The sequence below is a fragment of the Sinomonas atrocyanea genome (assembly GCF_030811715.1).
Taxonomy (GTDB): Bacteria; Actinomycetota; Actinomycetes; order Actinomycetales; family Micrococcaceae; genus Sinomonas; species Sinomonas atrocyanea_A.
In genome coordinates, this window is record NZ_JAUSRH010000005.1 from 112523 (window position 1) to 168920 (window position 56398).

Annotated in this window: 48 protein-coding genes and 1 riboswitch (2 of these 49 cut by a window edge); of the genes, 16 read left to right on the plus strand and 32 right to left on the minus strand. The window is 71.8% G+C overall.

Features of this window, described 5'->3' with window-relative positions:
• On the minus strand, window positions 1-999 hold the 5' portion of the coding sequence (locus tag J2W21_RS09980; RefSeq protein WP_307114361.1) for a Na+/H+ antiporter. It extends 588 nt beyond the left edge of the window; only the first 999 of its 1587 coding nucleotides appear in the window; its start codon is at window positions 997-999; the stop codon falls past the left edge of the window.
• A 153-nt stretch (window positions 1000-1152) separates the two neighbouring features.
• Between J2W21_RS09980 and J2W21_RS09985 the strand changes: the two genes are divergently transcribed.
• A complete protein-coding gene (locus J2W21_RS09985; protein WP_307114362.1) occupies window positions 1153-1992 on the plus strand; it encodes an oxidoreductase in 840 nt (279 codons plus the stop codon).
• A gap of 138 nt (window positions 1993-2130) precedes the next feature.
• Here the strand turns inward: J2W21_RS09985 and J2W21_RS09990 are convergent, their stop codons facing one another.
• The 9 genes from J2W21_RS09990 to J2W21_RS10030 form a co-directional block, all read right to left on the minus strand.
• A complete protein-coding gene (locus tag J2W21_RS09990; protein WP_307114363.1) occupies window positions 2131-3918 on the minus strand; it encodes an FAD-dependent oxidoreductase in 1788 nt (595 codons plus the stop codon).
• Window positions 3915-4829, minus strand: a complete 915-nt coding sequence (locus tag J2W21_RS09995; protein WP_307114364.1) for a sugar phosphate isomerase/epimerase family protein — start codon at window positions 4827-4829, stop codon at window positions 3915-3917. Before J2W21_RS09995 ends, J2W21_RS09990 begins: the two co-directional genes overlap by 4 nt.
• On the minus strand, window positions 4826-6991 hold the full coding sequence (locus tag J2W21_RS10000; protein WP_307114365.1) for an oxidoreductase: 2166 nt from the start codon (window positions 6989-6991) through the stop codon (window positions 4826-4828). Before J2W21_RS10000 ends, J2W21_RS09995 begins: the two co-directional genes overlap by 4 nt.
• Before the next feature lie 12 nt (window positions 6992-7003).
• Window positions 7004-8098, minus strand: a complete 1095-nt coding sequence (locus J2W21_RS10005; protein WP_307114366.1) for a Gfo/Idh/MocA family protein — start codon at window positions 8096-8098, stop codon at window positions 7004-7006.
• The gene (locus J2W21_RS10010; RefSeq protein WP_307114367.1) at window positions 8095-9048 is read right to left on the minus strand and encodes a shikimate dehydrogenase; all 954 of its coding nucleotides are present in this window, start codon (window positions 9046-9048) and stop codon (window positions 8095-8097) included. The genes J2W21_RS10005 and J2W21_RS10010 overlap by 4 nt, the downstream gene beginning before the upstream one ends.
• The gene (locus J2W21_RS10015) at window positions 9045-9839 is read right to left on the minus strand and encodes an SDR family NAD(P)-dependent oxidoreductase (RefSeq protein ID WP_307114368.1); all 795 of its coding nucleotides are present in this window, start codon (window positions 9837-9839) and stop codon (window positions 9045-9047) included. Before J2W21_RS10015 ends, J2W21_RS10010 begins: the two co-directional genes overlap by 4 nt.
• On the minus strand, window positions 9839-11215 hold the full coding sequence (locus J2W21_RS10020; RefSeq protein WP_307114369.1) for an MFS transporter: 1377 nt from the start codon (window positions 11213-11215) through the stop codon (window positions 9839-9841). Before J2W21_RS10020 ends, J2W21_RS10015 begins: the two co-directional genes overlap by 1 nt.
• A gap of 129 nt (window positions 11216-11344) precedes the next feature.
• Window positions 11345-12226, minus strand: coding sequence for a prolipoprotein diacylglyceryl transferase (gene lgt / locus J2W21_RS10025; RefSeq protein WP_307114370.1), 882 nt, complete (start codon window positions 12224-12226; stop codon window positions 11345-11347).
• Window positions 12227-12273: 47 nt separating this feature from the next.
• Window positions 12274-13167: a LysR family transcriptional regulator gene (locus J2W21_RS10030; RefSeq protein WP_307114371.1), complete on the minus strand. Its 894-nt coding sequence runs from the start codon at window positions 13165-13167 to the stop codon at window positions 12274-12276.
• A 57-nt stretch (window positions 13168-13224) separates the two neighbouring features.
• Between J2W21_RS10030 and J2W21_RS10035 the strand changes: the two genes are divergently transcribed.
• The gene (locus J2W21_RS10035) at window positions 13225-14403 is read left to right on the plus strand and encodes an MFS transporter (RefSeq protein WP_307114372.1); all 1179 of its coding nucleotides are present in this window, start codon (window positions 13225-13227) and stop codon (window positions 14401-14403) included.
• Between the two features lie 6 nt (window positions 14404-14409).
• Here the strand turns inward: J2W21_RS10035 and J2W21_RS10040 are convergent, their stop codons facing one another.
• Complete coding sequence (locus tag J2W21_RS10040) at window positions 14410-14715, minus strand: hypothetical protein (RefSeq protein WP_307114373.1); 306 nt, start codon at window positions 14713-14715, stop codon at window positions 14410-14412.
• 187 nt (window positions 14716-14902) lie between these two features.
• Between J2W21_RS10040 and J2W21_RS10045 the strand changes: the two genes are divergently transcribed.
• The 5 genes from J2W21_RS10045 to J2W21_RS10065 all read left to right on the plus strand — a co-directional run bounded on the left by J2W21_RS10045 (window position 14903) and on the right by J2W21_RS10065 (window position 19163).
• Window positions 14903-15289, plus strand: coding sequence for a cupin domain-containing protein (locus tag J2W21_RS10045; RefSeq protein WP_307114374.1), 387 nt, complete (start codon window positions 14903-14905; stop codon window positions 15287-15289).
• A gap of 58 nt (window positions 15290-15347) precedes the next feature.
• A complete protein-coding gene (locus J2W21_RS10050) occupies window positions 15348-16436 on the plus strand; it encodes an NADH:flavin oxidoreductase/NADH oxidase (protein WP_307114375.1) in 1089 nt (362 codons plus the stop codon).
• 25 nt (window positions 16437-16461) lie between these two features.
• Complete coding sequence (locus J2W21_RS10055; RefSeq protein WP_307114376.1) at window positions 16462-17838, plus strand: FAD-binding oxidoreductase; 1377 nt, start codon at window positions 16462-16464, stop codon at window positions 17836-17838.
• Between the two features lie 45 nt (window positions 17839-17883).
• Window positions 17884-18852, plus strand: a complete 969-nt coding sequence (locus J2W21_RS10060; RefSeq protein ID WP_307114377.1) for a patatin-like phospholipase family protein — start codon at window positions 17884-17886, stop codon at window positions 18850-18852.
• Window positions 18853-18938: 86 nt separating this feature from the next.
• Window positions 18939-19163, plus strand: a complete 225-nt coding sequence (locus tag J2W21_RS10065) for a hypothetical protein (protein WP_307114378.1) — start codon at window positions 18939-18941, stop codon at window positions 19161-19163.
• A 118-nt stretch (window positions 19164-19281) separates the two neighbouring features.
• On the opposite strand, the gene J2W21_RS10070 is transcribed toward J2W21_RS10065, so the two are convergent.
• The 8 genes from J2W21_RS10070 to J2W21_RS10105 all read right to left on the minus strand — a co-directional run bounded on the left by J2W21_RS10070 (window position 19282) and on the right by J2W21_RS10105 (window position 26677).
• Window positions 19282-19479 carry a hypothetical protein gene (locus tag J2W21_RS10070; RefSeq protein WP_307114379.1) on the minus strand — a complete coding sequence of 66 codons (198 nt, stop codon included), beginning with the start codon at window positions 19477-19479 and terminating at the stop codon, window positions 19282-19284.
• A gap of 84 nt (window positions 19480-19563) precedes the next feature.
• Window positions 19564-20595 carry an aldo/keto reductase gene (locus J2W21_RS10075; RefSeq protein WP_307114380.1) on the minus strand — a complete coding sequence of 344 codons (1032 nt, stop codon included), beginning with the start codon at window positions 20593-20595 and terminating at the stop codon, window positions 19564-19566.
• Window positions 20596-20726: 131 nt separating this feature from the next.
• Window positions 20727-21929: an MFS transporter gene (locus J2W21_RS10080; protein WP_307114381.1), complete on the minus strand. Its 1203-nt coding sequence runs from the start codon at window positions 21927-21929 to the stop codon at window positions 20727-20729.
• Window positions 21929-22912: an aldo/keto reductase gene (locus J2W21_RS10085; RefSeq protein ID WP_307114382.1), complete on the minus strand. Its 984-nt coding sequence runs from the start codon at window positions 22910-22912 to the stop codon at window positions 21929-21931. The genes J2W21_RS10080 and J2W21_RS10085 overlap by 1 nt, the downstream gene beginning before the upstream one ends.
• Before the next feature lie 40 nt (window positions 22913-22952).
• A complete protein-coding gene (locus J2W21_RS10090) occupies window positions 22953-23573 on the minus strand; it encodes a TetR/AcrR family transcriptional regulator (protein WP_307114383.1) in 621 nt (206 codons plus the stop codon).
• Window positions 23570-25693 carry an MDR family MFS transporter gene (locus J2W21_RS10095; RefSeq protein ID WP_307114384.1) on the minus strand — a complete coding sequence of 708 codons (2124 nt, stop codon included), beginning with the start codon at window positions 25691-25693 and terminating at the stop codon, window positions 23570-23572. Before J2W21_RS10095 ends, J2W21_RS10090 begins: the two co-directional genes overlap by 4 nt.
• Window positions 25694-25804: 111 nt before the next feature.
• On the minus strand, window positions 25805-26146 hold the full coding sequence (locus J2W21_RS10100) for a hypothetical protein (protein ID WP_307114385.1): 342 nt from the start codon (window positions 26144-26146) through the stop codon (window positions 25805-25807).
• Between the two features lie 78 nt (window positions 26147-26224).
• The gene (locus tag J2W21_RS10105) at window positions 26225-26677 is read right to left on the minus strand and encodes a MarR family winged helix-turn-helix transcriptional regulator (protein WP_307114386.1); all 453 of its coding nucleotides are present in this window, start codon (window positions 26675-26677) and stop codon (window positions 26225-26227) included.
• Between the two features lie 130 nt (window positions 26678-26807).
• Here J2W21_RS10105 and J2W21_RS10110 point away from each other — a divergent pair, with 130 nt between their 5' ends.
• From J2W21_RS10110 to J2W21_RS10120, 3 genes are all read left to right on the plus strand, one after another.
• Complete coding sequence (locus tag J2W21_RS10110) at window positions 26808-28001, plus strand: MFS transporter (RefSeq protein WP_307114387.1); 1194 nt, start codon at window positions 26808-26810, stop codon at window positions 27999-28001.
• A 269-nt stretch (window positions 28002-28270) separates the two neighbouring features.
• Window positions 28271-34372: an Ig-like domain-containing protein gene (locus tag J2W21_RS10115; RefSeq protein ID WP_307114388.1), complete on the plus strand. Its 6102-nt coding sequence runs from the start codon at window positions 28271-28273 to the stop codon at window positions 34370-34372.
• A 43-nt stretch (window positions 34373-34415) separates the two neighbouring features.
• A complete protein-coding gene (locus J2W21_RS10120; RefSeq protein WP_307114389.1) occupies window positions 34416-35360 on the plus strand; it encodes an aldo/keto reductase in 945 nt (314 codons plus the stop codon).
• Window positions 35361-35364: 4 nt separating this feature from the next.
• Here J2W21_RS10120 and J2W21_RS10125 read toward each other — a convergent pair whose 3' ends face one another.
• The 9 genes from J2W21_RS10125 to J2W21_RS10165 form a co-directional block, all read right to left on the minus strand.
• Window positions 35365-35589: a hypothetical protein gene (locus tag J2W21_RS10125; RefSeq protein WP_307114390.1), complete on the minus strand. Its 225-nt coding sequence runs from the start codon at window positions 35587-35589 to the stop codon at window positions 35365-35367.
• 132 nt (window positions 35590-35721) lie between these two features.
• Complete coding sequence (locus J2W21_RS10130) at window positions 35722-37053, minus strand: LLM class flavin-dependent oxidoreductase (protein WP_307114391.1); 1332 nt, start codon at window positions 37051-37053, stop codon at window positions 35722-35724.
• Between the two features lie 2 nt (window positions 37054-37055).
• Window positions 37056-37991, minus strand: a complete 936-nt coding sequence (locus J2W21_RS10135; protein ID WP_307114392.1) for a TauD/TfdA dioxygenase family protein — start codon at window positions 37989-37991, stop codon at window positions 37056-37058.
• 31 nt (window positions 37992-38022) lie between these two features.
• Window positions 38023-38892 carry an ABC transporter permease gene (locus J2W21_RS10140; protein WP_307114393.1) on the minus strand — a complete coding sequence of 290 codons (870 nt, stop codon included), beginning with the start codon at window positions 38890-38892 and terminating at the stop codon, window positions 38023-38025.
• Window positions 38892-39689: an ABC transporter ATP-binding protein gene (locus tag J2W21_RS10145; protein WP_307114394.1), complete on the minus strand. Its 798-nt coding sequence runs from the start codon at window positions 39687-39689 to the stop codon at window positions 38892-38894. The genes J2W21_RS10140 and J2W21_RS10145 overlap by 1 nt, the downstream gene beginning before the upstream one ends.
• Before the next feature lie 3 nt (window positions 39690-39692).
• Window positions 39693-40721, minus strand: a complete 1029-nt coding sequence (locus J2W21_RS10150) for an ABC transporter substrate-binding protein (protein ID WP_307114395.1) — start codon at window positions 40719-40721, stop codon at window positions 39693-39695.
• 99 nt (window positions 40722-40820) lie between these two features.
• Window positions 40821-41306 carry a flavin reductase family protein gene (locus J2W21_RS10155; RefSeq protein ID WP_307114396.1) on the minus strand — a complete coding sequence of 162 codons (486 nt, stop codon included), beginning with the start codon at window positions 41304-41306 and terminating at the stop codon, window positions 40821-40823.
• Window positions 41307-41338: 32 nt separating this feature from the next.
• Window positions 41339-41451: riboswitch (SAM riboswitch) on the minus strand.
• A gap of 338 nt (window positions 41452-41789) precedes the next feature.
• The gene (locus J2W21_RS10160; RefSeq protein ID WP_307114397.1) at window positions 41790-43388 is read right to left on the minus strand and encodes a GMC oxidoreductase; all 1599 of its coding nucleotides are present in this window, start codon (window positions 43386-43388) and stop codon (window positions 41790-41792) included.
• A 21-nt stretch (window positions 43389-43409) separates the two neighbouring features.
• A complete protein-coding gene (locus tag J2W21_RS10165; RefSeq protein ID WP_307114398.1) occupies window positions 43410-45005 on the minus strand; it encodes an MDR family MFS transporter in 1596 nt (531 codons plus the stop codon).
• Between the two features lie 70 nt (window positions 45006-45075).
• On the opposite strand from J2W21_RS10165, the gene J2W21_RS10170 reads away from it, so the two are divergent.
• Window positions 45076-46341, plus strand: coding sequence for an ROK family protein (locus J2W21_RS10170; protein ID WP_307114399.1), 1266 nt, complete (start codon window positions 45076-45078; stop codon window positions 46339-46341).
• A 38-nt stretch (window positions 46342-46379) separates the two neighbouring features.
• Here the strand turns inward: J2W21_RS10170 and J2W21_RS10175 are convergent, their stop codons facing one another.
• The 3 genes from J2W21_RS10175 to J2W21_RS10185 form a co-directional block, all read right to left on the minus strand.
• Complete coding sequence (locus J2W21_RS10175; RefSeq protein ID WP_307114400.1) at window positions 46380-46778, minus strand: C-glycoside deglycosidase beta subunit domain-containing protein; 399 nt, start codon at window positions 46776-46778, stop codon at window positions 46380-46382.
• A gap of 9 nt (window positions 46779-46787) precedes the next feature.
• Window positions 46788-47240, minus strand: coding sequence for a hypothetical protein (locus J2W21_RS10180; protein WP_307114401.1), 453 nt, complete (start codon window positions 47238-47240; stop codon window positions 46788-46790).
• A gap of 149 nt (window positions 47241-47389) precedes the next feature.
• Window positions 47390-48433 carry a sugar phosphate isomerase/epimerase family protein gene (locus J2W21_RS10185; protein ID WP_307114402.1) on the minus strand — a complete coding sequence of 348 codons (1044 nt, stop codon included), beginning with the start codon at window positions 48431-48433 and terminating at the stop codon, window positions 47390-47392.
• An 88-nt stretch (window positions 48434-48521) separates the two neighbouring features.
• On the opposite strand from J2W21_RS10185, the gene J2W21_RS10190 reads away from it, so the two are divergent.
• Entirely contained in the window at window positions 48522-49676 is a 1155-nt protein-coding gene (locus J2W21_RS10190; RefSeq protein ID WP_307114403.1) for an ROK family protein, read from the plus strand.
• Here J2W21_RS10190 and J2W21_RS10195 read toward each other — a convergent pair.
• Window positions 49614-51086, minus strand: a complete 1473-nt coding sequence (locus J2W21_RS10195; protein WP_307114404.1) for a family 43 glycosylhydrolase — start codon at window positions 51084-51086, stop codon at window positions 49614-49616. The genes J2W21_RS10190 and J2W21_RS10195 overlap by 63 nt on opposite strands.
• Before the next feature lie 101 nt (window positions 51087-51187).
• On the opposite strand from J2W21_RS10195, the gene J2W21_RS10200 reads away from it, so the two are divergent.
• The 4 genes from J2W21_RS10200 to J2W21_RS10215 form a co-directional block, all read left to right on the plus strand.
• Window positions 51188-53356: a glycoside hydrolase family 3 N-terminal domain-containing protein gene (locus tag J2W21_RS10200; RefSeq protein ID WP_307114405.1), complete on the plus strand. Its 2169-nt coding sequence runs from the start codon at window positions 51188-51190 to the stop codon at window positions 53354-53356.
• Between the two features lie 141 nt (window positions 53357-53497).
• Window positions 53498-54796: an ABC transporter substrate-binding protein gene (locus J2W21_RS10205; protein ID WP_307114406.1), complete on the plus strand. Its 1299-nt coding sequence runs from the start codon at window positions 53498-53500 to the stop codon at window positions 54794-54796.
• A 69-nt stretch (window positions 54797-54865) separates the two neighbouring features.
• Entirely contained in the window at window positions 54866-55804 is a 939-nt protein-coding gene (locus J2W21_RS10210; RefSeq protein ID WP_307114407.1) for a carbohydrate ABC transporter permease, read from the plus strand.
• A gap of 2 nt (window positions 55805-55806) precedes the next feature.
• Window positions 55807-56398, plus strand: the 5' portion of a protein-coding gene (locus J2W21_RS10215; RefSeq protein WP_307114408.1) for a carbohydrate ABC transporter permease. 251 nt of this gene lie beyond the right edge of the window; the window shows 592 of its 843 coding nt (coding positions 1-592); it begins with the start codon at window positions 55807-55809; its stop codon lies off the right edge, out of view.

The window sequence follows — 56398 nt, forward strand, 5'->3', positions numbered from 1 at the left end:
CACGGCCCTGATCACGTACGCCGAGACGACGAGCACCGCTAGGCGCGTGACGAGGATCGTGCCGTACACCGCGGCCCCGACGAGCAGCACGCTGCCGAGCGGCTGCCCGTGCCCGGACTGCCCGGCCAGGATCCCGCCCATGGCGGAGGGCAGGGCGAGGCCCACGAGCACGAACAGGGCGCCGTTGAGGAGGTAGCTGCCGATCCGCCACACCGCGGCCGTCTGCTGGCGGGTGTAGGCGGAGATCGTGAGCGGGGCGGCCTGGGAGATGTACAGCCCGCAGGAGACGACGGCGAGCACGGCCGAGGCGTGGATGAGCTCACCGCCGAGGTACGCCACGAAGGGCGTCAGGAGGGTCGCGGCGTTCCCGGCGAGCGGGTTCTCGATGCGCCGGCGGACCGAGAGCGAGGCCCATGCGACGGCGACGCCGACCGCCACGCCGCCCACGAACGAGTACAGGAACTCGCCCGTGACCATGAGCGGGGTGATCTCGACGGACCCGGTGGCGAACCCGACCGCCACGCCGTAGACCACGAGCGCCGTGCCGTCGTTGATGAGGCTCTCGGCGTGCAGCACGGTCATCTGCCGGCGCGGGAGGAGGCCGTGGGCGATCGCCCCCACGGCCGTCGCGTCCGTCGGCGCCACGGCGGCCCCGATGATCCACGCCGGGCCCCAGTCCATCCCGAGCGCGTGCGCCACCGCCGCGACCGCGCCCGCGGTGACGACCACGAGCAGCGTCCCGCTGAGGATGATGCCGCGGATGAACCTGCGGATCTCCCGCAGCGACGTGGTCAGGCTCTCCCAGTACAGCAGGGCCGGAAGGAACAGCAGCAGGACCGTCTCCGGCGGCAGGCCCACGCCGCGGAACTCCGGGACCAGCGTGAGCGCCAGGCCGAGGAGCACGAGCAGCAGGGGCTGGGTGATCCTGATCCTGGGCGCGAGCAGGCTCCCCACGACCACCGCCGCGCCCAAGGCGACGACGAGTTCCAGACCGAGCATGTCCAACCTTTCGAGCAGGGCCCCGCACTGAATGTAACGCCGCGCCGCGGGCCGCGGGAGCGCTACAGGTCCACCGATCGGCCCTGCCTCCCGCGGACGGCCGCGAACGCGTTGACTGGTGTGGTTACCCGCTGGACCCACGGAAGGAAACCCATGGACGTCTCACCCGTCTGGCTCATCACCGGCTGCTCCACCGGGCTCGGCCGCGCCCTCGCCGAGGCCGTCCTCGCGCGGGGCGACCGCGCCGTCCTGACCGCGCGCGACGCCGCCACCGTGGCTGACCTCGCCGAAGCCCACCCCGAGACCGCCCTCGCGCTGCCGCTCGACGTGACCGACGCGGCGCAGGTGGCCTCCGCTGTCGGGGCCGCGCAGGATCGCTTCGGGCGCATCGATGTCCTCGTGAACAACGCCGGCTACGGCTACCGCGCGGCCGTGGAGGAGGGCGAGGACGCCGACGTGGCCCGGCTCTTCGCGACGAACGTCTTCGGCCCGGTGGCCCTGATGAAGGCGGTGCTGCCGGGCATGCGGTCCCGCCGCTCGGGGGCGATCGTGAACATCTCCTCCATCGGGGCCCGGCTGTGCCCGGCCGGCTCGGGCTACTACGCGGCCACCAAGGCCGCGCTTGAGGGCATCTCGGGCTCGGCCCAGAAGGAGCTCGCGCCCCTGGGGATCTCGGTGACCGCCGTGGAGCCGGGCGCGTTCCGGACGGACTTCGCGGGGCGCTCGCTGACCCAGTCGGCCGAGCCCATCGCGGACTACGCCCAGACCGCCGGGCAGCGGCGCAAGGAGCACGACACGGTCCACGGCACACAGGCCGGCGATCCGGCCAAGGCCGCGCAGGCGATCATCGCGGCGGTGGACGCCGAGCAGACGCCCGCGTTCCTGCTGCTCGGCCAAGACGCCGTGGCCGGCTACCGTGCGGTGGCCGAGGCGCAGGCGGCGGAGGTCGCCGCGTGGGAGTCGGTCAGCGCGTCCACCGGGTTCGAGGGCTGAGCGGCGCGGCTGGCGAGGCGTGTCCGTTCCTGCCCACTTTGACCGCGAGGGGCGCCCGGACACCCGGCGTGTCGGACCCAACACGCCGGGCCTTCCCCGCCAAGCTGAGCAGGAACGGACAGCTCAGGAACGGACAGCTCAGGCCCGGGCGTGCGCCGCGGGCAGCGAGCCGTCGTCCTCGTAGCGCCCCGCACCGGCCATGTCGCGGCCCGCGACGTACCCGAACGTGAGCGCGGGACCGAGGTTGATCCCGCCGGCCGGGTAGAAGCCGCCCATGACGCTGGCCTGGTCGTTGCCGGCGACGTACAGCCCGTCGATCGCGGTCCCGTCAGCCCGGAGCACCCGCGCCCGCCCGTCGGCCGCGAGCCCGGCGAAGGTCCCGAAGGACCCGGGCACCACCTTGACCGCGTAGAACGGGCCCTTCTCGATCGGCGCGAGCGAGGGGTTCGGCCCGACCTTGGGATCGCCGCCGTACCGGTTGAACTCGGTCTCGCCCCGCTCGAACTCGGGGTCTGCCCCGACGCGGGCGCCCTCGTTGAACCGCTCGACCGTCTCGCGCAGCCCCGCGGGGTCGATGCCGCACGCGGCGGCCAGCTCCTCGAGGGTCCGGCCGCGCTTGAGGTAGCCGGAGCGCAGGTACGGGAACAGCGGCACGGGCAGCGGCTTGGACATGCCGAGCGGGTACTTCCGCACGAACCGCGAGTCGGCGATCTGCCACGACTCGGCTGCTTCCCCCTCGGGCGTGGCGGCCACGAGCGCCGAGACGTAGTCGTAGTAGCCGTTGGCCTCGTTGACGAACCGCCTCCCGTCGCGGCGCACGCCGATGGAACCGGGCTTGGCGCGGTCCATGATGTGCGGGAACGTGCCGACCCGGCCGCTGCGGTACGGGATGAGGGAGACCGGGCACCACGCCGCCGGCGACTCGACGTCGGCGACGAAGTGGGCCCCGACGGACTCGCCGAGCGTGATCCCGTCCCCGCTCGTCTCCTTCGGCGCGAGCGTCCAGTGCTCGCGCCCGGTCGGGGTCTTGGGGAACAGCGCGCGCCGCCGCTCGACGTCGTTCGGGAACCCGCCCGCCGCGAGGACGACGCCGCGCGCGGCCTTGATCTCGTACCCTCCTTCCGGTCCGCCCACCACGGCGCCGGCGACACGGCCCGAGGGATCCGTGGTCAGCCTGACGGCGGGGGTCGAGACGCGGACGTCCACGCCGAGGTCCTCGGCGCTCTGCAGGAGCCGCCCCACGAGCGCGGTCCCGTTGACGAGCTGCATGCCCCTGCGGTGCACGGCCAGGTCGAGCACGTGCCGGCCCACCCGCCAGGCCGCGTACGCGAGGCCCTTCACGCTGCCCTGCGACGCGGAGAGGAACGTGGTGAGGTCCGGGCCAGCCATGATGCCCATGCCGAGGAAGGACGTCTCGTAGAGCTGCCCGCGCAGGAGCTTCCGGACGCGCCGGGAGAGGCGGCGGGCGTTGATCGGCGCCGGGCCGACGGAGCGGTGGCCCGTGCCCGCGCCCGGGGTCTTGCCGTAGATGTCCCGGATCTTGGCACCGGGGGTGAACTGGAGTGCCGTCTTGTCCTCGAAGAAGCCGACCATGTGGGGCACGGCCTCGAGGAACGCGTCGATGCGGGCGGCGTCGTACCGGTCCCCGAGCCGGTGGCGGAGGTAGGTGCGGAACTGCTCGGGGTCCTCGTCGACGCCGTCGGCCTTCGCGAGCGGGTTGCCTGGGGTCCAGGCCCACCCGCCGGACCACGCGGTCGCGCCGCCGCAGACCTCGGCCTTCTCGACCACGACGACGCGCAGCCCGTGGTAGGCGGCCGTCACGGCTGCGGACAGGCCGCCGGCCCCGGAGCCGATGACGAGGACGTCGGTCTCGACTGCTGGGCGGGAGGCGAGGGGCGAGGCGGGCGTCGGGACGGGGGCGGTCATGCGGGGGCTCCGTTCGGTGCGGCAGGGGCGGGATGGGAAGGGCGGGCTTCGGCGAGCGCCGACGCCTCGGCGAGGACGGCTTCCGCGGCGCGCCGGAGGCGGCGCGCCCAGCCGAGGGCGCCGAGGCGTTCGACGTCGTGCGGGGACGGGGCCTCGACGCTCACGGGCAGCGTGGCGGGCAGCGCCGCGACGATCTCGGCGAGTCCAAGGCCGCCCTCGCCGGGAGCGAGCCGGGCGGCGCGGGACTCGTGGACGAGGCCCTCGCGGTCGCCGGGCCGCTCCGCGGGGGCGTCGCAGAGCTGGAGCATCGGCACGAGGCCGGCGACCGCCGCGAGCTCTTGGAGGGTGCCGCCGAAGCGGCGGAAGTGCAGGGTGTCGACCACCACCTCTGCCCCGGCGGCCCGCGCGGCCTGGGCCGCGGCGGGCAGCGAGTTGATGCGCTGGTACGAGATGGGCTCGAGCGTGGGCGTGATGCCGAATGCGCGGCCGTCCTCTGCCATCCGGGCGAGGTTCTCCGCGAACCGGCCCGGCTCTGGGTCGGCCCCGGCCACGGTCATGGTCCTGGCCCCGAGGGCGTGCCCGGCCTCGAACATGCGCAGCCAGGCGTCCCGCTGGCCGTGGAGGCCGCCTGATCCGCGGTCATCCTGGCCGTCCATCAGGAGGAACTCGATATCCAGGACGCGGACGCCGGTGGAGCGGACGTTGGCGAGGGTCTCGGCGAGCATCGGCGACCCAGGCTGCAGGTCGTAGGGCCGCTCGGCGGGCGTGACGGGCCGGACGCGCGCACCGATGAAGTCGAAGCCCGCCTCGGCCGCGACGAGCACGAGGTCCGGCGGTGCGGTCTCGAGGAGGGAGAGCTGGGCGAGCCCCACCTGGCGCGTGGCGTGCCCGGGGCCGGTCGCGGGGGTCATGCGGTGGCTCCTTCGAGGATGCGGGGGGAGGAGGCAGGCGAGACGGGGGCGTGTCCCGGCTCGGGTGAGAGGGCGGCGGCGAGGCGCTGGGCGGCGTCGTACCCGCTCTTGATCGCGTTCGAGGCCGTGGGCGGCAGCTGGTCGACGACCGTCCCGGCGAGCACCACCGGCGCGCCCGCGCCGAGCCCGAGCGCGGCCTCTCGGCCCTCCCGGTCCACCGCCGAGCTCAGCGGCACGACGCCGCGGGAGACCAGGAGCGGCCCGGGCGCGTCCAGCCAGCGCTCGCCGTCGGGCCCGACGACGCGGATGCGGGCCGCGGGGGTGCCGGGTGCCTGGGCCTCGACGAGGCGCGCGTCGAGCACGATCCGCACCTGCGGGCTGGCCTCGAGGCGCGGGACGGCGAGGATCTTGGCGCGGCGCCCGGATTCGGGGGCGATGGCCCGCTCGGGGCCGATCAGCAGCACCCGGGTGCCGCGGGCCGCGAGGGTGTCCGCGACGGACATGGCGACCGAGTCGGCGCCCCAGATCGTGACGGCCTCCGGCAGGTCGCTGCCGTCCGGCCCGGAGCTGCCGGCGAGGAGGCCCGGACGCGCGGCGAGCCAGTCGCGGACATCGAGCACGCCGTCGCCCGCCTCGACGCCGTCGCCCGCCTGGCCCCCGGCGCCCGTGACCCGGAAGTCCGGCTCGGGGCGGCCTCCTCCGGTCGCGAGCACAATGCCGTCGGCGCCGAACTCCCGCACCGGGCCGCGGAGGTCGCCCGCGTCCACGGGGCAGCCGAGGCGCACCTCCACGCCGAGGCGCGCGAGCTCGGCGCGATTCCAGTCGAGGTAGCGGTGGAAGTCCGGGGTGGGGCGCATCCCGGCGGCGAGCGCGAACTGGCCGCCGATCCGCTCCCCCGCCTCCACCAGCGTGACCCGCGCTCCGGCCCCGGCGAGCTCGCGCGCGGCGGTCAGGCCCGCGGGCCCGGCGCCCAGCACGAGGGCGTGGGGTGCCGGGGCGGCGCGCACGACGGCGCCGGGCCGGCTCGCGTCGTCGTCGCGGCGGAGGGCGGGGGTCGGCACGGGAACCCGCGAGCGCCCGACCGCCGGGTTGACGGTACACGTGACCTGCCCGAGACCGAGGTTGTCGATGCACACGTTGCAGGCGATGCAGGGCCGGTACGGCGAGCCGTCCAGGACGCCCCGGACGAAGGCCTGGTCGGCGTGCACGGCGCGGCCGAGGGAGACGAAGTCGCACACGCCGTCGGCGAGGGCCGTCTCGATGGCCTCGGGCGAGTTGAGACGGCCCGCCAGGCCGAGGGGCAGCCCGAACCGGCGGTAGGCCCGCGCGTACTCGGCGAGGACGCCGGGCCTCCACTCCCCCGACTGCACGATCCACTCTCCCGCCTCGTAGGAGCCGGCGGAGAGGTCCAGGAAGTCCAGCGCCTCCAGGTCGAGCCGGGCGACGACCTCGAGGGTCTGCTCGGCGTCGAGCCCGTCCGCAACGCCTTCGAGCACGGAGAGGCGGATCCCGACGAGCGCCTCCGGGGCGGCGGCCCGGACGGCCCGGATCACGAGGTTCGCGAAGTGCTCGGGGGCGCCGAACTCGTCGGAGCGGCCGTTGGTGCGCGCGGACATGAACTGGTGGACGAGGTAGCCGTGGCCGCCGTGGATGCTGATGGCGTCGAACCCGGCCGCGACGGCCCGGCGCGCCGCCAGCGCGTAGGCATCGACGAGCTCGTGGCACTCCTGCGTGGTGAGCGCACGGGGCATCTCGCCGCCGGCGACCTCGCAGGGCACGGCGGCGGGGGCGACGGGCGGGAGGCCGCTCACGGCGGACTGCGCGGTGCGGCCGCCGTGGTTGATCTCGACGGCGGCCAGGGCGCCGGCGGCGTGGACCGCGTCGGTGAGCTCGCGGAACCCGGGCACGACGGCGTCGGTGTGCAGGCCGAGCTGGTGCGTGCGGCCCTTGCCGTCGGCGCGGACGTAGGTGGCCTCGGTGGTGACGATCGCGAGGCCGGCCCGCGCCCGGGTCACGAGGTAGTCCGCGTACTGGGCGGTCATGCGCCCGTCCGTGGTGCCGTAGTTGCGCTCCATCGGGGAGCTCACGAGCCGGTTGCGGAGCGTGCGCGGGGGGCGGCCGTTGCGGCCGAGGGTGAGCGGCTGGGAGGCGTGGTGGGTCATGGCGGCACCTTCCTAGGCGGTCTGTTCTGGGGCGGTGGGGGTCAGGCGGACCGGGCGGCCAGTGCGGGAGGACTCGTAGACGGCGAGGAGGATCCTCAGCGCGGCGGTGGCGTCATGGCCCGTGACCGCCGGGGCGCGGCCTTCGCCGAGGGCCCCGACGAAGTCGCGGATCTGGGCGGTGTGGTGCGGGATGAGCTGGCCGTTGATCGCGGCCAGGTCCACGTCCGGGTCGACGCCGGCGGGATGCGCGGGCTCGGACTCGACCGCGCCGCCCTGGGCGAGGACGGTCACCCGGCCGTCGGTGCCCTCGGGGAACTCGGTGAGCTCGGCCGTCGCGCCGGTCTCGCCCGTGATGCGGATGCTGACGCCGAGGCTCGGGGCGGCGGCCGTCGTCGCCGAGAGCGTGGCCATCGCCCCGGAGGCGAAGCGGAGCACGGCCGCCGCGGTGTCCTCGACCTCGATCGCGTGCGTGAACGTGGCGGCGTGGCCGTGCACCTCGACGACCTCGCCCATGAGCCACTGCAGGAGGTCGATGTAGTGGATGGCCTGGGTCATGAGCACGCCGCCGCCGTCGGTGGCCCACGTCCCGCGCCACGCTGTGCCCGTCCCGGCGGCGCCGGAGTAGTACTCCGGCTCCCGGTGCAGCAGCACCGAAGCGTGGCCGAGGATCGGGCGGCCGAGCGCGCCGTCGTCGACCGCGGCGCGGAGGCGCTGGGCGGCCGGCCAGAAGCGGCGCTGGAACAGGACGCCGAGGCGCACGCCGGCGGCGTCGCACGCGGCGACCATCCGCTCGGCGGAGGCGAGGTCGATCGCGATCGGCTTCTCGCACAGCACGTGTGCGCCCGCGGCCGCGGCGGCGAGGACCACGGCCTCGTGGGTGGGATGCGGGGTGCACACCGAGACGACGTCGACGCCGGCGGCCAGGATCTCCTCGACAGAGCCGAAGGCGCCGTCGATCCCCCAGCGCGCCGCCGTCTCGCGGGCCCGGCCGGCGTCGACGTCGCACACCGCCACGACGGTGGCCTGCGGGATCGCGGCGAAGGCCTCGAGGTGGTTGCGGCTGATCGCCCCGCACCCCACGATCCCCACGCGGTAGGGCGCGCTCATGACAGCTCCGTTCCGGCCCGCGCGGCGAGCTCGAGGAAGTGGGCACGCATCCGGGCGCGGTCGGCACGGCGGCCCGTGAACAGCTCGAACGAGTCCGCGGCCTGGGCCACGGCCATCCAGCCGCCGTCGAGGACGCGGCAGCCCGCCGCGAGCGCGGCCTTCACGAGCTGGGTCTCGAGCGGGCGGTATACGACGTCGGCCACCCAATGCCGCGGCGCGAGGGCCGAGGCGTCGAACGGCGTCCCGGGGTGGCCCACCATGCCGATCGGGGTCGCGTTCACCACGCCGTCGGCCTCGGCGAGGCGGGCGGGAACCTCCTCGAGGACGACGGCGGCGACCCGCCCCGCGCCGTCGGCCGCGGCTGGGTTCCCGGTGCGGTGCGCGGCAACGTGCCCGGCGAGGCGGGCGGCGAGGCCGTCTGCGCGGGCGGGGTCGACGTCGGCCACAAGGAGCGTCCCGACGCCGGCATCGAGGAGGGCGCGGGCGACGGCGGAGCCGGCCCCGCCCGCGCCGACGAGCAGCACCGTGCCGAGGGCGGCGCCGGGCAGGCCCTCGGCGAGCGCCGCGCGGAAGCCGGTGTGGTCGGTGTTGCGGCCGGTGAGCCGTGCACCGGGGACGGATCCGCCCGGGCGGGGGCCGCCGTCGTGCGTCCCGATCACCACGGTGTTGACCGCCCCCAGCTCCCGCGCGTCGTCGGAGAGCCCGTCGAGGCCGCCGATGACCGACTGCTTGCACGGGTGCGTGACGTTCAGGCCCGTGTAGCCGAGCCGGGCGGCGTCCCGGGCAAGCTGCCCGGCGGCGTCGGGAGTGAGGCCGAGCTCGTCGAGGTCCAGCGTGCGGTAGGCGTAGCGGAGGCCGTGGGCGGCGGCCTCGCGCTCGTGCAGGAGCGGGCTGAGCGAGCCGGTGACGTTCGCGCCGATGAGGCCGATGAGGTGGCTGGGGGCGGTCATGGGGTGATTCCTTGTGCGTGGGGGGCGGGGTCGGGAGGTGGGTCCCTGGGGTCAGTAGGTGGCGCGGCCGCCGGAGAGGTCGTAGACGAAGCCGGTGGTGTAGGAGGCGTCCGGGGAGAGGCGATGTACTCGACGAGCGCGGCGGCCTCCTCCGCCGTCCCCAGCCGGCCCAGGGGGATCCGGGCGAGGTCCGCGTCCGTCACCGTGAGGTCCCTGATGAGCGGGGTGGCGATCTTGCCGGGCGCGATCGCGTTCACCGTCACGCCCGAGGCCGCGTACTCCTTCGCCAGGGCCTTGGTGAGGCCCATGATCCCGGCCTTGCTCGCGGAGTAGGCGGCCATCCCGGCCACGCCCTCCTTCCCGGCGGTCGAGGCGAAGTGGATGAGCCGGCCCGACCCGCTGCGGGCCAGGTGCGGCAGCACGGCCCGGGAGACGAGGAATGCGCCCGTGAGGTTGACCCGCAGCGTCCGCTCGAAGGACTCGAGGGTCTCCTCGGCCGCCGGGCGGACCTCGCCGACGATCCCGGCCGTGTTGACGACGACGTCGAGCCGCCCGCCGGTCTGCGCGAGGGCCTTCGCGACGCCCGCCTCGACCGACGCGGGATCGGTGACGTCGAGGTCCACGTGGGCCACCCCGGCGTCGGTGCCGTGCCGCGGGGCGCCGGGCAGGTCGGCGGCGACCAGGGCGGCCGCGGCGGGGGCCAGACGGTCGACGACGGCACGGCCGATGCCCGAGGCGGCGCCGATGACGAGGCACCGGAGGCCCACCGGCCGGATCCCCCCGGCAGCCATCAGTTCGCCGCCGTTCCCTGGGCCGGGACGGGGAGCGAGTCCGCGGTCTCGGTGCGGCGGCGGGACCGGCGGCCGAGCTCCTCCTTGGGGACCCGGTAGGTCTCCCGGGCCGAGAGCACCGCGAGGGCCGAGATCGTGCAGAAGGCCACCGTCATCCAGCCCACCGGGCCCCAATTGGCGGAGTTGCCCGCGGTGATCGCGGCGCCGATCGCGGGCGTGAAGCCGGCCACGACGAGGCCGAGCATGAGGCTCACGGCCATGCCGGAGTAGCGCGTGCGGGCAGGGAACAGCTCGGGGAAGTAGGCGGGGTAGACGCCGTTGGGCATCGCGTAGAACACGCCCGTGAGGCCGATCCCGGCGGCGAAGATGAGCGGCCAGCTGCGGGTGGAGAGGGCCCCGAAGAAGGCGAAGACCATGACCGCGCTGCCGAGCGCGCCGACGATGAAGACCGGCTTGCGGCCGATCCTGTCCGCGAGGAGGGCGAAGAGCGGCTGGGTGACGACAGTGACGGCGTTGGCGACGGCGATCACCACGAGCATCGTCGGCTTGTCCAGCTTCACGACCTCGGTCGCGTAGGTCAGCGCGAACACCGTGAAGACGGTGCCGACCATGGTCACGAGGGCGGCGAGTGTCACGCGGACGACGTTCGGGAAGTCGTTGCGGAAGAGGTCCACGAGCGGGACCGCGGCGGTCTTCGCGTCGTCCTTGATCTCGGCGAACAGCTCGGGCTCCTCGAGCCTGCGGCGCAGGTAGAAGGCGACGAAGGTGACCACGGCGCTGAGCAGGAACGGGATGCGCCAGCCCCAGGACAACAGGACCGACTGCGGGAGCATGGTGACCGGAATGAAGACGATGCTCGAGACGACGATGCCGAACTGGATGCCGCTCATCGTGAAGCTCGTGAAGAAGGCCCGGCGCCCCTCCGGCGCATGCTCGAGCGTGAGGGAGCTCGAGCCGGGCGACTCGCCGCCGGCCGAGAGCCCCTGGACGAAGCGGAGCGCGATGAGCGCGGTGGGCGCGAGGCCTCCGATGGCGCTGTAGGTGGGGAGGCAGCCGATGAGGAAGGTCGAGGTCCCCATGAGCACGAGCGTCAGGAGCAGGACGTTCTTGCGCCCCAGCCGATCGCCGAAGTGGCCCCAGATCACGGCGCCGAGCGGGCGCGCCACGTAGGCGACTCCGAGGGTGGCGAACGAGAGCAGCGTCCCGGCGGCCCCGGCGTCGGGGAAGAACAGCTTGCCGAAGAACAGGGCGGCGGCGGAGCCGAAGATGAAGAAGTCGTAATACTCGAGCGTGCTGCCGAGGAAACCGGACAGGGCCGCAATCCGCGCGTTCTTGCTGCGCGGGGTGCGGGAGTCGGGGGATGTCGACGCTGACATGAGTGCTCCCTTCGGGTGATGCCGCTCACGGAAGGTGGCGGCTCATCCAGCATGGGGGCACCCACTGTGGTGCGTCCAACACTTAGTTGATCTAGGACTATGTGCGCATCGCACACAATCCGGGGAGTGTCACTCCGCCACGGGGGCGGCGGCCTCCTCCGGCCTGGCCTGCGAGCGCGGACGCCGGAAGGTGAGCAGGAACGCGACCACGGCCGCGAGGAACAGCAGGCCCGAGACCCAGGTGTTGACCCGGAGCCCGAGGATGAGGTTCGCGTAGTCCGAGCGCATGAGCTCGAAGACGAACCGCCCGGCCGTGTACGCGGCGACGTACAGGGCGAGCACGCTCCCGGCACCGAGCCGGACCTTCCGGTCGAGCCAGATGATCGCGGCCGCCGTCACGAGGCACCAGATCGACTCGTAGAGGAAGGTGGGCTGGAAGTAGCCGAGCACCACCGGGTTTCCGGCGGCGTCCGTGACGGCGCGGCCGGAGGAGAGGTCCATCTGGTGGATCTGCAGGCCCCAGGGCAGATCGGTCGGGTCGCCGTAGAGCTCGTTGTTGAACCAGTTGCCCCACCGGCCGATCCCCTGGGCAGCCAGCACCCCGGGGGCCACGGCGTCGGCGAAGCCCAGGAAGGAGGCGCCAGCGCGGCGGCACCCGATCCACACGCCCACCGCGCCTAGCGCCACGGCGCCCCAGATGCCGAGCCCGCCGTCCCAGATGGCGAATGCGTTCCACGGGTTCTTCCCGGGCAGGAAGTACAGCTCGGGGTCGGTGATGACGTGGTAGATGCGCCCGCCCACGATCCCGAACGGCACCGCCCACAGGCTGATGTCGATCGCCTCCCCGGGCCGCCCGCCCCGCTCCCGCCACCGGCGTGCCGTGATCCACACGGCGACGGCGATGCCGAGCATGATGCACAGGGCGTAGAAGTGGATGGTCAGCGGTCCCAGATGGAAGCCGCTCACGGTGGGGGATGGGAAGTAGGCCGGGACCGACACGCTCGCGCTCACCGCCGGATCCTACCAATTCCAGATGGCCCGGGGCTGGACTCAGCGGCTCACGCCGGCGTGGGCAGCACCTGCTCGGCGACCTCGAGCACGTGCGGCAGCACGCGGGACGGGTTGGCGGGCGCCCAGGCGAGCCCGTGCTGGAGGTAGGGCTGGGGGCCGGAGAGCGGGACGTACACGGCCCCGTGCGGCAGGATGTCGCTCATGCCCTCGCTCACGAGGCTCACGCCCATGCCGGCGGCGACGAACGTGAGGATCATGAACGGGTCGCCGATCGTCTGCACCACGCGGGGCCGGAATCCCGCCGCGACGCGGGCCGCCGTGGCCGTGCGCTCGAGGTCCGAGCCGCCCCCGGAGGGCATCATGATGAAGTCCTCCCCGCGCAGCTCGGCCAGGTCGAGCGGGGCGCGCTGGGCGAGCGGATGGTCCACGGGCACGACGGCGCCGAGCGCCTCGCGCGCTATCAGCCGAGAGGCGAGCGGAGACGGGTCGAGCGGAAGCCCCACGAAGGCCAGGTCGAGCGTCCCCTGAATGAGCTGCGCGACGGCGTCGCCCGTCACCACGCGGCCCTGCAGCGAGAGGACCACGTCCGGGTAGCGCCGGCGCAGCGCCCGCGTGAGCCGCGGGAGCGTGCGGTGGTTGATGGCGCCCGTGAAGCTCATCGTCAGGTGCCCGTAGACGGTGCCCACGGAGGCATGCGCGGCCTGCCGGGCGACCTCCAGCTCGTCCAGGGCCCGGTACGCGTGCGGCAGGAGCGAGCGGCCGGCGGGGGTGAGGGCCACGCTGCGCGTGCTGCGGTCGAACAGGGGCACGCCCATGTCCTTCTCGAGCTTGCGGATGGTCTGGCTCAGCGGCGACTGCGCCATGTGCAGGCGCGTGGCCGCCCGCCCGAAGTGCAGCTCCTCCGCCACCGCGACGAACGCCTCGAGCCACCTGATCTCCACGGGCCCATTCAAGCACCTGCCCGCGCCGCCCGAGCAGCGGCTGAGTAGGGTGGACGGGTGACCGCGGCGAAGGAGTCCCTGACAGCGCAGCCCACCGGCGGCATCCCGGACCGGGTGCTCATGTCCATCGGCTTCCTGTCCTTCTTCGACCGGTTCGCGACTCCCCCGATGCTCGTGGTCCTCGCCGCCCGGACCGGCATGACCCTGGCCGAGGCGGTGGGGCTCGTGGCCGCGTACTCACTCCTGTACGCCCTCGGCCAGCCGGTGTGGGGCTTCATCAGCGACCGGTTCGGCCGCGTGGCGGTGCTCCGCACGGCGCTGGTGGGCCTGGCCGTCGCGGCGGTGGCGAGCACCCTGTTCAGCGCGCACGCGCCGCTGCTCGTGGCCCGCTCCGCCGCCGGGCTCATGGCCGGGTGCCTGTACCCGACGCTGCTGACGATCATCGGGGACACGCGCACCGGCGTCGCCAAGGCCCGCGGCCTCTCCGAGCTGCAGGTCTACTCGGCCCTCGGCACCACCGGGGCCACGCTCGCCGCCGGCAGCATCGCGGCCTTCACGGACTGGCGGGTGGTGTTCGGGCTGCCCGCCCTCGGCTGCCTCGCCCTCCTGGCCCTCCTCCGCCGCGCGCACGACGGCGGCACGCACCGCCGCGGGCCCGTCGACTTCCGCGCGGCGTTCTCGGGCGCGGCGCTCGGCGTGTACGGGGTGGCCGTGCTCGAGGGGGCCGTGCTCATGGGCGTGCTGACCTACTTCGTGCCGGCCCTGCAGCACGCGGGCGTGCCGATCGCCCTCGCGGGAGTGCTCGCCGCCGGGTACGGCGTCGGAGTGATCGCCGGTGCCCGGCTCATGCGCCGGCTCGTAGGGCACCTCTCGCGCACGCGGCTCATGGGCCTGGGCGGGGCGGTGCTCCTGGCCGGGTACGCGGCGTCGTCGATCGCGCAGAATCCGGTGGGGATCACGGCCACCGCGCTCCTCGTCGGCGCCTCGAACGCCATCCTGCACTCGTCGCTGCAGGGCTGGGCCACCGAGGTCGCGCCGGCGGCCAGGGCCACGGCGGTGGCCCTGTTCGCGTGCGCGCTGTTCCTCGGCAGCTCGGTGGGCACCTTCCTCACGGCGCCGCTCGCCGGGGCCGGCCAGTACGGGGCGATCTTCCTGCTCGGGCTCGGCGCCACGGCGGTGCTGATCGCGGTGGTGACGGCCGGGCACGCGGCGTGGCAGCGGCGTCGTACGCAGTGAGGGCGGTCAGAAGTTGTCGGGCGAGCCGATCGACTCCCCGACGGTGATCTGCGGGGGCGTGGAGAGGTCGGCGCCCACGGTCCCCATGAACTCCCGGAGGCCTGGATCGCTGAAGAAGCTCTCGAACTCCTGGGCGGATTCCCACTCGTCATTGATGAGGATGTAACCGTCTCCCACCCCGAACCGGTGGTGGAGGGCGCCGTGCGCCTTGGCCCGCTCTGCGATCTTCCGGTACTCCTCCGCGCGTTCCTCGAGGGACTTCGTGAAGACGCCCGTGTCCCCGGGAACCTTGACCGCGACGATGACAGACATGGCGATTGACCTCCTGCTCCAGTGAGACCGCTGCTCATGGTAGGAATCGCGGGTTCGGCCCGCAAGGGTAGGCGGCGGCCTTCCGGACGCTGGCCGGCGGGCCTACCCTGAAACCGTCCCAAACACCGTCCCCCGCTGGGAAGCTGGAGGCTCGCCCGGGGCGGCTTCGAGTTCCAAGGAGCACGCCATGAGCAGCAACGCGTCCGTCAACACCGTCACGAGCCTGAACGTGAAGTCCCACGACAACCCCGACGAGAAGCGCCGCCCGGACAAGTCCGAGATCGACCTCGTCACCGTGGGCGACTACACGATCGGCCGCCTCACCTTCGCCCCCGGCTGGCGGTGGTCGGAGTGCATCAAGCCGGTCGCCGGCACCGATACCTGCCAGAACAACCACGTGGGCTATTGCATATCCGGCACCCTCGAGGTCCATCTGGCCACGGGCGAGAGCGCGACGATCACGGCCGGCAGCTCGTACACGATCCCACCGGGCCACGACGCCTGGGTCGTGGGCGACGAGACGTACGTGGGGCTCGAGTTCCTCAGCGCCGCGGCCTACGCGAAGCCGGAGTGAGCCGCGCCGCGGGTCCCGGCATTTGACGGCGGCGGTGCCGCGCGGAAGCCTTGGCACCATGCGTGCCGAGAAGCTCTTCACCCCCGTCGACATCCGGGGCGTCCATGTCAGGAACCGCCTGTGGGTCTCGCCCATGTGCCAGTACTCAGTCGAGGAATGGGACGGGGTGCCCACCGACTGGCACCTCGCCCACCTCGGCTCCCTCGCCCGCGGCGGCGCAGGCCTCGTGATGACCGAGGCCACCGCCGTCAACCCCGAGGGGCGCATCACCAACTGGGACACCGGCATCTGGAACGACGCCCAGGCGGACGCGTGGCGCCGGATCGTCGGCTTCCTCCACTCCCAGGGGGCCACCGCCGCGATGCAGCTCGCCCACGCCGGCCGGAAGGCCTCGACATTCCGCGAGTGGAGCGGCAAGGGCAGCCAGGCGATCGAGGACGGCGGCTGGGAGACCGTGGCGCCGTCCGCCGTCGCCTTCGACGGCTACGCCACGCCGCGCGAGCTGGCCGTGGAGGAGATCGCGGGCATCGTCGCCGACTTCGCCGCCGCGGCCCGCCGGGCCCTGGACGCGGGGTTCCGCGCGCTCGAGATCCACGGCGCCCACGGCTACCTCGTGCACCAGTTCCTCTCTCCCCTCTCCAACCTGCGCACCGACGAGTACGGCGGCAGCCTCGAGAACCGCGCCCGGATCCTGCTCGAGATCGTCCGGGCGGTGCGGGCCGAGGCCGGGGACGCGGTCCCGCTCCTCGTGCGCCTCTCGGCGACCGACTGGGTGGACGGCGGCTGGAACCTCGAGGACACGATCACCGTGGCCGGGTGGGCCGCCGCTGAGGGCGCCGACTGGTTCGACCTGTCCTCGGGCGGCCTCGTGGCCCGGGCCAGCATCCCGGTCAAGCCCATGTACCAGGTGGGGTTCGCCACGGCCGTCCGGCAGGGCACCGGGATGCCCGTCAACGCCGTCGGCCTCATCACCACCCCGCAGGAGGCCGCCCAGATCGTGGGCAACGACGAGGCCGACGCCGTCATGGTGGCCCGCGAGTTCCTCCGCGACCCCCACTTCGGGCTGCGGGCCGCACACGAGCTCGGTGTCGAGCTCGACTACTGGCCGCCGCAGTACACGCGCGCGAAGTGGCGCACCGCGAGCTGACCCAGCCCCCGACCGGAGGACCTCCATGCCCCTCGCCCAGCTCGCCGCCGTCGTCGAGTCCCTCCGCGCAGCCCTTCCCGGGAGGGTGGAGGCGGACCCCGACCGGCTCCTGCCGTACACCACGGACCGCTCGGGACACCGCGCCGCCGGCACTCCGCTCGCCGCGGTGTATCCACGCAGCACCGAGGACGTGCAGGCCGTGTGCCGGATCGCCTCCGCGGCGGGCGTGCCGATCGTGAGCCGCGGCGCCGGCACCGGCCTCGCCGGCGGGGCCATCGCGGGCGCGGGCGAGATCGTGCTGTCCCTGAGGGACATGGACCAGATCCTCGAGGTCTCCGAGACGAACCGGCTGGCCGTCGTGCAGCCCGGGATCCTCAACGGCGACCTCAACCGGGTCCTCGCCGGGCACGGCCTGTGGTGGGCGCCGGACCCGGCGAGCAAGGACATCTCCACCGTGGGCGGGAACATCGCCATGAACGCCGGTGGTCTGCTGTGCGCGAAGTACGGGGTGACGCGCGAGGCCGTGCTCGCGCTCAAGGTGGTGCTCGCGGACGGCTCGCTCCTGTCGGTGGGCCACCGCACCGTCAAGGGGGTCACCGGCTACGACCTGTGCGCCCTCATGATCGGCTCGGAGGGAACCCTGGGCGTGATCGTCGAGTGCACGCTCAAGCTCACCCCGCTGGTCACCGGGGAGGTCGCCACGCTCGGCGCGTTCTTCGCCACCCTCGAGGACGCGGTCGCGGCGGCCACCGAGGTGACCCGGCAGGGGCACGTGCCCGCGATCATGGAGCTCATGGACCGCCGCACGCTCGACTGCGTGCGGCGGTACACGGGCCACGACGTGGCCCCGGGCGCCGACGCCTACGTGCTGGTCCAGTGCGACGGCCCATCGGCCCGCGCCACCGCAGACCAGATCGCGGCACTTGCCCGCGGCGCCGGTGCCACCGTCCGGACCACCACCGATCCGGAGGAGTCGGCACGCCTGGTCGGCTTCCGCCGCAACGCGTTCCCGGCGCTCGAGGCCATGGGCACCATGCTCGTCGAGGACATCGCCGTCCCCCGGGACCGGCTGGGCGAGGCCTTCGCCGCCGTCCGCCGCATCGAGGAGGAGTACGGGGTGATGATCCCGACCTCGTGCCACGCCGGGGACGGGAACCTGCATCCCACGTTCGTGTTCACCGGCGAGGACGTCCCCGAGCAGGTGTGGGCCGCGGCCGCAGAGATCTTCGCCACCGCGCTCGACCTCGGCGGGACCCTCACAGGCGAGCACGGCATCGGCCTGCTCAAGCGGCGGTGGCTCGGCGACGAGCTCGGCGAGCAGCAGTACGCGCTCCAGCGCGAGATCAAGCGCGTCTTCGACCCGCGCGGCATCCTCAACCCGGGCAAGGTGTTCGCCGAGTAGCAGTTGCGCGCCCCGGCCCCGTGTGCCATCTGAAAGGCCACTCCCATGGACGCAACCCCTCCCCTTCTCCGGGCATCCGGGCACTCAGCTCCCACGCAGCTCGACGCCACCGGCCGGATCCCCGCCTCCGGTGGCCGCGCCCTCGTGCTCCACGGCGGCGGGTCGGCGGGCAACGCGTGGGAAATCGGCATCATCGCCGGCCTGGCCGAAGCGGGCCTCGATGTGACTCAGGCGGACCTCATCATCGGCACCTCGGCCGGGTCGACCGCGGCGGCCCAGATCACGGCTGCGAGCCCCGCCGAGCTGCTGGCCGACATCCTCGACGCCGCGCCCGGGCATCGGACCTTCGCAGGCGGGGGCGGCCCCGGCCCCGGGCGCGCCCCGGGGCGCCCGGCCGTGGACCATCTCGAGAGGACGGGCAGGATCATCGCCGCCGCCCGCTCAGCGGCGGACATGCGCCGCCGGATGGGCGCGGCCGCACTCGAACTGGAGGGCGCCCAGGATCCCACGGTCCGCGAGCGCTGGCGCGCCACGGTGGCCGCCCGCCTGCCGCGACAGAGCTGGCCCGAACAGACTGTGCTCATCACGGCGGTGGACGCCCTCACCGGCGAACCGGTCCTCTTCGACCGCCACAGCGGCGTCGACCTCGTGGACGCCGTCGCCGCCAGCTGCTCGAGCGGCGTCCCCTACGCGATCGGGGACCGCCAGTACATCGACGGCGGCTACCGCCGGAACGAGAACGCCGACCTTGCGATGGGCTTCCGGCTGGTGCTCGTGCTCTCGCCCTTCGGCGGCCGGACCCGCCACCCGCTCGAGTGGGGCATGCAGCTCGCCGCGCAAGTCGAGGAACTGCGCGCCGCCGGCAGCGAGGTGGAGACGGTCTTCCCCGACGCCCCTTCACGTCAGGCCTTCGGCGGCAACATGATGGATCTGTCGGCACGGCCCCCGGCCGCCCGCGCGGGCCACCGCCAGGGCATGGCTCTGGCTGAGGAGCTCATCGCCTTCTGGCGCTGACCGCGCGGGATTGGGTGCCGCCCCGGCGGGTAAGTCGGCGGTGCGGGACGCGACAGCGCCCGGACTGCGAACCGAAGGAGTGGATCATGATCGAACGCGGCAGCAACAAGCACGGTCCGGAACTCGACGAGCAGATGAAGCACGAGGTCGAGGAGGAGCTCAGGGGTGGCCTCCCCTCCAGTGACCAAGAATGGCAGAATCCCGAGCCGTTCCCGGACGACACCGACGATGTGGAGACCCGCGCCGCCGTCGAACGGGACCTCGGCCCGGATTCCGACCCGGAGGCCCGGGCCGCCCGCGAGCCCGAGTGAGGCCCAGGGGCTGAACCGGCCACAGCAGATCCGGCCACGCGACGCCAAGCGCTGCGTGGCCGGATCTGTGTTCTGTCGGTTCTGTGCTCTGCCGGATCTGTGCTCAGTACGGGGACGGCTAGCCCGGGAGGGGCACGTTCGGCGGCTCGTCATCGCCGCCGTAGGCCTTCTCCTCGAGGTCCTTGGCCTTCTCGTCGCCCTTGTCGGACGCGATCCCCGTGTCGCGCTGGAACCCGTCGAGGCGCTCCTGGTCGGGCTGGATCTCATCGGGCTGGACGTCCTCGGGCCGGATGTCCCGGGGCTGCTCTTCGCTCATCGTTCCTCTCCCTCTGCCGTAGTCGGGTGCGGACGCCCTAGCTCCTACCCGGCCGCGCGCAGATCAACCCCGAAGCTGCGGCCTCTACCGGCCGCCCTCGATCTTGCGGCTGCGCTGCTGGACCGCCTGGCCCCCGTACGGGTACACCTCGTGGTCCGGCTCGCTCACGTGCGTGAGCTCGGCGCTCTCCTCCGGGCTCAGGCGCAGGTCCGCGGCCGCGAGGTTGTCCGCGAGCTGCTCGCGGGTGCGGGCGCCGAGGATCACCGAGGTGACGGCGGGCTGGTCCGCGACCCAGCGCAGCGCGACCTGGGCGTGGGAGACCCCGTGCGCCTGGGCCACCGAGCCGACGGCATCGATGATGTCCCAGGTCTTCTCGCGGGCGTTGCGCGGCCCCCACGCCTCCATGCCGCGCTGCGGGTTCTCGCCGAGGCGGGTTGCGCCCGTCGGCTCGGTGTCGCGCTGGTACTTGCCGCTGAGCCAGCCCCCACCCAGGGGCGACCACGGGAGGAGCCCCACGCCGGCGTCGAGCGCGGCGGGCACGATCTCCGCCTCGATCCCGCGGACCAGCAGGCTGTACTGCGGCTGGAGGGTCACCGGCGCGGCCCAGCCGTGCGCCTTGGCCTCGTAGACGGCCTTGGTGAGCTGCCAGCCGAGGAAGTTGGAGAAGCCGTAGTAGCCGATCTTGCCCGCGGCGACGGCGTCGTCGAGGAAGCGCAGGGTCTCCTCGATGGGGGTGTGCGGGTCCCAGGCGTGCATCTGGTAGAGGTCGATGTGCTCCACCCCGAGCCGCCGCAGCGACGCGTCGAGGGCGGTGCGCAGGTGCCGGCGCGAGGTGCCGAGGTCGTTGGGGCCCTCGCCCATGGGGAAGCGGCCCTTCGTGGCGACCACCATCTGCTCGGCCTTCTCGGGGTTGGCGGCGAGCCACCGGCCCACGATCTCCTCGGAGGTGCCGCGCGTGTAGACGTCGGCGGTGTCGAGGAAGGTGCCGCCTGCCGCGGCGTAGTCGTCGAGGATGGCGTGCGACGTCGACTCGTCGGCTTCCGCTCCGAACGTCATGGTTCCGAGGGCGAACTCCGAGACGATGGCGCCGCTGCACCCGAGTGTGCGGTACTCCATGGCTGCTCCTTCTGAGGACGGGGACTGGTGGGATCCCTGTCCACCCTAGGGGCGGGGGTGGCCGCCGGGAAGGGCGTTGCCATCGGTGAGGGTGGGCCTGCGAGGTCCCCCCAAGACCTGCCTTCTGAGGCTCAGCCGGTCACGAGCGGGCCGCGCCGCCCGAGGGCCCACGCCGCAAGGGCCACGAGGCTCAGGGCGACCCCGGCGAGGCTGATCGCCGTCCAGCCTCCGGCGGACCAGAGGAGCGCTGCGGCGCCCGAGCCGACGGCGCCGCCGATGAAGTTCGAGGTGACGTACGCCGTGTTGAGCCGGCTGCGGCCCTCATGGGACAGCGAGAGCAGGCGGGTCTGGTTGAGCACGTTCTGCCCCTGGATCGCGATGTCGAGGAGGAACACCACGAGCACGAGCATCCAGACGGCGGAGCCGGAGAACGCCGCGAGCACGAAGGAGGCGAGCACGAGGACCCACGCGATCCCGGTGGCCGGCAGGGACCAGCCGCGGTCGTGGAGCCTCCCGGCCCGCTGCGCCGTGACAGCCCCGGCGATCCCGACGAGCCCGAACAGCCCGATGACCGAGACCGGGTAGTGGAACGGCGGCCCGGCGAGCAGGAACGTCAGCGAGGTCCAGAACAGCGTGAATGCCGCGAACCCGGTCGTGGACAGGGCGAGCGTCCACCGCACCGCGCGCTCGCGCACGACGACGGCGCCCACCGAGGCGATCAGCTTCGGGTAGGCGACGCGCGCCTTGCGCTCGAGCGGCGGCAGCGCTCGCCACACCAGGCCGGCGAGGAGCACCATCGCGACCGCGGCCGCGCCATACACGAGGCGCCAGCCGCCGAACCCGGCGACGAGGCCGCTGACGGCGCGCGAGGCCAGGATCCCGGTGAGGATCCCGGCCACGACGGTGCCGACGATCCGGCCCCGGTGCGCGTCGTCTGCGAGGTCGCCGGCGAGCGGGGTGAGGATCTGCCCGGCGATCGTCGTGACCCCGAGCAGGCACAGGGCCGCGAGCAGGAACGCGAAGGTCGGGGCGAGGGCGCAGGCGACGAGCACGCCCGCCGAAGCCAGCATCATCGCGGCAGTGAGCCGCCGGCGGTCCACCACATCGCCCAGCGGGACGATGAGCAGGATCCCGACCGCGTACCCGATCTGGGTGGCCGTCACGAGCCAGCCGGCCGAGGCCGTGGTGGTGTGGAACTCGCGGGCGATGGTCTCCAGCAGGGGCTGCGCCCAGTAGAGGTTGCCGACGGCGGCGCCGGAGGCGAGGGCGAACAGGAGGGTCAGGCCGCGCGTCATGGTCGGCTGGCGCGCGGCGGTCCCGGTCTCGCTGGGCACTACGTCGAGGTCCCGTCGAGGGTCTCGGTCCGGTCCGTGGCCGGCGGCGGGGTCGGGGAGAGCTCGGAGACCTTGTGCCGCAGCTCGGGCGTCATCTCGACTTCGAGCGCGGCGAGGGAGCCCTCGAGCTGGTCGAGGTTGCGGGCGCCGATGATCGGCGCCGTGACGCCGGGGTGGCCCATCGCCCAGGCGACGGCGAGCGCGGCAGGCGCGATCCCGGCGTCGTCCGCAAAGGCCACGAAGCGCTCCGCGGTGGCCCGGTCGCTCTCGAGCCCGTAGCGCTTGGCGTACCGCTCGTTCTCGACGAGCCGCCCGCCCTCCGGCCGCTGCCCGCCGCGGTACTTGCCGGTGAGCAGGCCGCCGCCGAGCGGGCTGTAGGTGATCACGCCGAGGTTCTCCGCCTGGGCGAGGGGCAGGATCTCGACCTCGGCCTGGCGCTTGACGAGGTTGTACATCGGCTCGATGAGCTCGAACCGCGCGAGCCCCTCGCGGGCCGAGATGCCGAGCGCGGTCGCGATCTGCCAGGCGGCCCAGTTGCTCACGGCCGGGTAGAGGATCTTCCCCTGCTGCTGGAGGTCGTCGAGCGCCCGCAGCGTCTGCTCGATCGGGGTGCGGGGATCGAACGCGTGGACGAAGTAGAAGTCGATCCGGTCCGTCCCGAGGCGGGACAGGCTGGCCTCCACGGCCTGCATGATGTGCCGGCGCGAGAGGCCGCCCGCGTTCGGGTCCTCCCCCGTGGGGAAGAAGACCTTGGAGGTGATGACGATGTCGTCGCGCTCGTGGGCCGCGAGCCGGCCGAGGATCTCCTCCGACCGGCCGCCGCCGTAGACGTTGGCCGTGTCGAAGAAGTTGATGCCGAGCTCGCGGGCCCTGCGGTACATCGCTGCCGAGGTCTCCTCGTCGGCCTCCGAGCCGAACGACATCGTGCCGAAGCACAGGGGCGAGACCTGGACGCCCGTGGCGCCGACCGTCCTGTAGTCCATGGGACTCCTTCCGTCGGACTCTGGAGTACCCGCTCCGGGGTCAGTCCGAACCGGATTCCCCCTCGCCGCGGCCTACCGCGCACAGCCGGGCCACCGTCTCCCGCAGGTCCGCCGGCGAGGCCGGGCCCGTGCCGCCCGAGTAGGAGGTGTCAGCGTGGAGCATGAGCGCCGCGAAGACGAGGCCCACGGCGAGGCGCGCGCGCTGCGGCGTGGCGCGCTCCTCGGCGAGCCGGATCACGCCCTTGCGGGCCCCGGAGGACCACTGGTGCAGGGCCGCGAGGAGGTCCGGCTCGAAGCCCATGAGCTCCTTGATCCGCGGGATGTCCCCCTCCGGTCCGCCGGCGATCCCCGAGACGAGCTCGCAGAGGTCATCCACGAGGGTCCCGTGGCCGGCGAGGAACGCCCGCTCCTGCTCCTCCGACAGCGCCGTGGCGGGCAGGCCGAGCACCGCGGCCGCCTTGGAGGGGAAGTAGTTGAAGAACGTCCGCTCCGAGATCCCCGCGCCCGCGCAGATGTCCGCGACGGTCACCTGCGCGAGCCCCCGCTCGGCCGCGAGCGCGAACGCCGCGTCGTGGATGGCGCGCCGGGTCAGCTGCTTCTTGCGTTCGCGCAGCGTTCCCGGCCCGTCCTCGACCGCGGCGCCGTGCTCCATCTCGCTCATCCCCGGTGGACCCGGATCATGCCGGTGTCCGGGCCGGTGGGCGAGCCGGTCTCCGCGGCGGCCAGGGCGGCGTCGGAACCGAGGTCATCGGCGGTGCCGGCCGCGTCGGCCTGCTCCTGGAGGGCGGAGCGCTGGCGCAGCGGCGGGACCTTGAAGAACCACGAGAGGATGAACGCGAGGACGATCACGCCGAAGCCGACCCAGTAGATGACCACCGCGGAGCTGTTGAAGCCCGTCATGAACGGCCGGGTGAGCCGCGCGTCGGCGCCCTTGAGGAAGGACGTGTCCGAGGTCGTGGAGGACGAGGAGCCCTGGGAGGAGCTGTTCTCCTTGAGCTTGTCGATCAGGGTGGGCGCGACCTTGTCCACGATCGCGCTGCGCTGGCCCTGGTCGGAGTAGTCGACGGCGAGCTTGCCGTTGACCACGGAGGCACCGGCCTTCTGGGCGGCTGCCTGGAGCGCGGACTGCTCCGCGGCGGGCTTCGCTGCCGCGACCTGGCTGTCGATGATCCCCTGCGCGGCCGACGCCGGGATCCTGCCGGCGGCGACCTGCTTCTGGACGGCGGCGGTCACCTGCGCCGTGACGGCCTGGTCCGCGGCCGCCTTGGCGGCGGCCGCGCCCTGGTCGAGTCCGGACTGCACCTGGGCCTGGACCGGGGTGACAATCGGGGACCAGATCTGGTCCATGACGCCCTTGTTGGCCGGGTTCGCCGCGACGGACGGGGTGAGGGCGGCATCGAGGGCGCTCGTGAGGTCGCCCTTGTTCTGCATCGCCGTGGCGATGTTGGCCGGCATCAGGGCGAAGAGGATGGAGAGCAGCACGGCGGTGCCCATGGTTCCGCCGATCTGGCGGAAGAACGTGGACGAGCTCGTGGCCACGCCCATGTCCCGCGGCGCGACCGAGTTCTGCGAGGCAAGCACGAGGGACTGCATGAGCTGGCCGAGGCCGAGACCGATCAGGAACATGGCGCCCATGAGGTACCAGAGCGGCTTGTCGATCGTCATTCCCGTGAGGACGAGGTAGCCCATGGCCACCAGGAACGTGCCCGTGATGGGGAAGATGCGGTACTTGCCCGTGCGGGAGACGATCTGGCCCGAGGCGATCGAGGCGATCATGAGGCCGCCGATCATGGGCAGCGTCGCGAAGCCGGACTCGGTGGGGGTCAGCCCCGTGACGAGCTGGAGGTACAGCGGCAGGGTGAGCATGGCGCCGAACATCGCGAAGCCCACGAGGAAGCCGAGGACGGTGGCCATCGAGAACGTGCGGGAGTGGAAGAGACGCAGCGGGATGATCGCGTCCGGGCCCATGGCGCGCTCGATGAGGATGAAGGCGATGAGCCCCACGCCGCCGATCACGAAGCACGTGATGGATGCTGCGGATCCCCAGCCCCATTCGCGGCCCTGCTCGGCCACGAGGAGGAGCGGGACGAGGGTGACGACCACGGCGGTGGCACCCCACCAGTCGATGCGCGGCGCGGCGTGCTTGTGGAACTTGGGCAGGTGCAGGAAGGCGAGCACCATGAGCAGGGCGACCACGCCGATCGGGACGTTGATGAGGAACACCCAGCGCCAGCCGGTGATCCAGGCGATCTGGCTCGCGTCCGCGAACACGCCGCCGATCAGGGGCCCCACCACCGAGGAGACGCCGAAGACGGCGAGGAAGAAGCCCTGGTACTTGGCGCGCTCGCGGGGGGCGAGGATGTCCCCCATGATCGCGAGCGGCAGCGACATGAGCGCGCCCGCGCCGATGCCCTGGAAGGCCCGGAACGCGGCGAGCATGATCATCGATGTCGAGAACGAGGACAGGAACGAGCCCAGGATGAACACGACGAGGCCGAAGATGTACAGCGGTCGCCGGCCGAAGATGTCGGAGAGCTTGCCGTAGATCGGCGTGGCGATCGTCGAGGTGATCAGGTAGGCGGTGGTGACCCAGGCCTGCTGGTCGAGGCCGTGGAGGTCGTCGCCGATCGTTCGGATGGCAGTGCCGACCACCGTCTGGTCCAGCGAGGAGAGGAACATGCCGGCCATGAGGGCGTAGATGACCAGCATGATCTGCCGCTGGGTCATCACGGCGCCGGACGGCGCGGCGCTCGTCGAGGGGCCTGTCGCTGCTTGAGACATGAGGGGTCCGGATCTCTCGGGAAGGGTGTATGGGGAGCCAGTGCAACTTTGCAGGCTCTGCAAGTTTACACACTCTGCAAGAAGCTGCCCACCCTCCGAGAGGTGTGATCCCTACGACTCGTCGATCCGCTTGAGCAGGTCGCCGAGCGCCTCGCGGATGTCGTCGTGGTCGTACTGCGAGGCGCGGCTCTCCCCCGAGATCACGGCGCAGCGGTGCACCTTCTTCAGGTCACTGAAGGGGAACTTGTACTTGGACTTGCTGCCCTCGGGGGCGTCGTCGTCGATCCCGAGGAACCACTGCGAGTACTCGCCCTCGCCGTGCTTGTCCAGGAACGTGCTCAGCTCCTTGGTGGACGGCGAGTGCTCGCTCCAGTCGTCGCGCGAGTCCCGCACGACTTTGCCCTCGCGCACGAGCGCCTTGGCGTGCTCGTAGGCCTTCTTGTTCAGCTTCATGCTGGCGCACCTCCGTGGCGTCGAGCGGACGACGACGGCGCGCCGCCCCTTCCGCTGAGAGGGTTACCCGGCACTGGCCTACTGAACCGCCGGGGCCGGGACGCCGTGGAGGGCGTGGGCGAGGACCGCGAGCTCGGGCTGCCCCTCCGCCTCGGCGAGGACGCGCTCGAGCGTCTCGTCGTGGAGGGGCCGGGCATCCAGGTACAGCTCGCGCCCGGCCGGGGTGAGCTCGGTGTAGATCCCGCGGCGGTCGTCGGCACAGAGGATCCGGGTGAGCAGGCCGCGGTCCTCGAGCCGCGTAACGAGCCGGGTGGTGGCACTCGGGCTGAGGGCCGTGGCCCGCGCGAGCTGCTGCATGCGCATGTGCCAGCCGTCCTGGCGGCTGAGCGCATCGAGCACCGTGTACTCGACCACCGAGAGCTTGAGCGCGGTGAGGGCGCGCTCGAGTTCGGACTCGATCATCCCGTGCAGCGCGGCGAGCGTGCGCCAGCCTTGGGCGCGCACCTCGACGGCGCCGTCGTCGATGCTCATGCGGACCTCCTCGGGGACGGGAACATGCGGCCGGGGTTGCAGCAGGTCTTTGCGTATGCAACTATTGCGGTTGCAATCGCAATATCCAGCGTCTGCAACTAATTCGAGTCTAGCAGAGGGGTCATCTGCCATGCCCATGGGGCTTCTTGCGCTGTCGATCGGCGCGTTCGGAATCGGGCTCACGGAGTTCGTGATCATGGGGCTGCTGCCGGAGGTCGCGGCCGACTTCGCCGTCTCGGAGGCGAGCGCGGGCTGGCTCATCTCCGGCTACGCCCTCAGCGTCGTCGTCGGCGCCCTCCTCCTCACCGCGGCCACCACGCGGCTGCCGCGCAAGCGCGTGCTGCTGGGGCTGCTGGTCCTCTTCATCGTGGGCAACGCCCTCTCCGCGGTGGCCGGCGACTACGGCACCATGATGGCCGGGCGCATCATCGCGGCCCTGTGCCACGGCGCATTCTTCGGCATCGGCTCGGTCGTGGCCACGGGGCTCGTCACGGCGGCGCGCCAGGCCCGCGCGGTCGCAATCATGTTCACCGGGCTCACCGCAGCCAACGTGCTGGGCGTGCCGTTCGGGACCTTCCTCGGCCAGCAGGCCGGCTGGCGGGCCACCTTCTGGGCCATCTCCGCCATCGGCGTGCTCGCCCTGATCGGCATCGCCGTGCTCGTCCCGGCCGATTCCCGCGACCAGCAGGCGCCGAGCCTGCGCCGCGAGCTCGCCGCGTTCCGCAACGGGCAGGTGTGGCTGTCCCTGATCGTGACGGTCCTCGCCTACGGCGGCATGTTCGGCGCCTTCACCTACATCGCCTACACGCTCACGGACGTCTCGGGCTTCACCGCGAGCGCGGTGCCCTGGCTCCTCGTCCTCTTCGGCGTCGGCCTCTTCGCGGGCAATGCGCTCGGCGGCCGGCTCGCCGACCGCGGGATCGACCGCACCCTCATCGCCTTCATCGCCGCCCTCCTGGCCGTCCTCGTGCTCTTCGCACTCCTGGCAGCGGACGCCGCCGCGGCCGCCGTCGCCCTCTTCCTCATGGGCGGGTTCGGCTTCGGCACGGTGCCCGGGCTGCAGGCGCGGATCATGCGCTACGCGGCCCACGCGCCGACCCTCGCCTCCGGGGCGAACATCGGGGCGTTCAATGTCGGGAATGCCCTCGGGGCATGGGCCGGCGGCCTCGGCATCAGCGCTGGGCTCGGCTACACCTCTCCCCTGTGGATGGGGGCGCTCATCACGGTGCCGGCGCTCGTGGTCATGGTCGGCGCCGCCCGGGCGGCCCGGCGCCCGGCAGCCGGCGGGACGGTCCCCGAGGCCGAGGCCTCCCGGGCCGGGTAGCCAGCCGGGCCCCGCAGGCGCCGCGCGCGCCTTCCGAATCCGACCGGTTTTCGCGCGGACAGGGCCGGTCACCCGGCGTGTCGCACCGGACACGCGGGCACCCGCGGCCAAAGCCGGTCGGGAGTCCCGCGGACCGTCCCCCGGCCCGGCGCTCGGGCCTCCCGGCAGCACGGGGAGAACTCCCCGCGAGGTGTCCGACGTCGGCCGCGAAACGGTAGGGTGACGCGGGGCGCGGCGCCACCGGGTGCGCCGCTCGCAGGGGGGATCACGTGGGAATCAGGGCATGGCTGGACCGGCGCCGTCGTGGCGTCGCCGCGGCGGCGAGCATCACGACGGCGAGCGCGGTCACCGCCGCGGCCCTGCTGTACCCGGGCTCCACCCAGACCAACCTCGACCTCTCGGACGGCGGCGTCTGGGTGACCAACAACGGCCGCAACGCGGTCGGGCGGCTCAACTTCGCGTCGAAGACGCTCGACGGCGCGGTGGTCGCCGCCTCGCCGTCATTCGACGTCCTCCAGCACGAGAAGACCGTGGTCGTCGACGACTCCGGGGCGTCGGCGGCGCAGAAGATCGACCCCGCGGAGGTCAGGCTCGGCAGCATCGAGTCCCTCCCCGCGGGGGTGCACGTGGCGCTCGGAGCCTCGAGCGTGGCGGTCGGCGATCCGGGCAGCGGCCGTGTCTGGGCGCTGCCCGAGTCGGCGATCCCGGGCACGGACCTGTCCCAGACTCCCCCCACCCTCGAGGGCGGCAAGGGTGCCGTCGCCGCGATCGGCCCCACCGACGTCGTGGCCGTGGCGGAACCGGAGACCGGCGTGGTCTCGACCTTCCAGGCTGCTCCCAGCGCGCCCCAGGCGTCCCAGGACTCCTACACCCAGCTCAAGGGCGTCCGCGACGCCCAGACCGCCGTGGTCGGCGACAAGGCGGTGGCCTACGATCCCGGAGCCGGCCGGCTGTTCCTTCCCGGGGGCAGGACGGTCGACATCCCGGGCGGCGCGGACGGAAAGCTGCAGCAGAGCAGCGGAGCAGCCGACTCGGTGGCCGTCGCGACGCCCACGGGGCTCGTCCTCGCCCCTCTCGACGGCGGCCAGCCCACGGTCATCCCCGCCAACGCGAAGGGGCTCCCCGCGGCACCAGTGGGCGTCAACGGCTGCGTCTATGCGGCGTGGGCTGGCCCCGGCGTGTACGTGCGGGCCTGCGGAAGTGACATCGAGCGCAAGCCGGTCCCGTCCGCCACCTCCAAGTCCGAGTTCGTGTTCCGCGTGAACCGCAACCTGGTGGTCCTCAACGACGTCACGGCCGGCACCGTGTGGCTCGTGACCGAGAACATGTACATCGTCAACAACTGGGACGAGGTCATCCCGATCCAGTCGAGCACCCAGGACGCCGAGAAGGAGTCCCCCGACGAGGTCCAGACCACGCAGCTCCCCGACCGGACCAAGCCGAACCAGCCGCCGGTGGCCAAGCCGGACCACGTCGGCGTCCGGCCCGGCCGCACGACCCTGCTGCCGGTCCTCGACAACGACTCGGACCCCGACGGCGACCTCCTCACCGTCAAGGCGCAGTCGCAGCCCTCGGTGGGCACCCTCGAGCAGGTCTACGGCGCCACCGGGTTCCAGGTCACCGTCCCGCCCGACGCCCACGGCTCGACGTCCTTCACCTACACCGCCGACGACGGCCGGGGCGGCACGGCGACCGCACCGGTGAGCGTGGACGTCGTCCCGCTCGACACGAACCGGCCGCCGCAGCTCAAGCCCGGCCGCAACAATCCCATGATCGTCGGCCTGGGCAAGGAGTCCTCGCGCAACGTCCTCGACGACTGGGCCGACCCCGACGGGGACGACCTGTTCCTGGCGTCCGCCACGACGAAGGACCCGGCGGACAAGGTCAAGTTCACCCCTCAGGGCACCCTCACGTTCACCGACTCGGGCACCGCCCCCGGCCGCAAGACCGTGACGATCGCCGTCTCCGACGGGCGCTCGACGACGACCGCGGACATCGCGGTCGAGGTCCGCGCCGGCGGCAAGGACGCGCCCGCCGCGGTGGCCGACCACGTGACCGCGATCGCCGGCATCGACACGAAGGTCTCCCCCCTCCTGAACGACTCGGACCCCGAGGGCGGGAACCTGCGTCTGGCCCTCGTCACGCCGCCGGCCGGCGTGACCTCGACGATCGACGCGAACCAGCAGACGTTCACGTTCCGCTCCGACACCGCCGGCACCTACTACGTCGAGTACGTGGTGACCAACGGCCCGGCGAGCGCCAAGCAGCTGGTGAGGGTCGACGTCGTGCCTCCCGACGGGCAGGGCAAGCCCGTCGCCGTGCGCGACCTCGCAGCGGTGCCCGCGGGCGGCAGCACCCTCGTGGACGTGCTGGCGAACGACACGGACCCGGCCGGCGGCGTCCTCGTGGTCCAGTCCGTCGATGCGCCTCAGCAGTCCGGGCTGAGCGTGTCCATCCTCGACCACTCGGTGGTGCGCGTGGCGGACGTCCACGCCCAGGACCCCGTGACGGTCCACTACACGATCTCCAACGGGCACGACAGCGCGGTCGGCGAGATCTCCGTCCTCGTGCTGCCGCCGCCCGAGAAGCCGCTGCCGCCGGAGGCCGTGCCGGACTCGGCGGACGTGCGCGCGGGAGACCTCGTGACCGTCCCGGTCCTCGCGAACGACTCCGACCCCCACGGCGGTGACCTCACCCTCGACCACAAGCTCGTGCAGGCGCCCGAACCGGCGGACGGGGCCATGTTCGTCTCCGGCAAGAACCTGCGGTTCCTCGCCGGTCCGACCGCGAAGACCGTCTACGCGATCTACCAGGTCCGCAACGCCTCCGGGCAGGTCAACTCTGCCCAGGTGGCGATCCGCATCCACGCGCGGGACGGCTCGAACGTCCCGCCGCAGCCGCGCAGCCTCACCGCGCGGGTGATCGCTGGGCAGACCGTGAAGATCCCGGTCCCGCTCGACGGGATCGACCCCGACGGCGATTCGGTCAAGCTCATCGGCCTCGACCGCGGGCCCGCGCAGGGCACCGCGATCGCCGGGGCGCTCGCCTTCGACTACACCGCCGCCCCCAAGGCCGCGGGCGTGGACACCTTCACCTACCGGGTGCGGGACCGGGTCGGCGCCGAGGCCATCGGCACCGTGATCGTCGGGATCGCGCCGCCGAGCGCCGTCAACCACGCCCCCCAGCCGGTCGATGACCACCTGCTGGTGCGCCCCGGGCGGCACGTCGCCGTAGACGTCCTGCAGAACGACTCCGACCCGGACGGAGACCCGCTGAGCCTCGTGCCGGACGGGTTCGAGGGCAGCCAGGCGCTGAAGGCCGAGGCGGACAAGCACGGCTTCGCCGAGGTCGTCACGCCCCCGACGCCGAGCGTCGAGAACCTGCGCTACACCGTGCAGGACCCCAAGGGCGCCCGCTCCTCCGCAACCCTGCGGGTCGAGTCGAAGGCCGATGCCCCGCTGCTGGCCCCGACCGCCGTCGACGACTTCGTCACCAACGCCGAGGCCGAGGGGCACACCACGGCCCAGGTCCCGGTGCTCGCCAACGACTACGACCCGGACGGCCGCGCCGAGGACCTCAAGGTCTCCCTCCCGGCGGGCTCCCCCGCCCATCTCGCGGCGGACCAGACCGTCGTGGTGCCGCTCACCGCGAGCGACCAGATCCTCCAGTACACCGTGACCGACGTCGACGGTCTCACGGACACCGCCTTCATCTGGGTCCCCGGGATCGACCTCCAGCGCCCGCACCTGGCCAAGGAGGACGTGACCCAGGTCAAGGCCGGGACGTCCGTGGACTTCAACCTCAAGGACTGGGTGGCCGTCCGGGACGGGCGCACGCCGCGCATCACCTCGGTGGACCGCGTGAGCGCCGTGGGTGCCCCGGCCCGCGGCCTGGTCACCTCGGACTCCGTCCTGCACTACGCAGCGCTGCCCGACTTCGTGGGCCCCGGCTCGATCACGTTCGAGGTCACGGACGGCTCGGGGCCCGATGACCCCACGGGTCTGAAGTCCACGATCACGCTCCAGACCAAGGTGCTGCCCTCCGACGCGAACCACGCGCCCGCATTCCAGGGCTCCAACGTGGACGTCCCGTCGGGCGAGGAGGCGCATCTCGACCTCGGCCCCCTGGCGCAGGACCCGGACCCCGCCGACCAGGGCCACCTCGCCTTCGCCGTCCGGGGCGCGGTGCCGGACGGCTTCACGGCCTCCGTGGACGGCTCCACGCTCAAGGTCCGCTCCAAGGACGGCGTGCTCGCCGGCCGCACCGGCTCCCTCACCGTCACGGCGACGGACGGACACTCCGATCCGGTCGCCGCGCAGTTCACGCTCACCGCGACGGCCTCGAACAGGCCGCTCGCGATCGCCAACGACGTCCTCGTGCCGGACGCGAACGCGGGGAGGACCGAGCGGGTCGACGTCCTCTCCCACACCGTGGACCCCTTCCCCGAGGCCCCGCTCAGGATCGTCTCGGCGGTCGTGGAGGCCGGCCAGGCCGAGGGCGGCGCCCAGATCGACGGCGGGAACGTCATCGTCACGCCCGCCAAGGACTACCGCGGCATGCTCGTGGTCCGCTACACGGTCCAGGACAAGACCGGCGACCCGAGCCGCCAGGTCGACGGGCGCATCCGCCTCACCGTCCGCGGGGTGCCCGACGCGCCGGGGGCGCCCACGGCCACGGACATCCGGGACCAGACCGCGGTGCTGCACTGGACCCCGGCCGCGGACAACGGCGCGCCGATCCAGAAGTACACGGTCCGCGGCGACGGATTCAGCCAGGACTGCCCGGCCACGACCTGCACGCTCTCCGGGCTGACGAACAACAAGGTGTACCACTTCACCGTGACGGCGACGAACGACGTCGGCGAGTCGGCGCCGTCGCCCGCCTCGCCGGATGTGCGCCCAGACGCCCGCCCCAGCGCCCCCGGTGCACCCGTGGCAGTGTTCGGGGACGGCAAGCTCGACATCTCGTGGGGCGCCGCGCAGACCACGGGCTCGCCCGTAACCTCGTACAACCTCGAGATCTCGCCGCCGCCGGCGAGCGGGAACCCGGGCAAGCAGGGCGTCACGGGAACGTCCACCACGTGGACCGGCCTGACGAACGGGGTCAAGTACACGGTCCGCGTGCAGGCCGTGAACAAGGCGCCCAAGCCCTCGGACTGGAGCCCGTACTCGGCGCCCGTGAGCCCCGCGGCCCCGCCCGGGCAGCCGGCCGCCCCCGTCGCGCAGAGCGCGCCCTCGCTCGGCAGCACGGCACAGGTGTCCGTGTCCTGGAAGGAGCCGGCCACGAACGGCGACGCGATCAGCGCCTACTACGTGACCATGAGCGGCGGAGGAGGGGCGGACCGCACGCAGAAGGTCGCCGGCACCTCGACGACGGCCACGTTCGACGCGCCGACCTCGGAGAACCCCTACACGTTCACCGTGCAGGCCGAGAACAAGGCCGGCAAGGGCTCGGTCAGCCCGCCCTCGGCCCCGCGGCGCGCCGTCGGCAAGCTCGGCTCCGTGACGAATGTGAGGGCCACCCCGGCGAACACCGGCGGCACCGGCACGCAGCTGACGGTCGACTTCACCCCGCTCACGGCGAGCCAGCGCAACGGCTCGGCGGCCAACGAGGTCAGCTACACCTACTCGGCGTCCACGGGCCAGTCCGGCCCGATCACGCCCGGCCAGACCGTGGGAGGGTTCCAGAACGGGACGGCCACGACCGTCTCGGTCATCGCCCATTCGAGCACGGGAGCGGCGGACTCGGACCCGGCCAGCGCGCCGCAGACCAGGCCGTACGGGTCGCCGGGGACCCCCTCGGCGTCGGGCCAGGACGGCGCGACGAACCAGCGCTCGCTCACCCTGAGCTGGTCCTCGCCGTCCGCCTCGACGAACGATGTGGCCCGGACGGCCATCAGCATCGACGGCGGTGCCTGGGAGAACGTCGCGGCGTCCGGCTCGCGCACCATCAACACCTCGGGCTACAACGAGCCGCACTCCATCCGGGTGCAGACGTTCAACTCGGTCGGCACGGGCGGCGGCGTGGCGAGCGCCACGGCGCGCAGCGGCCCGCAGCAGACCTCGTGGCAGACCCAGCTCAACGGTTCCGCTACGCGCAACTGCACGGACAACGGCTCGGGCCAGTCGTGGTACAGCCCGAACAACACGGCCCACACCTGCGACGGCGTGAACAACGGGTTCCCCTGGCTCTACCCCGGGACCACCATCACGGTGAACTGCTGGAGCACGATCAATACGCGGTATGGTCCGAAGGACTTCTACCACATCATCGCCGGCAGCTATCAGGGCAGCAGCTACGCAGGCCGCTGGCAGGAGGACAGCAACGTGACCATCGGCGGCCCCGCGCAGAGCGGCGTTCCGCACTGCTGAGGGCTGGCCTGCTGACGGGCCGGCCGGAACAAGGAGGACGATGATGGCTTCGCGCCTCATCTATGGATGCATGGGCCTCGGCGGTCCCTGGGACGCTGCGGACTACGGGCCCGAGGAGGTGTCGCAGGCCGAGGAGGCCGTCGAGGCCGCCCTGGCCCTGGGGATCACGCGGTTCGACCACGCGGACATCTACGGCAGGGGCAAGTCCGAGTCGGTGTTCGGCGAGCTCCTGCAGGGCAGCCCGGGCCTGAGGGCGCGGATCCAGCTCCAGAGCAAGGTCGGCATCCGGCTCGGCGAGGGCGGCGGATTCGGGCACTACGACCTCAGCGCGGCAGCGATCCTGGACGGCGTGGCAGGCACGCTCCGCCGGCTGCGCACGGACTACCTCGACCTGCTCCTCCTGCACCGCCCCGATCCGCTGCTCGATCCCGCCGAGGTCGGCTCCGCCCTCGCCCGCCTGCTCGCCGACGGCGCGGTCCGCGCCGTCGGCGTCTCGAACATGTCCGCGGCGCAGATGGCCGCCCTCCAGGACCACCTCCACGTGCCGCTCGCTGCGGACCAGCTCGAGCTCAGCCTGCACCATCACGGCTTCGTGGACAGCACGGTGCTCGTGAACCACCCGGACGGCGCCGCCACCGCCTTCCCCCACGGCACCCTGGAGCACTGCCTCCGGCACGGGATCGAGGTGCAGGCGTGGTCGCCGCTCGCGGGCGGCCGCTACACGGGGCGTCACGCGGCGGAGCCGGGATCGCACGACGGCGCCGTGGCGGCGCTCGTCGCCGAGCTCGCCGCGGCGAAGGGCACCACGCCCGAAGCGGTGGTGCTCGGGTGGCTCCTGCGCCATCCCGCCCGCATCGCCCCCGTCATCGGCTCAGCCAATCCGCAGCGCATCGCTGCGTGCGCCGACGCCGAGGCCGTGGCCGGCTCGATGACCCGCGAGGAGTGGTTCGCGCTCTACCAGACCGCGCGCGGCCGCAGGATCCCCTGAGGCGTCAGACGCTGAGCAGCTCGCGGTCGGCTGCCGCGTCCTTCCGGAGGGCGCGGAAGTGCTCCACGAGCGCGCGCTCGGGGTGCCCGGGATGCTCGGCGATGAGGAGGCGCAGCCGGTCCTTCGCGTTCTCCGAGAGGCGGCTGCCTTCGAGGACTTCCTGGAGGATGGCCCGCACCTGGCCTGCGAGCGCGCTGTCATCCGGGCGGAGGCCCGTCACCTGCGTCATAGGCCGACCCTACGTCCGGGGGTCGTCGCCGGACCCCGCGGCGCGCCGGTGCGGCCGAGCCGATCAGTGCCGGCGCGGCGCCGGTGGGGGCGGCCCCGAGGAGGCCGGCCGCCCACCGGCGCCGCAGTGCTGTCAGGCCGGCGCGACCGCGCTGGCCGTGCGCGCTGGCAGCGGCAGCCCGTAGTGCTCGCGCAGCGTCCTCCCGGTGTAGTCCTCGCGGAAGAGGCCACGTCTGACGAGCAGCGGCACCACGTGGTCCACGAACTCCCCGAGGCCGGAGGGCAGCGCCGCGGGCATGATGTTGAACCCATCGGCCGCCCCGGCCCGGAACCAGGCCTCGAGGGCGTCCGCGACCTGCTCGGGCGTGCCCGCAAGGGTCCGGTGCCCTCTGCCGCCGCCGAGGCGCCCGATCAGCTGCCGCACCGTGAGCCGCTCACGCCGTGCGAGGCCCACGATCAGCGTGTACCTGCTCTTCGCACCCTCGATCTCGTCCTCCTCGGGGAGGTCAGGGGGCAGCTGCCGGTCGAGCGGAAGGTCCTCTGGGGCCACGCGGAGGGTCTTCGCGAGCTCGTTCCGTGCGTACTCCGGGCGGATGAGCTCGTCCAGCTCCCGCTCGCGCCGCAGCGCCTCGGCCTCTGTCCCCCCGAGGACCGGGACGATCCCCGGAAGGATCTTGATTCCCTCCGGGTCCCGGCCGGCCGCCGCGGTGCGGGCCTTGAGGTCGCCGTAGAACGCCTGGGCCTCGCCGAGCGTCTGCTGAGCCGTGAACACGGCCTCGGCGTACCGCGCAGCCAGGCCCTTCCCGTCCTCCGACGAGCCGGCCTGGACGATGACGGGCCGCCCCTGCGGGGAACGGGGGATGTCGAGCGGGCCCTTCACCGAGAAGTGCCGGCCGGAATGGTCGACGGCGTGCACGCGCCCGGCGTCTGCCCAGACTCCGGCCTCCTTGTCGGCCAGGATCGCGTCGTCGTCCCAGGAGTCCCACAGCTTGGAGGCGACGTCGAGGAATTCTGCAGCGCGCTCGTAGCGGCCGCGGTGGAGCGGCTGGTCATCGAGTCCGAAGTTGCGCGCGGCGTCGGCTCCCGCCGTCGTCACGACGTTCCAGCCCGCGCGGCCGCCGGAGAGGTGGTCGATCGAGGCGAACCGGCGCGCGAGGTTGTAGGGGGAGTTGTAGCTCGTCGAAGCGGTAGCGATGAGCCCGATCCGCTCCGTCGCCGCCGCGAGGGCGGCGAGCAGCACCGTGGGTTCCACGGCCCCGATCGGCCGCCGCCCCACGGAGCCCCAGAGCACGGGGGAATCGGCGAAGAACACCGAGTCGAACTTCCCCCGCTCGGCGGTCTGGGCCAGCCGGGTGAAGTGCGCGAGGCTCGTGCCCGCATGGGGATCGCTCTCGGGAAGCCGCCACGACGCCTCGTGGTGGCCGGTGCTCATGAGGAACGCGTTCAGGTGCAGCCTCTTGCCCATGCTCAGGCCCCCGTCCCGGGAGAGACGACCTCGGAGTAGTGCGAGGAGTCGCCCTCGATCGCCTGGCTGCGCGTCCCGTCGATCCCAGCCGGGATGTCTCCGGCGATCGTCACGCGGCCCAGCCTGCGGGGCTGGTCGTCATAGTTGGAGGGCGCGTAGTGCTGCGTGATGCGGTTGTCGAACAGCACGAGCTGGTTGGGTTCCCAGGTCACGCGCACCACGTTCTCGGGCCGGGTGACGTAGGCCTGGAGCAGCCGCAGGATATCCCGGGACTCGGTGTTGGAGAGCCCCACGATCCGCAGCCGCTGGGCGAAGCCGCCGATGAACAGGCCGCGTTCACGGGTCAGCGGGTGCACGCGCACCACGGGGTGGGCCGTCTGGTACTTGATGCGGGTGAACACCTTGCGCCGCTCCTCGGCCCCGGCATGCTCGAGGTTCCGTGGCACCGCGTAGTCGTAGTCGTTGGTGTGGATGGCCCAGAGGGTGTCCGCGAAGTTCCGCAGCTCCGCGGGCAGGTCCTCGTAGGCGGCCGCCGCGGAGGCGATGAGCGTCTCGCCTCCGTACGCGGGCACCGTGATGCTGCGCAGGGTGGTGGCCTGGGGCGGATTGTGGACGAACGTGACGTCGGTGTGCCAGGTGTTCGCCGACCCGTCCTCGCTGTCCACGGGCAGGACGTTCTCGGCGCCGTCCACCGAGGCGACGGTCGGGTGGGCCTTGGTGAGCGGGCCGAACCGGGACGCGAAGCGGACCTGGTCCTCGTCGGTGCGGATGTTGGCCTCCCGGAACACCAGGGCCTTGTGCTCGTTGAGCGCGCCCCGGATTTCCCTCACGGTCTCCTCCGAGAGGTCGCGGCTGAGGTCGAGGCCGCGGATCTCGGCGCCGATGCGGGCGCCGATCTTGGTGAAGGCGAGGCGGGTGGAGATGGCTGTGCTGGTCATGGCGGGTCCTTTCGGGGTGGAAGGGCTGGTTTCAGGCGTTGGCCGCGACTCGCCAGCGCGAGAAGCGGCGCTCGAGGGCGACCAGGAGCGTGTTCACCGCCAGGCCGAGGAGCGAGACGGTGAGGATGCCGGCGTACATGTCCGGGATGAGGAAGCTGGACTGCGCGTTGACGATCAGGTATCCGAGCCCGGCCTTCGCTCCGACCATCTCCGCCGCGATGAGCACGAGGATGGAGGCCGTCCCGGCCATCCGGATGCCGGCGAAGATCGTGGGCACGGCGGAGGGCAGGATGACCTTGCGGAACAGCGCGGGGTGCGAGAGCCCGAGCGAGCGCGCCGCCCGCACGAGCAGCGGGTCGACGGTCCGCACTCCGGCGACGGTGTTGAGCAGCACCGGGAAGAACGCGGCGTACGCGACGATCGTGATCTTCGATTCCTCGCCGATCCCGAGCAGGAGCGTGAACACCGGCAGGAGCGCGAGCGCGGCCGTGTTGCGGAAGACCTCGAGCAGCGGCGTGATGAAGGTGCTCAAGGGGCGGTACCAGGCGATGAGCAGCCCGGCCGTGACGCCGAGGACGACGGCGACGCCGAACCCCGCCACCGAGCGGGTGAGGCTGGCCGCGAGATGCGTCTCGAGCGCGCCGCCCGCGAGCAGCTTCCATGCCGCGGCGAGCACCTCGTGCAGGGGCGGGAGGAAGACGCGGGTCGACGGCGGCGCGAACCACAGCGGCCCCACCTCCCACAGGATGAGGAACGCCACGATCGCCGCGGACCTCCACAGGCTCGAGAGGACGACGGCGGCGGCTCGCCGGAGCGCGCGGGTGGCGCGCGGCCGGCGGGTCGTCGGGGAGGAGGCTGCGACGGCCTCGGCGGTCTGGAATGGTGCGGTGAGCGTGCTCATCAGGCGGAGATCCTTTCTGTCGTGGCGCGGCGGACTTCGTCGTGCAGGAGGTTCCAGACGTGGTGGCGGTACTCGACGAAGGCGGGGTGCGAGCGGATGTCCGCGTCGTCGTCGTACGCCGGGAGGTGGATGTCCACCACGGCCTTGAGGCGGCCAGGCCGGGAGCTCAGGACGGCGACCCGCTGCCCGAGGTAGACCGCTTCCTCGATGCCGTGGGTGATGAACACGATGGTCTTGCCCGTGGCCCGCCAGATCTTGCGCAGTTCGCCCTGGAGCTGCTCGCGGGTCTGGGCGTCGAGGGCGGCGAAGGGCTCGTCCATGAGGAGGATGTCGGGTTCGAAGGCGAGGCTGCGGGCGATCGCCACGCGCTGCTTCATGCCGCCCGAGAGCTCGTGCGGGTAGCGGTCCTCGAATCCCGCGAGCCCGACGAGGCCGAGGTAGTGGCGGGCCTTCTCGGCGCGTTCCCGCCTGCCGAGGCCCGTCCCCTCGAGCCCGATCGAGACATTCTGGGAGGCGGTGCGCCAGGGGAAGAGGGCGTACTGCTGGAACACGACGGCGCGGTCGCGGCCGGGACCGGTGACGGGCCTGCCGTCCACGAGCACGTCACCGGCCGTGGGGGTGGTGAGTCCGGCGAGCAGGTCGAGGAGGGTCGTCTTGCCGGAGCCGCTCGGTCCGACCAGGGTGAGGAACTCGCCGTCGCGGACATCCAGGGTGAGGCTGTCCAGAGCGGTCAGGGTTCCGCCCCCGCGGACGCGGAAGTGCTGGCTGACGGCGCGGAGACTGATCTTCGGGGTCATGGCTCATCCCTTCGGGCTCGGCGATGCCGCGGCGAGCTGGTTGAAGTCGTTGGTGTAGTACTTGGACGGCGTGACGGGTCCGGTCACGATCCCGGCCTCCTTAAGCCACGAGTCCCAGCGGGAGAAGTCCGCGTCCGCGATGACCCCGGCGTGGGGCACCCCGACGCTCTTGAAGTACTTCAGGTTCTTGGTGCTCTCGCCGCGGTTGCGCTTCTCGATGATCTGGGTGAAGCGTGCGATCACCTGCTCGCGGGGGGTGGTGCGCTCCCACTCGATGGCCTTGGCAACGCCCGTGGTGAACGTGCGCACGGTGTCCGGATTCTTCGCGATGAAGTCTGTCCGGAAGACGTACTGCCCACCGGCGAAGGCCCCGAACAGGCCGTAGTCGCTGAAGAGCGAGCGCAGGCCGCCACCGGCGATCGCGTTGTCCTGGAGGACCCCGCCGAGCACGCCGACATCGACCTGGCCGCGGCGGACCGCCTCCTCGGTGTCGTTCGGCGGCAGGACCACGAGCTGGACCTGCTTGATCTCCTCGGGGCTCAGTCCGTTCTTCTCGAGCCAGGTGTCGATGACGGCCTCGGAGTGCGCGCCGAGCGTGTTGACGGCGACCTTCCTGCCGATCAGGTCGCGGGCCGTGTGGATCGGGCTGTCGTCCTTGACGTAGAAGCCGTTGAAGGTCTTCTCGTCCTCGCCGTAGTAGTTCACGACAGCCTTCACGGGTGCGCCGGCTTCGACAAGCTTGACGACGGCGCCGGTGAAGGCGCCCCCGAAGTCGGTCTGGCCGGTTGCGGCGGACTGGATGTCCTGCGGCCCGCTGGTCGTGTTGCCCACCCAGGTGAGCTTGAGGCCGCCGAGGAAGCCGAGGTCCTGGGCGAGTTCGGGGAGGGTGACGTTGTTGGCGGAGCCCTGGTACCTCAGCTCGGTGGCCTCCTGCTCTCCGCCGGTGGCGGCGGCCGGGCCGGAGCAGGCCGAGACGGTCAGGGCGATGACGGCCGCGGCGGCCGCTCCTGCAAGGGCTGCGAGTCTCTTCATCGGAACTTCCTTGGGTTTCTGCGGTGCACGGAGGCAGCGGTGATGGGCGCACGGCGGATCACCGCGTGCGGGGAGGGAAAGAGAGGGGGCCTGGGCCGGCTACTTGGCCCAGTAGGCGTGGTTGGTGAGGGGGCGGAAGCTCTCCGGATCCGAGGCGCTGGCGACCTCGCCGATCAGGATCACGTGGTCCCCCGCCTCTACTCGCTGCCAGAGGCGACACTCGAGGCGCGGGACGTCGTCGGCCACGATGGGTGAGCCCAGAACGCCGGGCTCCCAGGCCAGTCCCGCGAACTTCTCCGTCCCCTTCGCCGCGAAGCGCTGCACGAGGCCGCGGTCCGACTCGGACAGGAGGTGCACCGCGAAGTTGTCAGTCGCGTTCCAGACATCGAAGGACGAGGATCGCCGGTCCACGGCCCACGAGACGAGCGGCGGGTCCAGGCTCACGGACGTGAACGAGTTGCTCACGAGGCCCGCAAGCGTGCCGCCGCTCTCTGTGGTGATGACCGCGATGCCCGTGGCCCAGTGCCCCATGGTGCGGCGGAGCTCCGTAGGGCTGACGGCGTGCTGCGCGGTGGTGAGGGTCATGATGGTCCAATCCCGCGGACGCCCGCTTCCGGGCGCCGTACTTGCCGCGGATGGGACACCGCGGCCGGATCCTCATCTGGGGCACCCCACTACGGACGAGGGTTGCCGCCCGGCCAGCCAGAGCTTCACGCCGGGACTCTTGATCCTGGGCCCGAATCTACGGAACCCCTTCAGCCCCGTCCATACGCTCCCGTAACAACGACGTGGGGCGTCGCGAGGGGAAATGCGGCGTCGCCGGGGGCAACAATGGCGCCCGGCGACGGGGGCCGGGCGAGACGGAATGCGTCCTCCTCTTGCGGTTCTTTGCAGGGCTCAGGGGTGCCACTCCACGCAGGTTTCCCCCGAGGGGCAGACCTTGGCCCGGGGTGTCGGCCCGGACTGCGGCGAGTCGGCCTCCCCGTGGCGGCGGCTCTGGGGAGACCTGCCCCGGCGCCGACACCGAGGCGGCGGCGGGCGGCATGCAGCGCCACCCGCCGGATCGCCCTAGCGGGCCGCAGTGCTACGCCGGGAGACCGAGGCGAGGCTGGCCGCGGCCCGTTGCGCTCCCCGCACGGCGAGGGCAACGCTCATGAGGGTTGGGTTCATCGTCGTCGCCGTGGGGATGAGCGCATTCCCTCCGACGACCAGGCCGTCGTAGCCCCACACACGGGACCACGGGTCGGCCACCGAGGTCCCGTCGTCGGTCTCGCCCATGCGCATCGTGCCCTGATAGTGCAGGCTCGAGCCGTTCGGCATGAGCCTGGGCTCGGCGACGAACTCGCCGAGCGCCGTGCCCGCGCGCCGGAGGCGTGCCGTTGCCTCGGCAATCTCTGCCTGCTCGGAGTCAGTGAGGGCGTAGGTGATGGTCATGGCGGGGAATCCCCGGTAGTCGAGTTCGCTGTCGTCGAAGGTGACGCCGTCCTCGAAGCGGGGGCGCTTGCGCAGACCGTAGCCCATGTTGACGTAGCCCCAGCGGTTGCCCGCGCGTGGGTGGGAGGGGTCCAGGGGGAAGGGGGTCGTCTCCGAGTACATGACCTGGACCGAGAAGGGGTGGTCGGGCTCGGAGAAGGGGATGCGGTTCACGGCGGCCACCGGATCGGCGGCGTTGAGCGCGCGGCGGGCAAGTTCGTCGTCGAGCTCGGCCTCGCTGACGAAGCGCTCCATCTTCTGGCCGTCGAGGGCTACGGTCGAGATCACGACCGGGTGCTCCGTGAGGTAGCGGCCGAGGGCCGCGGGGCGGATCCCGGAGGCCCACAGGAGCTGGGGCGAGCGGAACGCGTCCGCGGCCACAACCACCAGGTCGGCGGCCACGAAGGACGTGGTCCGGGTGCGCAGGTCCTCGACGGTGAGGCCGGTGACGCGAGTGCCGTCCAGCTCCACCTGCCGCACGAGGCTGAGGTCGCGCAGCTCGAAGCGGGCGGAGAGGGGTGAGGACGGGTCGATCAGTGGGCCCAGGACCACGTCGGCCCCCGCCCACCGCATCGAGCCGTCCGGCTGGGGGTCCCCGGCAACCGGCAGCGTGCCGACCCCGTAGCCCTCGGGCAGCTCGCCGGTGAACTCCTCCTCGAGCAGCGACCGGATGCCAGCTCCGACCGCCGAGTCGGCGAACGCGGCACCCTGCACATGGAGGAGCTCCTTGGCCCTGCCGAGGAGGTCCTCCCACTCCCCGTCCGGGATGAAGGGCACCTTCTCGCTGAACGCGGGCGACGGCGTCGCGCACGTCCAGTGGGCCCCCTGGCCTCCGACGTTGGTCGCGGCAGCAGCGGCCGGGAACGTGGGGGCGTGGGCGGAGCCTTCGCCGCCGAAGTCGAGCAGGTGGGTGCCCTGGCGCGCGGTGAACATGCCCTCGACGACGGTGCCTGCAGGGATCCCGAGTGATTCGCGGTAGGCCCCGGCCTGCGGGCCCTGAGACATCTCGCGTGCCCGCGCCTTGGCCTCGGGGTCGGCGATGTTGCGCACGCTCTCCCCGGGGATGCCGCTGAGCTGCGGCCCGGCCTCGAACATGATCACGCGCGCCTCGGGATGTTCCTCAAGCAGGACCCTGGCATAGGCGGAGCCGACGGGGCCGCTGCCGACGATCGCGATCGTGGGGCTATCAGACATGGGAAGACTCCTTGCTCGAGGTTAGGCGGAGAGCGGTTCGTGGGTGGGGGACGGCTCGAGCTCGTCGGAGAGTCGCCCGTGGGGAAGGAGGAGCGCGGCGACGATCCCGAGGGCGTAGGTCAGCGCGAGCGCCCCGAAGATCGGGGCGAAGACGTCGTGGTAGATGCCCGCGACGGCGTCCTGCAGGGCCGCGTCCGCGGCATGCACGGCCTGCGGCGTGAGGTCCGCAGCGTCGGTGCCGGCCGGGAGGCGGGCGGCCACGCCGAAGCCGATCACCCCGCCGATGATCGCCGTTGCGAGGGTTGAGCCGACCTGGCGCGTGAGGTTCACCGTGGCCGTGACGACGCCGGTCTCCGTTCGGGGCGCCGCGTTCTGCACGACGGCGATGATGAGGCTCATGAAGGCCCCCGTCCCGAGGCCCACGAGGGCCATGACGGCCATGGGGACCCAGAGCGGGAGCGCGGGCGGAAGCAGCGCCATGATCCCGAGCCCGAGGGTCCCCACCGAGGTCCCGATGATCGGGAAGGCGCGGTAGCGTCCGGTGCGGCTCGCGAGGAATCCGGTGAGCAGGTTGCTCACGAGCATGCCGAAGACCGTGGCGATGGGCACGAGCCCGGAGACGGTCGCGCTCGTCCGGTACGCCATCTGGAAGTAGGTGGGCAGGTAGGAGGTGATCGAGAACAGGCCGATGCCGACGATCGAGGAGATGACGGTGCCCGCCGCGACGGTGCGGTTCGCGAAGTGGCGGAGGGGAATGAGCGGCTCCGCGGCCCGCCGTTCCGCGAGGAGGAAGAGGGCGAAGCCGACGACGGCCGCGGCGAAGGCGCCTGTGGCCGCGAGGCCGGCCGAAGGGTCCCCTGCCCACGAGACGCCCAGCACAAGCGCCACGAGGACGAAGGTGAACGCGACTGCCCCCGGGAGGTCGAAGCGGCGCCCCGCTCCGGTGCCCTCGAGGTGCGGGAGGGCGAGGACCGCGAGCACGAGGGCCACTGCGCCCACCGGGAGGTTGACCCAGAAGACCCAGGGCCAGCCCCACGAGTCGGTGATGAGGCCGCCGAGGACGGGGCCTATGAGGATCGCCACGGGGAAGGCGGCGCCGACGATCGCCATGTAGCGCGGGCGCGCCCGCGGGGCGGCGACCTGGGCGATGATCGTCTGCGACATGAGCTGCAGGCCTGCTGAGCTCATGCCCTGCACGACACGGCAGGCGATGAGCCATCCCATGCTCGCCGCGAACCCGCATGCGAGAGAGGCCACGAGGAACAGGACGAGCGAGGACACGAACACAAGGCGGGGCCCGACGACGTCGCCGAGCTTGCCGAGCACGGGGATGAGGACCGTGCTCGCGAGGGTGTAGCCGACGACGACCCATCCCATGTGCTGGAGGGCGCCGAGCTGGCCGGCGACGGTCGCGAGCGAGGTCGAGACCACTGTGTTGTCGAGGGCTCCGAGGAAGGAGACGGCGAGGAGTGAAACGAGGGTGAGGCGGAGCCTCAGGAGCGAGAGCGGCATGTGGCGTTGCCCGAACGATCGGGCCGTCGACGCGACGTATTGTGCCTGGCCCCGCAAGGTCACGGTCCAGAACGGGCTCCTGCGAACCCCGACGTCAGAGTTCAAACTACCCATTCTTTAGTCGAAAAACAACTAAAGAAAGTCGCGTTGCATCGTTTGATGCAAGAATGGAGCGGTGAGCACAGACTCGACCCTTCGCTTCGGCGCCCAGACCGATGAGGTCACGAGCTTCCTGCGCATCGTCAACCTCGTGCGGAACGGGGAGGCGACCACGAGGCCCGAGATCGGGCGCGCCACCGGCCTCGGGCGCGGGGTGGTGGCCCAGCGGGTCGACCAGGCCATCCGGCTGGGGTTTCTCGAGGACGCCGAGTTCGGCCCCTCGTCCGGCGGCCGCGCCCCGCGGACGCTCCGTTTCAGGGCCGATCAGGGCCGCATTGTCGTCTGCGCCCTCGGGGTGCTCCACATCAGGGTCGGCATCGCGGCGCTCGATGGCGACATCCTGGACCAGGCGCATCGACGCTGGGAGATTGCCCGCGGGCCAGAGGAGACGCTCGACGCGGCCATGGCGCTCATCGACGAAGTCCTCGCCCGGGCGGGTGAGGACCGGCCCCTCTGGAGCGTCGTCGTCGGTCTGCCCGGCCCCGTCGACTTCGAGACGGGACGACCGGTAGCGCCGCCGATCATGCCGGGCTGGGACGGTTTCCCCGTGCGGGAACGCTTCGAGGATAGGTTCGACGCACCCGTTTGGGTGGACAACGACTCCAACCTCCTCGCGCTGAGCGAGCGGGCCCGGCGCCGAGCCGACCATGCGGACTTGATCTTCTGCAAGGTCGGGTCGGGCATCGGAGCCGGCCTGCTGTCGCAGGGGCGGCTCCACCGGGGCGCGAATGGCGCAGCGGGCGACATCGGGCACGTCCCTGTGGCGGGGGCCCGAGTCCAGTGCCGCTGCGGGAAGGTGGGCTGCCTCGAGGCGGTGGCCGGAGGCTGGGCCCTCGTCCGGGACGCCAAGCAGGCGATCGCCGAGGGCACGACGACCCAGCTCTCCGCTGTCCTCGACCAGGACGGGACCCTCTCGCCCGAGGACATCGCACGGGCGGCGAAGGACGGCGATGCCCTCGCAATCTCCCTCGTGCAGGCGTCCGGCCGCGTGGTAGGCGAGGCGATTGCAGGCTTGGTCAACATGTTCAACCCCGCGGTGATCGTGGTGGGCGGGGCGCTGGCGTCTGCGAGCGAGGTCTACCTGGCCGAGATCCGCCGGCGTGTCTACGAGGTCTCCCACCCCCTCGCCACCCGGGACCTGCAGATCCTCCTGTCCATGAACGATCAGCGCGAACCGCTCCGCGGCGGGGCCGAGCTCGCCCGCGAACAGCTGTTCGAGGTGACCTTCCCCCGGTGGTTCGCTGCGGGCCGCCCGTCGCGCGAGGGCGTGCCCGTCGGCTGACGGGCACACCCTCGGTGCCGGCAGTGCTGCCCCGCCGCTCAGGCCAGGACGACCTCGCGCTCCACGGAGACACGGTTGCCGACATAGCGCAGGGGAGCGATCTGCATGTAGAGCAGGCGCATCGTGAGGACGACCTGGACGTCGACCTTCTCCCCCGGGTCGGGAACCCGGTCGAGTGGGATGACGATGTCAGGCCTGTCGGCGACGAACCAGAGCGTGTCCCACTGGTCAGGCAGCTCGGCGATCGAGTAGGAGCGCCCCTGCAGCTCGAAGCGCAGCGACTCCTTGGGGATCTCGACCCCGCCGATGGTGGCCGCGACGTCGTCGACCGCCGAGAGCCACAGGCTCCGGTACCACGGGAGCTGCACCGAGACTGCGATGCCTTCGGGATGACGGCGCACGTCCGAGGCCTTGAAGAGCGAGTTGTGAGTTGCCATGGGAGTTCCTTACTCGAAAGTCTCGACGAACGTTTCGTAGGGTGCGGGAGGCTCAGGCTCCAGGGCCTGCTTCGTTGAAGGGCTGTAGGGGTGGTACTCGCTTGGCGCCTGCTCGTCTGCAGGAGGCATGAAGACCGGCTTCCCGTCATCGCCGAAGTACATGAGGTCGAGCGCGAAGGCGTGTTGGTTCTTCTCGGCGAAGCTGATCCAGTTCTCCTCGAAGGGGGCGCGGAGCAGCTCGTAGCAGCGGAATTTCCAGATCTTCCACTCGCCGTCCTGACGCAGGAAGTCGACCGCGTACTTGCACCACACCCAGTGCGCCCAGACCCTCTTCCCCTGCACTTCGCCGGGCGAATACATGAAATCGGGGCTCTCCTTGGCGACTTCGGGGTCCGTGAGGCCAGACTCCGCGCCGGCCATGATCCAGACGCCCTTGGCGGTCTCGCGGGATGATCCGCTCATCCTGGAACGCATTGTGCAGGTACATGTAGCGGTTGAAGAGGTTCTCGATCTCGCCGCGGTCATTGGCGCGGCGCGCCAGCCGGAGGGCCTCGTCGAGCTGGGCGCGGAGGAGCTCGACTTCAGCTCCGATGCCGGCCTCGGTCCCGGCGTCAGGCATGGCTGGCCTCCTCGACCTGAGCCGCCGCATCCTCGATGGCCCGGGCCATGAGGGCATGCTGCTTCTTGACGAGGTCGATCGGGTCGGACTCGCCGAGGTCTGCGAAGGCATGGCCCTCCCATTCACTGGAGAGGAAGCCCTTGTAGCCGCCGACGACGAACTGGCGGACGATGCGCGGGATGTCCATGGCCGGCTCGTCGCCGTTCTCATCGATGTCGTAGAACTTGGCATGCACGTGGAAGATCTGCGGCATGATGTCGAGCCACTCCTCCGGCGCGACGAGTCCGTGCATGTTGAAGGCGAGTCGCGTGAACGGACCCAGATAAGCGGGATCGAAGCCGTGCGCGCGCAGGTGGTCCTCGAACTCCTGATTGCGCTCGTGCATCGGCAGCGGCTTGCGCCACACCTCTTCCATGACAGCGAAGTGCTCTTCGGGGAGGCCCATCTGCCGGAGCGTCCGGAAGAGGGTGGGCGAAAGGCTGTGCATGGTCGAGCTGAAGTCGGCCGTGAACCCGAGGCGGTCGCTTCCGAGTTCCTCGTACATCTCTCGGATCTGCACCACGGCCGGGTCATTCGGGCCCGACGGGGCGTGGATCTCGTAGCCGAGCCTCTGGTCGTACTTCTCGGCGAGCGGAAGGAGGCGACGCAGCAGCTCCTTGCCTGCCGAGCGGATGACGACGCGGGGGAACCTCAGACGGTGGGCCGTCTTGAGCTGGGCGGCGAGGAACTCGTACTCCTCGTCGGGCGTCATGTCACGCTCCTTGCGGCGCCCCATGTCGAGGTTGGTGCCGACGGCGCTGGGGGTGAGGCCGTGGCGGTCCATGCTCTCGCGCCAGAAGCGCACGAACTCGTCGTCGACGTGGGGATAGGTCCGCAGCATCTGGGCGATGTTGAACTCGACGCCCGGCCCGAGGCCCTCGTCAGCCACCGCCTGGACCAGGGTCTCGGGGGTGTAGAGCCCGGCCGCGAACTCCGAGGTGAGCGAGTAGAGCGTGATCCCGAGCTCGATGTCCGTGCCCGCAATGCCTGGCGCCATGGTGGTCCCTTCTCTGGAGTGACTTCTTTGTCAGGTTTCGATGATGCTAATGTCGGATTTAGACATAAGTCAATGGAGGTCCGCGGTCATGACGCAGCCCAGAAGGGGCACCGCGAGCAGTGCGCTTGCCCTCGTCGTCGACCTCGTCCGGACCGGACGCGGCTCGACCGCTGCCGAGCTCGTGAGGAGCTCGGGCTTCACCCGTCGGCGCGTGGACGCCCTCGTGGACGAGGCGCTGCAGCTCGGCCTGCTCGACGGGGACCCGGAGGGGGTGGACTGGGGACATGCCCGCGCCCGGGTCACATTCCCGCACAGGCGAGGTCGCTTCGCCATCGCGGCGTTCGGCCCGCTCGAGCTAGAACTTGCCGTGACAGACCTTCGGGGGAGCGTGCTCGCGGGCCGCAGCGAACGGTGGGACCCCCAAGCAGGCCCCATGGCTTCCCTCGGGCATGCGTTCTCGCACCTCGATGCGCTGATCGCCGCCGATCCCGCCCCCATGTGGGGCTCCGCCGTGGGCCTCCCGCCCTCAGCAGGCTGGACGACGTCCGACGCCGTCGCGGCCGCCGGGCGGTACGGGGCCCCCGCCTGGACAGAGACCACGCTCGGACTCGAGGCCCGCGGCGAGCTGGCGCGACGGCCGGGATTGGGCGGAGACATCCTGTACGTCACGGTAGGCACGGGACTCGGCGCGATGCTGGCTGGCTGCGCCGACCGCGCCGCCGTCGTGCTGCGGCCGATCGCAAGCCCCCCCGCAGCCTCCGACGGCGTGGTCCGGCGGGCTGAAGCTGCGGCCCGGGAGGGCCGCAGCTTCTTCCTGCGAGCCCGCCTCGCCGAGGCGTGGGCCCTCGACCCCGCCGACGTCGCGGACGGGGCGGAGCGCGGCGACCCCGAATGCCGGGACCTCCTGGTCCGCGCCGCCGCGGACGCCGGCGGAGCCATCGCGGGGATGGTCAGCGCGCAACGGCCGGCCCTCGTCGTCGTCGGCGGGGGCGCCGCTAGGAGTCCGGCTTTCCTCGCCGCGCTGCGGGCCACCGTCTACGCGCGGGCGCTTCCTGCTGCAACCCGGGACCTGGAGATCGTCCCGGCGGCGCCCTCGAGCGCCGTCATCGGCGCCGCCCGGACCCTCACGAGCCGCGTGTTCGGGTGTGAGATGGCCGCATGGGTCCGGATGGGACGCCCGCTACCGCTCGTCGGAGAGCCGTCGGTAGGTGAAGCGGCGGAAGCGGGCCGCGCCCTCGCCTGAGGCATAGATTGCCGGGCGCAGACTCTGGAGGTCTCCCATCGTGTTCGCGTGGTAGCCGGACACCTCATAGCGGATGGCGTGCCGCACCCATTCACCCCCTGTGCGGTACCAGCCAGTGACGATGTGCCGGTCATTCACGATCCGGAGCGTGACGCTGCGGGCCGGCGCATACGGCTCGCGCCAGTGCGTGGGCTGACCCCCCGAGTAGCTGATCATCCGGTCGGCCGTGACGCCCATTCCGCAGAACAGGCGGTGGTTGAAGAAGAGCAGGAGCCCGGCTTCCACCCCGTCCCCGTCGAGCTCCAGCTCCACCTCCACCTCGTACGCGTGGTCTCCGGCGAGGATGACGAGCGGCGAGGAGTCCGCCGGTGAATGGCCCGAGGCGGCCACGCGCAGCCCGTCCTCTCCGGCGGCGAGGCGCTCGCGTTCGTCGGGGGATGCGCCGTGGAAAGTCCAGTGCTCGCCCAACTGGACCTCGGTGAAAGCATCCTCGAACACGGCTGGGCGCGGCTCCTGCCGCGCAGGCGCCGCGAGGGCAGCGGCGAGGTCCGCGGCCGGCGCAACGGGCCAGCAGTCATCGTTCCAGACGATCGATTCGAGAAGGATCTGGCGCCCGCTCGTCCTGTAACCGTTCTCATAGGCGTGCGAGACCATCCACCAGTCCCCGCCCGGGCCCTCGACCAGCGTGGCATGGCCGCGCGACCACCAGCGCTCTGATGCGTCCCAGGTCCGCGCCACCGGGTTGGCCGGGCTGTTCTCCCATGGGCCGTCGATGGAGCGCGCACGCGCAGCGATCACCATGTGTCCGGTGGGCGGTCCCGACGTGCCACCCACGGCGCTGACCATGTAGAACCACTCCCCCCGGCGGAGGAGCTTTGGACCCTCGAGGGCGTAAGCCTCCGTGACCCATTCCTCGGGGTACTGCCAGCCGTCATAGACCTTCTCGAGCTCGCCCACCGTGGCCAGGCCGTCATCGGTCAGCTGCACGCGCCGGATGCCGTTGGTGAAGAGGTACCGCTTGCCGTCCTCGCCGACCGCATGGCCCGGGTCGATGGCGCCGCGGATGCCGAGATCGATCGGCTCGCTCCACGGCCCTTCCATCGAGGGCGCGTGGATCACGTAGATCGAGGGCTCAGTGATCTCCTGCGACCACGGCGCGGGAATGAAGGGGATATAGATGAAGTACCGGTCGCCGTGCTTCGCGATATCCACGGCGAACGTGCTGCCGAGGGGCCTCTCGAGCGCAGAGCCGACGTACCGCCAGTTGACCAGGTCCCGCGAATGCCAGATCGCGAGTCCCGGCGCTGCCTCGAACGATGACCATGTCAGCCAGTAGTCCTCCCCGTCCTTGAGGACGGCGGGGTCCGGGCGGTCGCCTGGCAACACGGGATTGATGACAGTTGAGTTCATATTCACCAAACTTATGCCCAAAAGATGCGCAAGTCATTAGGCTGTGGGAAGTGTGTCCCGGGCCACTTTGTTCCGGGCCGATCAGAGGAGGCGGCGTGGCCGTGGACATCGAAGACCTGCTTTCCCGGATGAGCTGGGAACAGAAGCTCGGCCAGCTGCAGATCGTGTGGCGGAAGGACCCGGCCGAACAGCGCGCGCTCGTGAAGGGCGGCCTGGGTGCGGTCTTCTGGCCCCCCAGCGCAGCGGCCACCAACGAGCTGCAGCGAATCGCCGTCGAGGAGACGGAGCTCGGCATCCCCCTGCTCATCGCCTTGGACGTGGTCCACGGCCAGTTCACCATCTTCCCCACCCCGCTCGCGCAGGCCGCGAGCTTCGACCCCGAGGTGGCACGCTCCGATGCGCGCGCCTCGGCCGAGGAGGCGCGGGCCGCGGGGGTGAACTGGACCTTCTCGCCGATGGTCGACGTGACCCGCGATCCTCGCTGGGGACGCGTGGTGGAGGGCTTCGGCGAGGACGTCTTCCTCGCGTCCGGCCTCGCCGCCGCCAAGGTCGCGGGCTATCAGGGCAGCGGCCTCGCCGAAGAGACCACGGTCGCATCCTGCCTCAAGCACTTCGTCGCCTACGGCGCGGCGGAGGCAGGGCGCGACTACAACACCACTGACATCTCGGAGCGGCGCCTGAGGGAGACCTACCTCGAGACGTTCCGCGTGGGGGTCGAGCAGGGCGCGGCGTCCGTCATGGCCGCCTTCAACTCGCTCAACGGACGCCCCATGCACGCGAACCGCCGCCTTCTGACGGGGGTACTCAAGGAGGAGTGGGGCTTCGATGGCCTCGTGGTAGGAGACGCGGACGGCGTCGCCCAGCTGGTCGACCACGGCGTGGCCGCCGACGAGCGGGAGGCCATCAGGCTGGCAATCGAAGCAGGGGTTGACGTCGTGATGGGAGGGACGCTGCTGGTCGACGCGGAGGGCACCCCCCTGCTCTCCCCCGGCGAGCTCTCCCAGGAGCGGGTCGACGACGCGGTCCGCAGGGTGCTCCGGCTCAAGGAGCGCCTCGGCCTCTTCGACCGGCCGTTCGTCGACGAGTCCCGCGAGGCCACGGCAGCCACGGCCGAACGGCGTGCCACAGCCCGCGGCGCTGCAGAGCGCTGCATCGTGCTGCTCAAGAACGACCCGGGAAGAGGCCGCGAGAGGCTGCCGCTGCCCCCGCGGGGACGGATCCTCCTCGCCGGCCCGTACGCCAGGAGCCTGGACCACCTGGGCGCGTGGGTCCAGCGTTTCGCGACCCCCGTCGCGGCGGGCCTTGCCGACGCGCTGGCCGCCGAACTCCCCGGCGTGGACTGGGACGTCGCCGAGGGCGCGGACTTCTTCGACCCCTCTGAGGAGGCCGTCGCGGAGGCGGTCGAGCGGGCCAGGGAGGCCGACCTCGTGGTCCTGGCCGTGGGCGAGCCCAGCAGGATCTCGGGCGAGGCCAGCTCGCGCTCCGACATCGCCCTTCCGGGGGCCCAGAGCCGGCTCATCCAGGCCGTCGCGGCCACCGGCGTGCCGGTCGTCGTGGTCCTCGTGACCGGTCGCCCCCTGGTGGTGGAGGACTGGATAGACCGCGTCGACTCGGTCCTGTGCACCTGGCATCTCGGGCTGGAGGCGCCGGCGGCAATCGCTGCCGCCCTCTCGGGGAGGGTGAACCCGGGCGGCCGCGTGCCCATGACGTTCCCGAGGGCCGTGGGCCAGATTCCCATCTACCACGACCACGAGAGGACTGGGCGGCCGCCCCAACTGGATGGGATGGTGCTGCCCGACGAGCAGGCGGAGTTCGCGGGACCCAACAACACCTTCGACTACTACACCTCGAAGTTCATCGACCTTCCCCTCGGACCGCGCTTCGACTTCGGCCACGGGCTCAGCTACACCACCTTCGAGCTGAGCGACCTCACGGTGTCCCCGGACCGCCTGCGGGAGCAGGACGACGGAGCAGGCACCGCCGAGGTCTCGGTCACCGTCCGCAATACGGGAACGGTCGACGGCGACGACGTCGTCCTGCTCTTCGTGACCGACGCGGTGGCCTCCGTCGCGCAGCCCGTGCGACGGCTGCGCGGATACCGACGGGTGGCCCTGCCGGCGGGCGGCTCAGCGCGGCTCTCGTTCACCCTCGCTGTCGACGACCTCTGCTTCTGGGCGGATGGGACGCACCGGATCACCGAGCCCGGGGAGTTCTCGATCACGGTCAGCGACGGCGCCTCCACCGTGTCACACCCCCTGTTCCTGGCCTAGGCCACATCCATCACTCAAAGTGATACTGGGGATCAGCATTATCGCCGTTGTTTGTTGATGTGACCGCTGCCATACTCAAAACCACCCCCACCCGCCGGCACCCTCGCCGGCCCGACGATGAAGTCAATGAGAGGCCTGACCATGAAGGAATCCCGACCGAACCGCCGCAGGCACCTCGCCCTGCTCGCGGTCCCCGCGGCAGCAAGCCTGTTCCTGGCCGGTTGTGCCGGCGGAGCGTCCTCGGCCGACTCGGGCCCGGAGCCCCTGTCCATCTCGTTCGCCTTCGGCCCCGCGAACGCGAACGACGCCGCCCAGTGGACCGCCCTGGCGAAGGACTACGAGAAGGCTCATCCGGGCGTTACAGTCAACCTCCAGCAGCTCCCCGGCGAGAACTACGCCAGCGCGATCGCCACCCGCGTCCAGGGCGGCAACGCTCCCGACGTCTTCGAGGTGACCGCGGGCAGCGGCCAGGCAGACGCCGTCCAGCCGTTCGCCAAGGCCGGGCTCCTGCTCGAACTCGCCGATCCTGCCGTCAAGGCCGCACTGCCCAAGGGCCAGGAAGACCAGTGGGAGTACAACGGCAAGGTCTACTCGTTCCCCACGGCCACCGCGGCCAACGGCGTGGTCTACAACGCCCAGCTCGCGAAGTCGGTCGGAATCTCCATCGATGCCTCGACGAACCTCGATCAGGTCATCCAGCAGTGCCCGGCCGCCGCCGCCAAGGGCAAGTCGATCTTCGGGCTCGCTGGCTCGGTGGCCCCCAACAACGGCTACCTGGCCTCGGGCATCGCCGCCTCCACCGTCTACGGCCCCAACCCCAACTGGAACCAGGAGCGGGCGGACGGCAAGACCACCTTCGCCGGCACGCAGGGCTGGGTCCAGGCCCTGAACTACATCAAGAAGATGTCCGACGCAGGCTGCTTCCAGGCCGGCGCGACCGGGGCCGGATTCGACGCCCTCACCAACGACTCATCCCAGGGCAAGATCCTCGGCTTCTTCGCCCCCAGCGGCGCCGCCAAGTCCATCATGGATGGGGCGGGCGGCCACGTGACCCTTGAGGTCCTGCCCGTGCCGGCCCCCTCCGGCGTCAAGCCCTACCTCTCGGTGAGCTCGGACATCAGCGTCGCCGGAAGCGCAAAGACGAAGAGCCCGAAGCTCGTCGCGGACTTCATCAAGTTCCTCACCACGGAGCAGGGTGCGACGACCTTCGCCAACGCCCAGGGCGCGATCCCGGTGACCGCGACGTCCTCGACGAAGCTGCTCCCGCAGTACGAGCCCGTCAAGACGATGATCCAGAACCAGGACTACCGCGGCTTCGCCTCGGCCGGCTGGACGAACCCGAAGGTCTACGACGACCTCGGCAAGGGCGTCCAGGGCGTCCTCACCGGCCAGATGACCGTCGACCAGGTGCTCCAGCAGATGGATGCCGACTGGTCCTGACCGGCGCCCCGTGTGGGGGACGGCCACGCGGCCGTCCCCCACAGTGCAAGCCCTAGGAGAACGAAAGACATGACTACGACGCGCACACTTCCGACCGCGAAGCCGGCCGGCGAGGCTGCGAGGCCCGCGACGGCCAGGAAGAGGACTCACCGGGTCACGTACGCGAGCTGGTGGTGGGCCCTCCCCGCCCTCGCACTCGTCATCGTGACCATCTATGTGACGACCGTGGCGGGAGGCTTCTTCGCCTTCACCAATTGGACCGGCATCGGATCGTTCGACTTCGTCGGACTGAACAACTTCGCCAAGATCTTCAAGTCCAAGGAACTGCTCGGCTCCCTCCTCAACACGCTGTTCCTCGCCGCCGGATTCCTCGTCGCCACCAATGTCCTCGGCATCCTCTTCGCCCTCGCACTGAACCGCACCCTCAAGACGCGGTTCATCCTGCGCACCCTCGTCTTCATGCCGGCAGTCGTCAGCCCCGTAGCCGTCTCCTACATCTGGAAGTTCATCTTCGCCTACACCGGCCCGCTCAACCAGTTCCTCGCGGCGTTCGGGGTCAAGCCCCAGAACTGGCTGGGGACCCCCGGAGTGGCCATCTGGTGCGTCCTGCTGGTCATGGTGTGGCAGAACATCGGCTTCATCATGGTCACCTACCTCGCCGGCCTCGCCACAGTCCCCGCCGAGATCGAAGAAGCCGCGGCGCTCGACGGCGCCAGCACCCTGCGCCGCTTCCGCTCCGTGACCCTCCCGATGATCCAGCCGTCGATCGCCATCGCAGTCACCCTCACGCTGCTGCAGGGCCTGCGCGTCTTCGACCAGGTCATGGCCCTGACCGGCGGCGGCCCCGCAGGGTCGACCCAGACCCTCGCGACCGAGGTCTACCAGCAGACCTTCACCTACCAGCAATTCGGATTCGGCGCGGCCATGGCCCTGCTCATGAGCGTGCTGATCCTCATCATGTCGGTCGCCCAGCAGTGGCTCACGCGTGACCGTTCAGAGGAGGCCTGACCATGTTCCGGTACACGAAGAGGACCCTGATCATCGAGATCCTCACGATCCTCGCCACGTTGGCCATGCTCCTGCCGTTCTGGATCCTGCTCGTCGGCGCCTTCAAGACGGGTCCCGAGATCCTCAGCAGCTCGGCGGTCGCGCCGCCAGCCTCACCGACGGCCGACAACTTCGTGGCGCTCCTCTCCCCCGAGAGCATGCAGTCCGGGAACGTCTTCGCGGGCCTCGCCTCCAGCATCACCATCACGGCCGGCAGCATCCTGTGCCTCGTCGTGCTCGGCGCCCTCGCCGCGTATGCGCTCACGCGCAGCACGAGCCGCTGGGGGAACCGCGCCTTCTACGTCTTCCTCGTGGCGATCATCCTGCCGACCCAGCTCGGCACCCTTCCGCTCTACATCGGCGCGCGGAACCTCGGCCTGGTCGGCAGCCCGTGGGGCATGGTCGTGATCTACACCGGGATGCTCCTGCCGCTCTCCGTCTTCCTCTACAGCAACTTCTTCCGCCGGCTCCCCCGCGAGTACGAGGAGGCGGCGATCATCGACGGCGCGAACCGCTTCCAGCTCTTCTTCCGCGTGGTGTTCCCCCTCATGGCCC

What these genes read in the sequence shown, in the direction of transcription:
- J2W21_RS10120 (WP_307114389.1), top strand. Translation starts at nt 34,416, where the DNA reads ATGGCTTCGCGCCTCATCTATGGATGCATGGGCCTCGGCGGTCCCTGG.
- J2W21_RS10145 (WP_307114394.1), bottom strand. Translation starts at nt 39,689, where the DNA reads ATGACCCCGAAGATCAGTCTCCGCGCCGTCAGCCAGCACTTCCGCGTC.
- J2W21_RS10150 (WP_307114395.1), bottom strand. Translation starts at nt 40,721, where the DNA reads ATGAAGAGACTCGCAGCCCTTGCAGGAGCGGCCGCCGCGGCCGTCATC.
- J2W21_RS10130 (WP_307114391.1), bottom strand. Translation starts at nt 37,053, where the DNA reads ATGGGCAAGAGGCTGCACCTGAACGCGTTCCTCATGAGCACCGGCCAC.
- J2W21_RS10210 (WP_307114407.1), top strand. Translation starts at nt 54,866, where the DNA reads ATGACTACGACGCGCACACTTCCGACCGCGAAGCCGGCCGGCGAGGCT.
- J2W21_RS09990 (WP_307114363.1), bottom strand. Translation starts at nt 3,918, where the DNA reads ATGACCGCCCCCGTCCCGACGCCCGCCTCGCCCCTCGCCTCCCGCCCA.
- J2W21_RS10125 (WP_307114390.1), bottom strand. Translation starts at nt 35,589, where the DNA reads ATGACGCAGGTGACGGGCCTCCGCCCGGATGACAGCGCGCTCGCAGGC.
- J2W21_RS10185 (WP_307114402.1), bottom strand. Translation starts at nt 48,433, where the DNA reads ATGGCGCCAGGCATTGCGGGCACGGACATCGAGCTCGGGATCACGCTC.
- J2W21_RS10075 (WP_307114380.1), bottom strand. Translation starts at nt 20,595, where the DNA reads ATGGAGTACCGCACACTCGGGTGCAGCGGCGCCATCGTCTCGGAGTTC.
- J2W21_RS10135 (WP_307114392.1), bottom strand. Translation starts at nt 37,991, where the DNA reads ATGACCAGCACAGCCATCTCCACCCGCCTCGCCTTCACCAAGATCGGC.
- J2W21_RS10010 (WP_307114367.1), bottom strand. Translation starts at nt 9,048, where the DNA reads ATGACCGCCCCCAGCCACCTCATCGGCCTCATCGGCGCGAACGTCACC.
- J2W21_RS10180 (WP_307114401.1), bottom strand. Translation starts at nt 47,240, where the DNA reads ATGAGCGGATCATCCCGCGAGACCGCCAAGGGCGTCTGGATCATGGCC.
- J2W21_RS10085 (WP_307114382.1), bottom strand. Translation starts at nt 22,912, where the DNA reads ATGGACTACAGGACGGTCGGCGCCACGGGCGTCCAGGTCTCGCCCCTG.
- J2W21_RS09985 (WP_307114362.1), top strand. Translation starts at nt 1,153, where the DNA reads ATGGACGTCTCACCCGTCTGGCTCATCACCGGCTGCTCCACCGGGCTC.
- J2W21_RS10040 (WP_307114373.1), bottom strand. Translation starts at nt 14,715, where the DNA reads ATGTCTGTCATCGTCGCGGTCAAGGTTCCCGGGGACACGGGCGTCTTC.
- J2W21_RS10140 (WP_307114393.1), bottom strand. Translation starts at nt 38,892, where the DNA reads ATGAGCACGCTCACCGCACCATTCCAGACCGCCGAGGCCGTCGCAGCC.
- J2W21_RS10095 (WP_307114384.1), bottom strand. Translation starts at nt 25,693, where the DNA reads ATGTCTCAAGCAGCGACAGGCCCCTCGACGAGCGCCGCGCCGTCCGGC.
- J2W21_RS10160 (WP_307114397.1), bottom strand. Translation starts at nt 43,388, where the DNA reads ATGTCTGATAGCCCCACGATCGCGATCGTCGGCAGCGGCCCCGTCGGC.
- J2W21_RS10205 (WP_307114406.1), top strand. Translation starts at nt 53,498, where the DNA reads ATGAAGGAATCCCGACCGAACCGCCGCAGGCACCTCGCCCTGCTCGCG.
- J2W21_RS10110 (WP_307114387.1), top strand. Translation starts at nt 26,808, where the DNA reads ATGCCCATGGGGCTTCTTGCGCTGTCGATCGGCGCGTTCGGAATCGGG.
- J2W21_RS10105 (WP_307114386.1), bottom strand. Translation starts at nt 26,677, where the DNA reads ATGAGCATCGACGACGGCGCCGTCGAGGTGCGCGCCCAAGGCTGGCGC.
- J2W21_RS10090 (WP_307114383.1), bottom strand. Translation starts at nt 23,573, where the DNA reads ATGAGCGAGATGGAGCACGGCGCCGCGGTCGAGGACGGGCCGGGAACG.
- J2W21_RS10055 (WP_307114376.1), top strand. Translation starts at nt 16,462, where the DNA reads ATGCCCCTCGCCCAGCTCGCCGCCGTCGTCGAGTCCCTCCGCGCAGCC.
- J2W21_RS10155 (WP_307114396.1), bottom strand. Translation starts at nt 41,306, where the DNA reads ATGACCCTCACCACCGCGCAGCACGCCGTCAGCCCTACGGAGCTCCGC.
- J2W21_RS10045 (WP_307114374.1), top strand. Translation starts at nt 14,903, where the DNA reads ATGAGCAGCAACGCGTCCGTCAACACCGTCACGAGCCTGAACGTGAAG.
- J2W21_RS10000 (WP_307114365.1), bottom strand. Translation starts at nt 6,991, where the DNA reads ATGACCCACCACGCCTCCCAGCCGCTCACCCTCGGCCGCAACGGCCGC.
- J2W21_RS10020 (WP_307114369.1), bottom strand. Translation starts at nt 11,215, where the DNA reads ATGTCAGCGTCGACATCCCCCGACTCCCGCACCCCGCGCAGCAAGAAC.
- J2W21_RS10005 (WP_307114366.1), bottom strand. Translation starts at nt 8,098, where the DNA reads ATGAGCGCGCCCTACCGCGTGGGGATCGTGGGGTGCGGGGCGATCAGC.
- J2W21_RS10050 (WP_307114375.1), top strand. Translation starts at nt 15,348, where the DNA reads ATGCGTGCCGAGAAGCTCTTCACCCCCGTCGACATCCGGGGCGTCCAT.
- J2W21_RS10060 (WP_307114377.1), top strand. Translation starts at nt 17,884, where the DNA reads ATGGACGCAACCCCTCCCCTTCTCCGGGCATCCGGGCACTCAGCTCCC.
- J2W21_RS10190 (WP_307114403.1), top strand. Translation starts at nt 48,522, where the DNA reads ATGACGCAGCCCAGAAGGGGCACCGCGAGCAGTGCGCTTGCCCTCGTC.
- J2W21_RS10100 (WP_307114385.1), bottom strand. Translation starts at nt 26,146, where the DNA reads ATGAAGCTGAACAAGAAGGCCTACGAGCACGCCAAGGCGCTCGTGCGC.
- J2W21_RS10175 (WP_307114400.1), bottom strand. Translation starts at nt 46,778, where the DNA reads ATGGCAACTCACAACTCGCTCTTCAAGGCCTCGGACGTGCGCCGTCAT.
- J2W21_RS10070 (WP_307114379.1), bottom strand. Translation starts at nt 19,479, where the DNA reads ATGAGCGAAGAGCAGCCCCGGGACATCCGGCCCGAGGACGTCCAGCCC.
- J2W21_RS09995 (WP_307114364.1), bottom strand. Translation starts at nt 4,829, where the DNA reads ATGACCCCCGCGACCGGCCCCGGGCACGCCACGCGCCAGGTGGGGCTC.
- J2W21_RS10065 (WP_307114378.1), top strand. Translation starts at nt 18,939, where the DNA reads ATGATCGAACGCGGCAGCAACAAGCACGGTCCGGAACTCGACGAGCAG.
- J2W21_RS10195 (WP_307114404.1), bottom strand. Translation starts at nt 51,086, where the DNA reads ATGAACTCAACTGTCATCAATCCCGTGTTGCCAGGCGACCGCCCGGAC.
- J2W21_RS10015 (WP_307114368.1), bottom strand. Translation starts at nt 9,839, where the DNA reads ATGGCTGCCGGGGGGATCCGGCCGGTGGGCCTCCGGTGCCTCGTCATC.